Genomic DNA, 57,671 nt, shown 5'->3' with positions numbered 1-57,671 from the left:
TAAGCCTGCTGTAGAAACGCTACGCGGAAAGCGCATTTTGGTAATGGCAACACCCGTAACGTTAAAGCTCGACAGGTATCATGCACTCAGTAAGAAGTGGGCTCACCTAGCACAGATAACTCCTGTTGCGTGTGAAGGGCTTGCTGATCGTATTGAACAAGGTAACTTTGAGGCAAGCGATTTTAAAGCATTGCTTCAACATTTGATAGGTGCTTATGCTGGAAAGATTGACGGTGTGGTGCTTGGATGTACCCACTATCCGTTCATTAAAAAGCAAATTCGCGACGTGCTTGGTGATGTAGTATTTTTTGATGGATCGCTTGGTACAGCCAATTATGTGCATACAAGGTTAGTACAAAAAGGCCTTATCGATGACACGCTTGATATGTTTGCCGCCGGCACTTCTGTGTGTAATTCGCACATTACGCCACGTGCATACCGTGCACAGGGAATACAGGGATTGCATGACATGCAAGGTGTACAGGAAACACAGGCAGTACAGGGATTGTACGACAACACGCAAGATGCACAGGAAACACGCAGCTTCCAGAAAACGCAAGCATGCAACACGTCCAGTGCTGTAGTATCAGCAATTGCACCATTTCAGCATGTTGTAAGCTTGCAAACGTCTGCACCAGAGCCTGAAATGCTCAAGCGTTATGAACTGTTTCTTACATCTTATTTTGAGCAATAAAATTGCGAATATGCCAGCTATGTTTGTTGCATAACAGCCAAATAAGGCCAGCAGTTTCATACAGCAGCACCAGTGCTGGCATAAGAATACCTGAATCTTCAATAATAAGCATTAACACAGCAGTTACCATAAGCGCAGTATACGCGCCTGTAAATTCTGGATTTTCATCCCAAAATTGTTGGTAAGCTCCAGGTTTTCCCCATCGTAAAAAGGCAAGGAATGCAACGATTATCACAAATACAACGCTCAAAAATGGCGAAAACGTGATAGTGTTCCACGACAAACGCACAACATTTATGAACAGTGTTGCAAATACTTTCCATCCGTCAGTTGTAAGCGCCTTAGTACTGATACCTAAATGCGACTCACCATTTAAAAACGTATCAAGTACAAATACACACAGCGTTACAACAACAGCTATGATCATGGCAAGCAGTAAATGCTTCCATGTGATGTGCATATGATTAAACATAGCCCATGCTACCAGCATACCTACGATACCCCAAACGAGTACGCCAAAATTTGACCCCCACCATGGTGCTGCGCATACCATAATAATAAACAGTGATCCAAGAGGAAAAATTGCGCGTCGATAGAGCGTGTTGGCGCTGCTCGGTAAGCGAGTAAGAATAAATCCTGAAAACATGATCCACGATGCAAACACCAAGCTGGCGCCTTCGTTTCCTATGCCGTAGTAGCGTGTTGCGTCAAGAGGAGAGTAGCTTAAATAGCCGGTAACGGTCATAGGGCCACCCAGCAGTTGGTCTATTACCAGTATGCTAAAAGTAGCTGCAAGCATGAAAAGTAGCGAATATGACCAGCGAAACACCAGCGCAATGATAATGCATATAAAGCTAATTTCCATTACAACAAAACCGAAAAAGTCGAAGCTAATTTCAGCTGTTGTAAACGAAGGAAGCTGTAAGTGCATCACAAATGTAGCGAGCGGAATTGCAAGCATAACAATCCATAATATGCGTGCAAGAGGCAACACATGTTTTAAGAAACGTGGCTTATAGCGAATGTCAAGTGAAATGAGTGCTGCGCTTATCAGGAGCGTAAATGCAAGTAAGCCAATAAACACCGAAATAAAGCCCTGTTCTGATTCATCAATTGAGTCGGCAACTGAGTCGTTTCGGGACAGCATGGTTGTGCGTTGCAGCGCGCCATACGAGTTTGTGAACGGGTAAATGCTTAAGTTTGCAGGATTGCGCTGTTTTTCAACAAGCAAGGTGTCGATAGCAGCTGCTACGTTGCTTGAGGTAATAAGTCCGCTTCGGCGTACGGTACTTGAGCAAATAAGACCATTATCGCCACCATCAACCATAATAAGCATGCCATAACAGGGAAGTGTGTAGGTACTTATTTTCGAAAGCGCTGGTGAAGATGTAATAAGAAGCGAATCGTTGGGAGAGAGATTTTCGTACAGTTCGCGTATAAAGCCTTCAATTTCAACCATTGATGTTGAATTGATACGTCTATAGTGAAAGCGTGGATTGGCAAGTCGGTTGATGATATCGATTTTCTTTTCAGTAATAACGTTTGCTACGGCAGCTTTTCCTGCAAGCATCTGAAGTGTTGGTGTTTTGTCGTTGGTTATTTTGCTCCATGTAAGATGTGGTGCTACTACTAAAAATACTTCTCCTGTGCCTGGCATAGCGGCATAAGCTGCTTTTTCTTGCTCGTTGAGTAAGCTTGGTTTGAGTTTGTCGTGTGCGATAGGTCCTTTGCCCTGACCTGCCCATGCACAGGATTGCGCTTGAGGATTTCCTGTCATTACACTTGATAGAAGCGCCGAAGCAGGTTCATCAATGCACAAGCACAGTGCAAGAACAAGTATCAAACATGTTTTCAGTATGGTTTTCATGTTCGTCATTATACCAGCCAATTATCTAAACTCGTGCACAGGTAAGCACATACACAGTGCCTACACCAGCTTGTTTTAAACACTGCGCCGCTGCGGCAATCGTAGCACCTGTCGTTATAACGTCGTCCAGTATACATACCGAGCGTGGCACTGTGCAATGGTCGTGCAACGTAAACGCGCAAGCAGCATTTAAGCTGCGCTCTGTTTGCGACAAGGTGCGCTGATCAGCATGCTTTGGGCGCTCAAAAAGTGACAGAAGCGGTATCGAGCTTGTATGCTCGAGTGTTTTACCAATACGCTGCATATGATCAAACCCACGCCGTTTGAGTGCGTTTTTGCTTGCAGGAATGTAGGTAAAAGCATCAAAATGCCATTCAGGATGCATACATTGATACATAAAGCGTGCAATATAATCAGAAAGTTCCTGTTCACCTTTATCTTTATACCCGCGAATAAGTGCGCCGCTTGTTGATGAGAAACGCAATGCGCTTGCAGCAGCATCGTAGGGTAGTTCAGTAAGATTGCGTTTGTGAAGTGTATACGAGTTACATTCAGTGCACCAGCGCAAGCCATAGGCGCTGCCACAGCGTGGGCACGCACTCCATCTATCCAGAAAATCAAGGTGATGCTCGCAGCATTCGCATAAGACACTCCCTTCTTCACCGCAGATAATACATCGTTTTGGCCATAGACTCTCTAGAAGCGCACCGCTTAACGCGCTTATAAGCACAGCGGGTGTGGTAGTATGTGCGATGCTTTTCTTCATGCATGCAGTATGGCAGGCAAAAGACGCCAAAAGTACGGCAAAAAGACGCCAATAAGACATTACAAATACGGTAAAAAGCTGCTAAAAGTACGGTAGTAATACGGCAAAAGCCGCTACGAATATTGCAAAAATACTTCAATAGGCAGCGCATGCCATGATACAGAGCTCCAAGCAATTCTGCATCATTGCACGAAACGTGTGCCCTTACTATGCATATTGTAAAAATGTAAAATGCTTGAAAGTACATACGCGATACGTATAAATTTTTGCTACACTATAAGTGCTTTCCTTGGGTCTGTAGTTGCAAGTGTCCTTTGTATTGCTTGTATGCGTAATGCGCATCTTTAAGCACATAATGCGGCACTTTAGTCCATGGCAGACGCGGTCAAAAGGATCCACGTAATCGCTTTAGCGAGAGCATGGCGCGTTCTAGATATAAGTCGCATCGTTTGTTGATGGCAACATAGTGTTGCGCAAGCGAGAGAGTTGGCGTGTAAGCAAAGCTCCAATGCGCGAGTGTGGGGTCAAAAACTAGGTCAGCTAAGGAAAGCGGTCATGCTATAAAGATGACTGCTCTGTGTCGGATCACATTATGAACGAATGCTTCCCCAAGAGAGTTAAAGGAGTGCCCATGAAGTGCAGATGGCTACGATATGTAAGTATAGTGAGTGCGCTTTGTGTTGCAGTAGTATGTGCAGGATGTGTGTCGTTTGATCATACAGCTTCACACGATCCATCACGTAATCCCCCTGTGCAAATTCTTCCAGCTTCTCTTATTCAACCTGGCGTTTTGACGGTTGGTTTAAACGCTAAAACCGCTCCGTTAGCGGGAAGCTCAAGCAAAGATAATCATATGTGCGGCATTGACGTTGATCTTGCCTATGCGCTTGCCGATCAAATGGGGCTTAAAGTGCGCCTTGTTGATATTGGAACCGATACGCAAGACGCCCTTGAAAAAAAGCGCGTTGACGTTGTGTGTGGTGTTGAACAGCAAAGCGCTTCTGCATCAAAAGAGCAAACGCATCTGTGGTATACGGATACATATATTCCTTCTGGCGTTGCACTTTTTGTGCGCGATGCGCAACACACTGGAGAGCGCATTATACCTGCCGATCGTGCTAACAGCATATCTCCATCGCTGCCTGTGGCGCACAGTAAGCCTAAGATTGCTGTGCAAAGTAGCTCAAAAAGTGCATGGGCAGTGGAAAATGTATTTGGCGATGAATCACTTGTTAGTCAAAACAGCTTACAAAATGTATTTGATCAATTGAATTCTGGTGCGGTACCGTATGCAAGTTGCGATGTGCTAGCTGGACTTTATTTCTCTAAGCAGCATAATTCAACAGTAAGTTTACTTGCGTTTGTGCAAAAACCTCACGGATATTGTGTTGTTACGTCTCCTAAAAATACGGGGATGCAACAAGCGCTTACTACTGCACTCGCCAATGTAAAAGCACAAGGTTATATGCGCATTATTGAACAAAAATGGCTCGGTTGTACTCTTGATACGTCTCGCATTGCAACAGTTGTATCGTCTCAAAGTTCCTCACGTACGTTTGCGTCTGCTACACAGGAATAAAAACAACTTTTGAGAAGGTTTTATAAGCAGCGTATGCACAACCAAGCCCAGCACAAAACTTCCGATAAGCGTAATGAGCGTAAACGGAATAAAAATAAAAAAGGAGTTTGGTTGCTCTAACTGTGGAAATGCACGTAAGAGTTCGTATTCAATTGGCATATGAATAAGGTAGATATAAATAACGTAAGGTGCTACAAATTCTATTGGTTTTCGCATAAATACCAAGAAGTGCGATATGTTTTTCAACAGGAAAAACATGCACAGCACGAGTGCGATATGCATCGGAGAATTGTCGTTTAACTGTTCAGTATGTGCGGTATAGTTACAGATAACACATGCTATAAGTGCAGCTAAACCACAGAAATATAGTATCCATCGCGCACGTTTATTTTCAAAATACTGCTCTACGCTTGGACCAATGCAAAATAAGAAGAAAAACGAAACATATTTGCCAGGGAAAATCCACGTCCACTCGAATGGTAGTGTTGTATTAGATGACACAAAATGTATTGCAAGCCATATGATAGTAAGCGCAAACAGCCAATTCATTTTTTCACGACTCAGCTGTTTGAAGGCAGGCGCCAAAAACGGTGCTGCAAAAATAAGTGGAATAAGCGTAAACATAAACCAGTATTCTGAATGGTTAAGTTCGGCAAGGAGCGCAAGAAGAAATTCTTTCCCAACATGAGCTGCAGTTTCATAGTTGGGAAACAAGTTATAGAGTGTTCGCAGGAGTGCAAGTATAGCAAATGGTATAAGCAGTCCTGATACCTTTTTCATGTAAAACGTACTAATGTGTTCATCTGCTTGACGCGTAAGTGCAAATTTACCTGCCAGTAAGAAAAATAGACCGTTGCACGTAAAAAGAATATTGCGCATTGTGTAGGTGTACGCCCATTGCACAGGTGTTGTAGCGATATATGTAAGGCAGCTTGCATGAATAGCAAGCACAAAGCAGATAGCTACAAATCGCATGAAGTCGTAATCGAATATGCGCTGTTTGTGCTGGATTGTGTGAGTACCGTGTGTACGAGGCATAGTGGTTTCCCTTAGCTGTGTGATGTAATTGGTTTTCCCTAGTTCTGCGGTGTAATAAGCGTATGCACGTCAAAGTGTTTTTTGCTGTTCTCAAGGAGTTTGCTTGACGTAAAGGTACACGTCGCATTATGCGTGGCAATTTCTGTAAGAGCGTGTGCAGAACTGTGGAGCATATCAAGTGTTGTGTCGAGTATTTCGCTTCGGAAACGTGCGCGTATGGTAGCTGGCTTGTTTTGGAAGAACAGTGCATCGTGTCTACAAATAATTTGGCGCGCTTTTTCAGGAGCATCAATGCTTGCAACGCTACTTACAATAAAGCCCTCAAGCGCCTCACTGTTTGCCTGATACGACTGTAGCCAGCACGCTGCAGCTTTAAAATGATCCAGCGTTTGATCGAGGTGCGGATCACGGAATGAATAATAGTTCATGAAGCCTGGCGCTGATACGCTCAGTCCCACACCATATGCACCACCTTTTACGCGAACTTCATTCCACAGATAGTCAAGTGTAAGTGCGCGCGATACAACACTCCACGTTCCTTTATAAGGAAGCTGCAATAAGCGTAAATCGTAGCCTTGGCTGGCATAGCATACATTACCAGGGATGATGAACGCTTCTTGTTTGATTTGTGGCTGAGGAATAGTCATGCGCTGCGTTGGAATAGGCCGCTTTTGGGCACATGCAACCACATTGTGGCGCGAGTCAGACTGCACAAACGGGTTGGCGCACTCATGCTTATTAAGCTGGGGCTGAGTTGCCCAAAATGCATCGTACTGTTCATCGCTTCCTGCAAATGATAGCGTGCAATTGTCATCGCAGAACAGTTGAGCTGTAAGTGCATATAAACGCTGTACAAGCTGGTCTTTTTCGTTGTCGAAACGCTCCAAAAGTTTACATAAACTGCGGTAATAGTCAACACCGCCTAATGCTTCACTTACAACGCCCTCTTGTGAATAGTACGAGCGACACCGTGCCATAGCGCAGCTATGACCAGATTCTACAAAAAGTTGCTCCATTTGTAATTTTTTCTGTTCGAGGATGGCTTTGATACGTGCCGTGTCCTCAAATTTGGTTTCAAGAAGCACTTCATTTACTAAGCTGGTAAGCGCTGGCGAAAATTCTTCAAGCGCACTTGCACTTACCGTAAACATAATGCGTGGCGTTGTAAGAGGATGCGCGGTGGAAGTATGCGCCTGTTCTCCCTGCGTGTATGTTGCTTGTTCAGCTTGCTTGTTCTGCGTGGCGTTTTTGTCATGTGCATCCTGTTCAGGAACATATTGTGCATGGACTGCAGGGTAGAATGATAAGTTGCCTAAGGAGTGCTGTACCAGCGTGTCAATCTGTGCTGCGCTATGTCGCTGTGTATCAAGTTTCCCCATAACAAGCGCCAAAATTGACAGGTAGGGTAGGTCGTCGAATTGTAGATGACACGCATCAAAATGACGATATACATACGTTATGCCGTGTGTTTCCAAAACGTGGCGAATGGTTGGAAGTGGTGCATCGTCAATAAACTCAAACGGAGCTTCTGCGTGTGCGCTTTCAATATCGCTTGTTCCCAAATGAGGTAAGCAAGCCTTAGCTTCTGCGCTATCTTCCTGTGTTTGTAGAGCGCGCAACTGTTCCTCTTGCTTTACCAGTTGCATTTTCTCATCTTGCGAAAGTGCACATTTAGTGCGCTCAAATGCGGCATCGTCACTTCCGTAGCTTTCTTCACCTGGCTTAACGATAGCTAGCGCATAGTGGTTATTCTCCAAAAACAGCTCGCGTGCAAGCGTTGTGAAATAGCTGCCGTGTGCCTGAGCATGTAATTCTTTGAAGATGTCTTCGTACTTGAGATACTCATAGGCAAGCGTATCGTCGTAAAGCCACGTATTGAACACATTCATGGCATATACCACGCCATCGGCACAGCCGAAATTGCGCTCGCGCATGATAAACTCGCAGTGCGCCAGCGCTGCTTCTATCAGTGCACTATCAATTCCAGCATCAAGAACAGCGGATGCATGTTTTTTGAGCTGTGCATAGAACTCATCAGGGCATAAATCGCCAATGCCTTTCGCTTCTACGACGGCATAGGGTTGCGCGATGGCGTCAACTACCGAAACGTCAATTTCGCTTGCCACCTGCGCATCAAGCAGCGCGCGTTTCAGAGGAGCTTCATTCGAGCCAAATAGCGCGTCAAGCAAAATTTCTGTTGCAATAATGCGTTTATGATCGCTAAACTTTCCTATCAAGAATGCGCCACCAATAACCGATTTATCAGGCGTTATGTCTCCATAGCGCACGATATCACGCTGAATAGTAGGCGCCTGAAATTCGATGCTGCGTGGCATGTATGCGGGCAGTTTGGCGCTGGCACGTTCTTGCGCTTGATTGCATTCTTCATCGTGAACAGGAGTAAAATACGTGTCGTTGATAAAGGCAAGCACGTCGTTTATGTGCACATTGCCATAGATAATCGAATAGCTATTCGCCAGTTGATAGTGTGCGGCGTGGTTATCAAGGAATTCCTTATAGCTGAGCTGTGGAATGTCGCGCGGCGTGCCACCCGATTCAAAGCGGTAACACGTGTCTGGGAACATGCCTTCAAGCAGCGCTACCGAAAGAATTGACGACGCATCAGCCAGCGCGCCTTTCATTTCGTTATACACAACGCCATTTGCGCATAAATGCGTGTCTTTATCAGGCATAGTAGCAGGATTTTCCTTACAGCTTGGATCGTTTGGCTTCAGCTCATAATGCCAGCCTTCTTGTTCGAAAATTGCCTTTTTTTGGTAAATTGCGGGGTGAAATACGGCATCCAGATACACTGACATAAGGTTCATCAGGTCTTTTTCGTTTGTCGACGCCACAGGGTAAAGCGTTTTGTCGGGAAACGTCATTGCGTTCAGGAAAGTTTGCATAGACGTTTTCAGCAGGTCAACGAATGGTTCTTTTACGGGATAGCGCTTCGATCCGCACAGCACCGAGTGTTCAAGAATGTGAAAGACTCCCGTATTGTTGTTTGGCGGTGTTTTGAAACCGATAGCAAATGCTTTGTTGTTGTCGTCATTTTGCAGGTAGAGCATGCGCGCGCCCGATGCGTCGTGTTTCAGTACCCACGCCCAGCCATCAATTTCGGGAAGCTTTTCGCATGACACAACACTAAAGCCGTGAATATGGCTTGGGATCTGGCATTTTTCTGGATAGTGCGCCGAGTGCTGTTTGCTCGTGCTTTGCGCCCGCGTGCTTGCGGAAGATTCATTCGCAGCTGCGGACGTATGTATATTCGAACTTGCGGGCGTGTGTGATATGCGCATATGCGTTCCTAACATTACGAAGTGCCGGTATAATTTCCTGTATAAGCTGCCCGATTACAACAGCATTACGCACCATGCCGCATAATCGAGCGATACCTTGTGTTGCTCTTACACTATCATATTGCAGTGCTTCTTAAGCGTTCAGCAGTCGGTGCATTGCAAAAAATTCACGCGCAAAAATGCAATTTTTTCTTGAAGAACGTAGGCGAATTATCCCAAATAAGTATAATTAACTGTGAGACGAGTTATTGCTAAGGAGGGTGTATTGAAGGAGAGTTTATGTCGTTTTATCACCGTTTTGCACATGCATCACGACTAAACCCATCCAACAAAACTCAACCATCACGCCTGCGAAACTTAAGCTGCGCGCATGGTGCGTTTTTGTGGGGTGCTTTAGCGACGTGTGCGCTGTCCGTATGCGCTTTTTCTGCCTTCGCGTCGTATGCGCAAGGCGCTCCTGAACCGCCAGGGAATACGCCACCTGCACAAACACAGCAAGACAATCCACCGCAACAATCGCAACAAAATCTCATTCCGATCGATGAAGAACATTTTCCCGATGCAATGTTTCGCAGCCTTATCGAAAAACATGTCGATGCGCCACAATCGACAGGCCTTGCAGGTGACAAAAAATTAAGCGCTGACGAAATTGCAAACGCTAAGCGCCTTAATATCGATTGGGTATCGGGCGGTGCGCAAAGCGATGTGTACGACTTCAAAGGCATTGAATACCTTACGGCACTCGAAGAGCTTCATTTTATTGGAACGCCTGGTGATAGCCTGAAAACTGTTAAGCTTGACGTAAACAAGAATACCCAGCTTAAAAAACTTGATGGCACATGGGCGGCACTCAAACACCTTGATCTTTCACATAATACTAAGCTTGAAGAACTTACTGTGAATGGTTCAGGCTTGGAAGGCGAGCTTGATCTTTCACATAATACGAAACTTAAGAATGTTCAATGTTTTAATACTCATCTAGCAGCTGTTAGTTTGCCAAAAACATCGACGCTTACTAATGTAAATGTTTCTAACACGAAGATAAGGCAGCTTGATGTTGCAGGATTGTCGAATTTAGAAACGCTGAATGTTTCACAATGCGCCCTTGTTGCGCTTGATGTTTCTTCGTGCACCAATTTAAAACAGCTGTACGTACAAAAAAGCACACTGCATATGCTTGATGTATCGGCATGTAAGCAGTTGAAAAATCTTGATATAAGCAATGCCGCTTTGCTTGGTATTACGTTTGGCGATGCTATTCCTGATATGCTTATGGGCGATCAAACAACGCAAAAGGTGCATGTTACATCAGCGTCTAACAGCATTGATTTGAAAACCTATGCTCCTTCAATTAATCCAGCGTGTATAGAAAATCTCAAAAATGCCACGTTATCGGGAACAACGTTAACAGTAACCAATCCATCGTCTGCTGTTACGTATAACTATCGTTTTGGAGGCGATACGAACGATTGCCTTTCGGTGGAACTAACGCTTGATGTGCAAGGATCTGCAGAAACTTCTGCGCAGTCGTTAGCTACGTTATTTCCTGACAAAGCGTTATGCGCGTATATGAAGCGCTTTGATACCAACAACGACGGTGTCTTGAGTGCTGATGAGCTTGAAAAGATTACAGCGCTTGAAATATGTGGTGCACCATCAGGTGCAGCGCCATCAGGTGCAACACCATCAGGTGCAACACTATCAGGTGCCGCGCAGGTGTTTGACCGCACGGCAAAACTTGACGCTGCGCATGCGATATATTCCTTTGCAGGTATTGAGCACTTGAAAAATTTACGCGTGTTTAAGTTTGCTGGCAACGCAAGTTCCGATCAACAAGCTGCGCGCACGATACATCTTGATCTGTCTAAGAATACCCAGCTTACAAACCTTGTTGTGCAAAGCGATGAAGCACTTGACGCACTGAACGTTGCATCACTTTCAAAACTAGAGCAACTTGAGTGCTATGGCGCTGGCATTTTGCGTCTTGATGTGTCGCAAAATGGTGCTCTTAAGCAGCTTGTGGTAATAGGTAGTAGCGCAAAGAAGGTTCCGCTTACGCTGAAAAGTTCTAGTTTGACTGCATTGCAAGGTATTCATGTAGAGCATTGTGTAATTGATAAAGCAGATAAACTAGGATTAGCGTTTGCGCAGTCGCCGCAGCTGAAATCTGTGAGCATTATCGATACGAACGCTAAGAAAATAGATCTTTTAAATAACAAGCAGCTTTTAACAGTAGAAGTGCGCGACAATGCAACGTGCTCTATGTTATTCCTTAGTTCGTTTAAGCCCAACTGGAGTATAGAGCGTAATACAAAATTGGTGCAATTAAATATAAACGCAGGCAAGATGACGTTTGACGATATTCGTGCAGCGTATAAGGCATGTTCTCAACCTGCTATTTTAAATGTTACGAGCACGAGTGCAGATGTTTCATATGTCTTTGATGCTGCGTTTGATGGCCTCGATGAACTTGATTTATCAGGAGATGCTCAAAGTGTAGAAGTGAAGTTAATTCCCAGTTTAAGCACGCTTGATGTAACAGGCCTTGAGAACCTGAAAATGCTTGATGTAAGCACATTACCTGCACTCACAACCCTGAGCTATGAAACAACGCTGAAAGAACTTAAGCTGTTGCAAGCTCAGCGCGATAAGCTTGCTGATGCGTCCAATACGCAGACAAAAATTACTGTTGTAGATGTGTCTGCACCCGATACGCATAGCGGTGATCAGCCTGGTACGTCAGGTCAAGGCACCGAACAACCTGGCACAACGCCTGGACAGTCTGGCACAACAACCGAGCAGCCTGGTACGACTGGTCACGAAAATCCATCTCAGCCTGGCACACTTTCCGATACTCATACCCAAACACATTCTGGCGATGCATCGTCACCTGATAGCAATACCTCTCATTCGTCAGCACATGATACAAATGAGCATTTTCAAAACAATACAGAATCTGTTGAGCCTACCGTACTTAATATCAAAGCAGGTAATGGAGCTGAAACACTTAATACATTGCAACCATACCAAGCAATACTTGAAGCTTCTCGTGCATTGTCAGCTGATGCGCCGCGTGTACAATTGAGTGATGTTAGCTTACATACTGCTTCACAGATGACAGAAAAGCCCCAGATCGTGTGTGCGACGCTTGCTCCATCAGCGCTTTCAGCGGAACATCAAGCGCAATATGCTAAGGTGTTAGACGAGTTGTCGTCTATGGAACAGCATAGCAATGCGGTTCTCTTCGATGTATCAATGCTTGTTAATAATGCATTGAAGCATGATGCGTTTGGTTCATTAACGTTTAGTTTTACTGTTCCAGGTGCGCATGATGGACGTGTAGTAGCAGTGTGGCATATGCATCAATCAGGTGAAATTACTAAGCAATTTGTATCAGTTAAAAATGGGAAAGCGTCAGTAACGGTAAGCGATTTGTCGCTGTTTGCTTATGCGCTTATGTCTGAAAATTTTGTTGTGAAGCAATCGAATAATGCTATTACAGCACCCTCATCTTCAGCAAATACAACACAGAGCATAACAGCACCGAATACTCAAGCTGATAATACCGTGTCGGGAGCGTCTGCACAGGATAATGCAGCTGGCACCAATGGTATGCCGCGCACATCCGATACAGTCGCATTGCTTATGGCTTTCGCTCTTAGCGTATGCAGCGTTGTGATACTGTGCACTTACAGAAGATTTAGCACGCATCGTTAGAAGTTGTGAAGCGACGTTTTATAGAATGCAGCTTGATACCTCTGATTCTTGTTTTCGCTACGATTACATGGCAAGCCACTGTTCTAGAAATAGAGCAGTGGCTTTTTGTTTAGTAGTTTTGTGCAAGATGTGTAGGAATATGTCCTTGCGAAAAAAAGTTTCATTGAGGGGATTGCTTTATTACTCTACTGTGATAAAGTACTGAACTATCAAAAACTGGAACACATCTTCAAAGGAGTGATGACAATGCAAGCTTTGGATGCTTTACGCACAAGCGTGCGCCGTGCTGTCCGTTCTACACGTTCGTATTTTTGCACTTCGCGCCACAATCTTAGCTGCAGGCAGGCTTGCAGCACCAGCACTGCATCTGCACTGAGCGCCACGCACAGCGCAGCCGTGCTGCCAAACGAGCTTATGCCTGTTGCATCGTCACGCTCACTGAAAACAGCGGCGCGTATCTGCTTGTGTGCAGCTTTGTTCCTGGGTGCGCTTATGCTTAGTTCGTGCATGTCGTCATCGTCTGAAAGCGCTGATAGCAACACGCTTACGGTTGGATTTGACGCATCGTATCCACCGTATGGTTTTATGGGGCAAGACGGTACATATCAAGGGTTTGACCTCGATTTAGCGCGCGAAGTTGCCAAGCGTACGGGCATGACGTTCAAGGCGGCGCCTATCGATTGGGACACTAAAGACGTTGCGCTTAATTCGGGCATGATCAACTGCATTTGGAACGGGTTTACGAAAGAAGGTCGCGAGAATTTGTACACGTTCTCAGAACCGTATATGATGAATGCGCAGGTTGTTGTAGTACGCAGTGATTCGCCGATAAAAGAGTTGTCTGATTTATCGAAAAAGGCGGTTCTTACACAAGTTGAATCGGCGGCCGACAAAATTTTGAAAACACCTGCTAGCAGTAATGGTCGTGCAGAATTAGCGGCGCAATTTTCTCGCTTGGACACCGTTGCCGATTACAACGCAGCATTTTTACAGCTTGAGTCGGGTGTTGTTGATGCGGTTGCATGTGATATGTCGATTGCTGCATACCAGTTGGCACAGTCAAAAACAAGTTACCGCATTCTCGATGAAAAGTTATCATCGGAACACTACGCCGTAGCATTTGCGAAAGGGAATACAGCGCTTGCGCAAAAAGTAACTGATACCTTGCGCGAAATGTATAAAGATGGAACGGTGAAAAAATTGTGCGACAACTACGCAAGTTATGGTCTTCGCTATGATGGCTGGGTGTTAAAATAAACCCGCAACCAGCACAAAAGCGCTCCAGGTTATGGAGCGCTTTGGCGTTTGGAATGGCGCTGCCAAGCGGCGCTGCACTTTTCTGTTGGGAAACCGTGCAAGAATAGTGCAAAGGCATACAAACTGCTACATCAGCCGGCATATCAACCGGCACAAAGTACGTAAGAAAGGGATGCAATGGATGTAGGCGCAACGTTGGGGCTTTTAGCACAAGGCTTCTATTCTTCGTTACTTATTTTTGCAATCACGCTCATAGGTGCTTTACCTTTGGGAGTTCTGATAGCACTGTGTCGCAGTTCGCGTTTTGCGCCTCTTGCGTATCTAACGCGCATTTATATTTCCATCATGCGCGGAACGCCGCTTATGCTTCAGCTTATTGCCATCACCTTTGGTCCTTTTTATATCTTTCACCTGCGACTGTCTACTGAGTGGAAAATTATCGCGTGCTCGATTGGTTTTATCTTGAACTACGCGGCATATTTTGCAGAAATTTATCGCAGCGGCATTCAATCGATTCCTCAAGGTCAGTATGAGGCTGCCCAAGTGCTTGGCTATACGCGTAAGCAAACTTTTATGCTTATTGTATTACCGCAGGTATTTAAGCGAATTTTGCCCGCGTTAGGCAATGAGATTATTACGCTTGTTAAAGACACGTCGCTGGCATATGTATTGGGCATTGCCGAGATGTTCAGCGTTGCGAAAACACTTGCTGCATCGGCTGCAAGCATGATTCCGTTTGCGTTTGCTGCCATTATTTACTGGGTTTTCAGTTCGCTCATTGAGATTGTGCTAGCAAAAATTGAGAAGCACTTTTCGTATTATTCCGACTAACCAGCATGGTAAGAAATGTAAGAACGCAGATGAAATGCCTGGTAGCGCGTTTTGTATGGCATCGATGCGCATTGCGTGGCCGCAAGGGGCAAGCGTGCAAGAGAGGATAGAGTAATGACACAGCAATCACAAAATAACCCTGAATTATATGATGCTTCTGCCGGCGTGCAAGATGCGCCGCATGATACAACTCAAGAAACGCCACAAAACGCGCAACAAGCCGCACCACAAGAAGCGTCACAAGAAGCGCTGGACGGTGCTTCACAAGAAGCGTCACAAGATGTGCTGGATGGTGCACCAGCTGTTATGTGTATCCGTGACGTTTACAAGAATTTCGGTGCAACACCCGTTCTTAAAGGTATTTCTCTTGAAGTAAAAAAGGGCGAAGTGGTAGCAATTATCGGCCCTTCAGGTGGTGGAAAGTCAACCTTGCTGCGCTGTCTAACGCTGCTTGAGAACATCGAGCGCGGCACGTTGACGTATGGTGATGTATGCGTGGCACACGATGACGCGCGCACGGCAGAGAAGTTGGGTTCTTCTGGTGCTATTACCAGCGTTTATGCGCCCAAAGAAGTGCTTAGCAAAGCTCGTAGTGCGTTTGGTTTAGTGTTCCAGCAGTTTAATTTGTTTCCGCATATGAGTGTTCTGCGCAATATTACCGATCCGCTTATTCGCGTTGATCATGTTCCCGCTGAACAGGCAAAACAGCGTGCTTACGAACTGCTTGGCAAGATGGGGCTTGCACATAAGGCTGATGCTGTTCCTTGCGAGCTGTCTGGTGGCCAAAAGCAGCGTGTTGCTATTGCTCGCGCGCTTGCAAAGAAGCCGTCTATCTTGTATTTTGACGAACCCACCAGCGCGCTTGACCCCGAATTGACGCGCGATGTATTAAACGTAATTCAAGATTTGGCACGTGAGCATATGACGATGGTTATCGTTACGCATGAAATGAGCTTCGCGCGCGATGTTGCTGATCGTATCATTTTCATGGATGGTGGCGTTATTGTTGAGCAGGGAAGTGCACATCAGGTTATTGATTCGCCTCGTGAGGAACGTACCCGCGCGTTTTTGTCGACTTTTTCACATGCTTAGACGCTTGTGGCGGCGCGTTCATTTGTGCCGTACAGGGCGGTTATTCGTTTGACGTTTGGTAACAAAAATTTAACAAAACTGCAGGATATTTATATAAATGATTAAGTTCCTTTTAAGAGATACTTGTCATACTGAACATTGTGATACGGTTCCAGTAAGCGAAAAGGATACATTATGACTGATGTAAATAATTCATATGAAAAAGATAATTCCAATACGCAAAACGCTCAGGGGAGCGTGCCGTCACCATCATCTCAAATGCATGTGCGACCGGGTGCGCCGATACCTCCTTTTAACGGAGAACAGTCAGCAACATCTCAAGGAGGAGCGCCTCAAGCGCCTATCAGTGCGCACGTATCCCAGCAAGTAAATAGTCAAAATACGAGCGCTCAGCAAACTAATACTTATCAAACGAGCACTGCACGTGCTGCCAACACGCCATATTCACCTGCACAGTCAGCACAGTCAGTACAAGCAGCACAGTCAGCACAAGCAGCACAGTCACCTGATGCAGAACGCGTATCTGCGAGTGCAGCAGCTGTTCACCATGATAAAAGTAAGCACGTTTTTGCAAAAGCATTCGCAGGTTGTGCTTGTGCCACGATTCTTTGTCTTGCTCTTGCAGCAGGTGGATTTAGTATTTACCAGGGAGTTTCTGGAACATCGCTTACAACGCGTGTAACAACGCTCGGTTCTGATACGCCAGGTTCGATTAACGCAGCTCCTACTAATGAAACACTTGCCGAACAGGTTGCACAAAAAGCACTTCCGTCTGTCGTGTGTATTTATGTCTACAAAGCAACGCCGTCATTGTATGGCGGTGGACGTTCTGGAGCTGATGATGCTCATTTGCAACAATCATCGCTTGGAAGCGGCATTGTGCTTTCTAAAGACGGCTACGTGCTTACAAATTATCACGTTGTAGCTAATGCTGATGCGCTGAAAGTAAATGTTGGTGGCGAAGAGCGCGACGCAAAAGTAGTTGGCGCCGATCCATCAAGCGATTTAGCGGTCGTGAAAGTTGACAACGTTTCAAACTTGAAAGCAGCCGATTTAGGCGACTCATCGAAGCTGAAAGTAGGCGAATGGGTGATGTCAATCGGCAGTCCATTTGGTCTTGAGCAGTCGGTGGCAACGGGTGTCGTGTCGGCTACCAGCCGTTCACAAGTTATTCCTGCACGTCAGCAAAGCGACTTGGATAGCATTTTTAACAGAGGTAAAAAGCCTGCTGGTCCGACCATTTATCCCAATATGATTCAAACTGATGCAGCCATCAACCCGGGCAACTCTGGTGGCGCGCTTGTTGATGCGCAGGGCCGCGTTATTGGTGTGAACACGCTTATCACGTCGAATTCTGGCAACTATTCAGGTGTTGGATTTGCCATTCCTATCAATTACGCGCTTAGCATCGCCAAACAAATTATCGAAGGTAAGACTCCTACTCATGCACGCCTTGGCGCATCGTTGAGTACCGTCAACCCAGCAATTGCACGCCACTATGGACTTGGCGCGCAGCAGGGTGCTTACGTGGCTTCGATATTGAAAGGCTCGGGTGCTGATCAGGGAGGATTGCAAGAGGGCGACATCATTACCAAATTCAACGACAAAGCGGTTACCGATGCAAGCAGTGTTATGGTTGATGTGCGCGAGCAAAAGCCAGGCGACAGCATTCGTTTGGTAGTAGTGCGCGGTGGAAAAGAAGTTACCTTGTCTATTACGCTTGGCAACGATCAAGATTCTGAGTCAACCAATGCTCAGCAACAGCAGGAAAGTACACCGCACAACTCAGACAAAAACGCCCGTCGTAATTTCTTACGTTAACTGCTACGCCCAACACGCAATTGCGTTACACTGTTACAAGAGTATGGCACGTACATGCACTTACGCTGTGCGCGACGACTATAGGCGAACACTCAGCGCATGATTTGCGCAACGCGAGCGCACAACCAGCACGCTATTTGCGCAACGCGCGCTTGATTCAACGCATAATCAGCGCGCAATCGCGCTCACAGTACGTGTTATCGCTTACGCAACAGCGTAAGCGCCCGTGCCACTTGTTTCCAACCTGCGCTTAAAGGAATACGCATGAATGATACTCAGTATAAGTCTGCTCTTGAGATGCGCGATACGCGCAAAGATGAACGGTGCAAAGCGCTTGTAGAGGCGCTTTACAAGGAGGCTTTTCCTCCTGAGGAGCGTCTTTCTCCTGTTACGATGTGGTTTTTGCAGCACCGTCAATCGTGCCATTATGTAGCTTTTTTTGACGAAGGTGCTTTTGCTGGTTTGGCATTGTATATTGAGCTACCATCATGTTTGTATATTGCGTTTCTAGCTGTGGATGCTTCCATGCGTTCGCGTGGTATTGGTTCACGTATTTTGTCTGCGTTAGCGCAAGCGTACCCTAAGCTTCCTGTTGTGCTTGAAATTGAGCGCCTCGATGAACATGCAGCAAATTATCAGCAGCGTGTTGCACGATTGCGTTTTTATGAGCGCAACGGCTTTGTGCGTACGAACTATCTGAAAAAAGAAGGAAGCCAGTATTACGAAATATTAGCAAATGGAGGATTTAGCGATATCGCCCAGTTCAAACGTGAATTGCGTGCAGTCTTTTTCTATCTTCCGTTGTTTGATGTCATACCGCAATCATAGCTGTACTGTTGATTTATATCATATACAAGAATTTATATTAATTATATATTAACGTTCTTCTCATGTAAATTTCATTAAAAATAATTTCTCCCGTTATAATTGTAAGCTATCAAAATTGTTCGTTAATTTTGTGTATAGTGGTAATGGTAAACATTGATCGCAGAGAAAATGGTGAATATGAGTAAACGGTATTGTTGGTCGCGCAAAGTACATCAAACATATCGCTTTGCAATATGTGCGCTTATTGGTATATGCGTTTGTGCGTGTGTTGTACTTATAGGAGTGTCTCAAGTTTCGACACGTGCTTTCGCAGCGCAAAATGCAGCGCAATCGGGCACTTCCTCTACTGCTCAAAATACGATACAGCCGAGTTACAAAACGCGTCAAGTAATAGAAGAGCAGGGCAAAACGTATCTTGTTATTAATGGAAAACGGTACGATCTTACAGATAAAACTAATCATTTTATTGAGTTTGCCGATCTTGATTTTTCATCAAAAAGCTATGTACCAACCACGAATCCAGCGCAAGCGGGAGAAAAATTTGCATTGCTGTATTATCCCATGTTTCAGGGAAAGGCTGAGTCGAGTCAAAAGATAGAAACATACTATGTGCGTGCTGATGGAGAGCTTGTTTTATACGACGACTTAGGAGAGCAGAGTGTGCGCTGGTTTGTTAAGACTCTCACAGCAGGCCTTGATGATGTTATTACAGCAAAAGCAGTGCTTGGTACGTCTTATGATGAAGCAACACACCAATTTACTACCAAACAAGGTAAAAAGATAACAATCGAAGATTTTCTTCAAATTGCTTCATTTCTGAATAAAGGAAAGGCGTCTAACGGAGTTCCTTTCAATACACAATACGGGTTAAGAACAGGTGCTTTTAATAATGTTGCAGGTTTTGCATCTTCATCTACCGTTGTGCAGAATATGAATTCGCACTATACCTTTGCTTTAGCACCAGGAACAAGGTTACCAAAAGGTGTGGTGCCTAAAATTACCTTTAAAGCTCAACAGCGTAACATCATCGATAAAAGTAACTTTATAGACGTTAAAGAGAGCTCGCTCACGCTTGTTCAGCAAGATGAAAATTTTGAGAATAACAAAAGTGCATGGTTGACCGATTCTGATAGATCTATATTCCAAGATGCGGTTAACGATAATAGCCTTGAGCTGCGCTATGATGCTCCTTTAAGCTATAATCCAAATCGTGGAACGAAAGTAAACGAGTACAGAATCCTTTGTGAGTTTTCTGACGCAAATCCCAATAAAGCATGGCTTGATAAACGATATTCGATTACTGTGTCAGGCAATGATGTTGATGGCTGGAATGTAACACTTACCGCTAAGCCATTCCCGCATATTGATGTTACGTTTGAAGATAAAACAGGAACGCGCCTTACTTCTATTTCTTGTGAAAAAGACGCGGTGCTTCCCACTGACGCACCAATACCAACGCATGTTATGCGTGGAGATAAACACATCGCTATTGCGTACTGGTATAAAAAAGGCGATGTAACACAAACGAAAATCGACCTTGCAACAACTGTGTTTAGCAGCGAAACGGTACTTGTGCCGCGTTATAACGATGTATCAATACAGTTTATGCGTAGCGATGGTACCTTACTAGCGCCGTCTCCTATAACAATTGAGGCAGCATCGAGCGTAAAGAACTTAGCTGCACCTACGAGGGATGGCGATCTCAATATTATTGGGTGGTATGTGAAAGGTGATACAACTCAACATCCTATCGACCTTACATCATATTGTTTTCTTGAAAATACCAACTTAGTAGCGCTGTACAATGCACCTGCTTCAACGCCCGCAGCACCGAGTAATACAGGAAATGGCGAGGCGTCATCTAATACAGGAAATGGTGAAGCATCATCCTCAACACGCAGCGAAATAACATCGCCGCATGAATCGACACAATCCAACGACGCAACGAGCTCTCACGGATATACACTTCCTCAAACAGGAGATGAGCTCAGCAGTGTATTGTTCTTCTTGCTGTTTGTTGGATCATGTTCGTATGCTGCATTGTTTGTAAGAGCACGGTATCGCAGTCGCAGATAATATAATGCCTACGTGCCTCCATGAATTGTAATTGCAGCCTTAGCGCCTGTTTTGCTAAGGCTGCTTTCCTTATATTGTGCAGCGCTGGGTTCGAATAACGCACCGGCACAAAAACTACAATGTATCAATTTTGCGAAGTATGCGCACTTACTGGTACAATGATACCAACTGTACGTTACAGCATGCATAGTGGTATGTTTGTCCTCGTGCAAGGTATGATTGAAGCATAAGTATGTGCTGTCGTATGCATAAGTAAGGAGAACTTATGGCGCTTTATACACCATCTGTTGTGCCAAATGGTAAAGAAATTGCAGTTATTACCACATCAAAAGGCACAATTCGCGTTCAGCTTGCGGGCAATGATGCCCCTATTCATGTTGGTAATTTTATCGAGCTTGCTGAAAAAGGCTTTTACGATAACTTAAAATTCCATCGTTTCGTTCCGCATTTTGTTATTCAAGGTGGCGACCCTAACACCAAACAATACAGTGCAGAAGAAGTGGCACGCATGGCAGATAATCCCTACTCAGGGCTTGGAACAGGCGGACCGGGCTATTGCATCAAAGAGGAATATTCAACGAATCCGAACAATTCTCATGAAGATGGTGCGCTTGCAATGGCGCGTTCACAAGACCCCAATTCAGCAGGTTCACAATTTTATTTGTGTCTTGGACCTCAACATATGCTTGATAGCGGATATACTGTTTTTGGTCAAACGATTGAAGGTAAAGATGTTATCGGTTTGCTGCGTGCAGGCGATGTTATTGAAAGCATAGAAATTCTTAACCGTTAAACTGCGATGCGTGTGTTAAGTACAACATGAGTTACAGCGCAAAGATAGGGTAGGTATGAATAAGGATTTATTTCATCAGGCAAATATGATGGTCATGGCAGGTGATTATGAAACTGCATTGCGTTTGTATCAGGCAACGCTTTCCGATGACGAAAGTTTAGAACCTGGTGATAAAGGGCTTTTGCATCATCGTATTGGTAATTGCTATACCAAAATGAAGCGCTATGACGAAGCTATCGATTGGTACAATCAGGCAAGCGCCGATACGGATTACGATGCCTGTGGCAGCCTTAATTACAATATTGGTATGGCATATGCTGCTTTGCGCGATTACACCAATGCCGTAAAGCATTTTGAAATTTCTATATCAGATAGAGACTATAAAAAAGTATACAAAGCTCATCTTGCGCTTGGTAATGTGTTGTTAAAAATGGGTAAATCGGCTGAAGCTGGTGTTGAATTTCGTGAAGCAGCACTTGATGAAGCTAATCCCGATCCAACAAAAGCACTGTTAAACCTTGGTGTGTGCTTTATGGCGCTTGATAGACCTGCCGATGCTGTTGCATCGTATGAAAGCGCACTTCAGTTTGACATGAAGCAAAATGTTCGCAACAAGTTATATGCAAGCCTTGGTCAGGCATATGTTGCTTGTGGACAGATGCAAAAAGCTGTTGAGTCGTTTGAACAATCGATTGCCGATCGTACGTATTTTCTTTCGTCATCGGCGACAGTCGACTACCAACGTGCTGTTGCAGCTGTATCACAAGGAACAGCAGAAACAACGCAAGCGATACCATCTCTTGCCAATGATACATCGGGTCTTGATGTATCGGTCAGCACAAACGATGCGCCAGGTGCTCATCAAGACGAGCAAAAAGCAGCCGATAATGACAACTATTATTACGCGGATGCTTACGATAATGCTCCTTATGGCGATAGCGAAGAGCGTTTCTTTAATGCCACTGATGAAGAACTTGAGCGCTGGTCACGAGGTGTTGTTAAGCAAGATCGCAAACGACGTGGCGTTGGCTTGAAAATTCTTATTGCGTTTATGGTGGTAATTTTGCTTGCTTTAGCAGGCGGTGTAGTATTGTATTTGCAAGGCTACGGTTATCCAACTCAGCAGCAAACGGTTGAAAAACTGTTCACTAACACAAATGGTAACGATACACAGGTGTTTCATCCACGCGTAAAAGAAGCTGACATCAAGAATATGAAATCGCTCATTACGCCGAATGCAAACGTGAGTATCGATAAAGTGGCAGCTGGTGCTTCCATCTCAAAAGTGTTCGTAACAGCAAGCGAAGGAGAAAGCGGTGCGATTCGCTATCAAATTACGCTTGCGCGCGATCTTGTGGGTTGGAAAATTACTAATGTAGAATTATACTTTGCAAGCCGTAATTAATTACGGTAGTAACCGTCGTTACTTTTGTAACAATACGTGCTGCAGCAAAAAGCTGTGAAGCGCTGTGTGTTTAAACGAATGCAGCATGAAGCGCCTACACAGTAAAACAGTGCAGATGTACATACGTGTACACAACGAAAAGGAGTTGTAATGGCAATTCAAAAAACGTATACCATGATTAAGCCTGATGGTGTTCGCAATGGTCATGTAGGAGCTATTATTAAACGTTTCGAGCGCGCAGGATTGAAAATTGAGCGCCTTGAAATGGGAATGGTAAGCCAAGAACAAGCTGCTGCTAATTATGCTGAACACAAAGATAAACCTTTCTATGAAGGCCTTGTAGCATATATCACATCAGGCCCTGTTGTGAAAATGGTGCTTTCAGGTGAAGGTGCTGTTGCAAAGGTACGTACGCTGATGGGTGCAACAAATCCTGCCGATGCTGCTCCTGGCACTATTCGTGGCGACTTTGGCTTGATTATGGATGAAAACGTTATTCATGGCTCAGACAGTGAAGCATCAGCTGAGCGTGAGATTGGTATCTTTTTTGCGTAAGCTTGAACGGGTGTAAGGCTACACGGGTATGATTACCCGTTCAATCAGGCTTTTGCGTAAGTTCGCTGAGCACGTGTAATGCGCAGCGAACGAGCTTACATTGAGTAGTGTAGGGGTGTCGCACGTGCGCCTTTCGATATGTGTCAGATAAGAAACAACCACGTGCAACAGGCAAGTAGGAGCGGTTGCAAGCGCCAATGTGCGCTTGCCCGTTAGAAGAGAAGCAAGGGGCTCGCATTCATGTCTTTCTTAGACTTTTTTGCAGGGTTAACAGGACGCATGAGCGCAGATATGGCAATTGATTTGGGTACTGCTAATACTCTTATTGCCATCTCAGGCGAAGGTATCGTCATTAACGAACCTTCCGTAGTTGCTATTGAGCGCCATACTAATCGCGTGCTTGCTGTTGGTCATGAAGCAAAAAACATGATTAATCACACGCCCGATGCTTTCTCTGCAGAGCACCCCTTAAAAGATGGTGTGATTGCCGACTACGACATCACTGAAGCTATGATTTCCGCTTTCATTAACAAAGCAGCACCTCGTAAATACCCATGGCAAACCAAACCGCGTATCGTTGTGTGTATTCCATGTGGTGCAACGTCTGTTGAAAAGCGCGCGGTATTTGAGTCAACTATTCAAGCAGGAGCACGTCAAGCGTTTCTTATTGAAGAACCGATGGCAGCTGCTATGGGTGCCGATTTACCTGTTACCGAGCCTACTGGTTCAATGGTTGTTGACATTGGCGGCGGTACTACTGAGGTTGCTGTTATTTCTTTGGGCGGCATTGTAACATCATCATCACTGCGTTTAGCTGGCAACCGTATGGACGAGGCAATTTCTATGCACTTGCGTGATTTGCTGGGTATTAAAATTGGCGAGCGTACGGCTGAAGTTATTAAAATCAAAATTGGATCTATTTTGCCTTTTGAAGATGGTCACGAGCGCGATATGATTATTTCAGGTCAGGATGTGCTTACTGAACAGCCAAAAGAAGTAACTATCCAATCGGAAGACGTTCGTTCTGCTTTAGTACAGCCCTGTGAAGAGATGGTTTTAAGCATAAAAGAAACGTTTAAGAAAACAAACCCGGATCTTGCAAGCGATATTATTCAAAACGGAATTTTGCTTACGGGTGGCGGCGGTTTGTTGTCGGGGCTCGATCGCTATCTTACCGATAAGCTTGAAATTCCCGTATGGACAAGCGAAACTGCTCTTACCAATGTTGTAACGGGTTGTATGAAAGTGCTCGACACGCCAAGCGCGTTGCGTCAAACGCTTATGAGGGCACGCTAGGGGCTTGCTTATGTCCCTGTATCAATCATTTCAAAAGAAGAGCAGAAATACACCACTTGCATTTCTTGCAGCACTTGTGGTGTCAATTGCACTGTGTTTCGCGTATACCTTTGAAGGTGAAAAAGGAGCGCTTCATAGCGTACAAAATGCCGTTAGTTTAGGAGCTGTTCCCGCTAAACGTATTGGCGGTGTATTTGGATCGGCGCTTGATGCTACCAGCGCCCGCCTTGATGATTCGCAAGCAAACCCCGAAACGCTTTCACATTTGCGCGAGCAAAATGCTCACTTGCGCAATTTGGTTGTGCAAGGAGAAGAGTATCGCCAAGAAATTATTCGTTTACGGTCGCTGTTATCGATGAAAGAAGCAGCAAAGCTATCGGGCGTTGCGGCGCGTATTATCGATAAGACACTTTCTGGCTGGGAACGTAGTGTTACGATTAATGTGGGAAGCGCAGAAGGTATTTCTCCTGGTATGGCGGTTATGGGCTCGTCATGCGTTGTTGGACAAGTATCAGCGGTGAATGCACACAGTGCTCAAGTGCGTCTTTTGCAAGATAGCGCATCGGGTGCAGCTGTGATGATACAGTCCACACGCGTTCAAGGCATGCTCCAAGGCTCACTTGAGGGGCTTATTTACGTACATAATCTTACGGGCGATCAAATGCCGCAGGCAGGCGATAGCGTCATTACCTCTGGCGTGGGCGGAACGTTTCCTAAGGGATTGTTAGTAGGAAGCGTTACACCATCGCACAGCAGCCAACTTAAGCACGATGAACGCTATCTCGTTACTCAGCCCGATAACATTGCCCAGCTTGAAGAAGTATTTGTTATTAAGGAATACGGCTCATGAGTACAGAGAGACAAACAAAAAATGCTCTTATTATCGTGATTATTGCGTTTGTGCTGCAATTTCTTATTGCACCTTGGGCTCATATCGATTTAGGAACGCCACATTTCTTGGTTATACTGGTACTTCCTTTTATTATGCTTACGAGTTCTGTAAGGCGTATTGCGTTGCCATTTTTTGCAGGATTAGCATTTAATTTATTATTCGGTGGCGTTGTAGGATCGTTTTCGTTGGTCTTTACACTGGTGAGTGTGCTGATTGCGCGCATCGTCGATACACTTGATAACCACGCAGCAATCACAGCATGTATCGCCCTTGCGCTTGGAACATTTCTTATTGAATTTTTCATAGGGCTTATTCAAAACGCCGTGCTTCATTCAAGTGATTTCTTACAGGCATGCATACATATCATACTGCCATCATGGGGTATAAATTTCGTTTTATCGCTGGTTGCCTACTTTATCTTGGCACGCATAGTAAGTCATCGTAATGCTCAAAAAACACCTTCAAGCGTTATAAACGTAAGGTAGCTTATGAGCATTTTAGTACGTTCAATAGGCATTACACTTGCTGTTATTGTGGTTTTAGCAGTTGTAGTAATCGCTGTTTATATGGTACGTCGTTCGCGCGAAAAGGCACGTGGTTTGCGCGTGAAGAAAAGCTCTGCAACGCAGAATTCTATTACGAATCTGGAACCACGTCACAAGCCAAACGCTATTGCAGCATCTCCTGAACGCGATCACGTAAAGCGCGAGAGTTTTACGTCATCTTCTGTGATGCAACAAAGTTCAAAAAAGCGTCTTGCAGTACTTTCAGCTTTTGGGGCGGGCGTGTTAGCACTTCTTGCGTCAAAGTTATACTTCTTGCAAATTGTTACGCGTGACGATTTACAAAGTGCTGCCGAGCGCAATAAATACAAAACTATCTCTACACCTGCTCCGCGCGGCTTAATTTATGATGCTGACGGTGTGGTATTGGTCGATAATAGAGCAGTATCGGTAGTACTTGCTGATGCTTCGGTGCTAAAAAGCGCTGATATTGTGAAGCGGCTGTCAGTGGTGTTGGGTATTCCGCTTGCTGTAGTGCGTCGTCGTATTGCGGATACATCTACAGGTGCGCAGGGAAAACGCGTTGTTGCATCCGACATTAGCTTTACACAAGAGGCCTACATTCGCGAACATATCGATGCCTTTGGCGGCATTTCTATTGAAAAGCGAACAATACGCTCGTATCCATATAAGGCACTGGCAGCACATGTGCTTGGCTATACGGGTAAAGTGTCGCAGGAAGACTTGAAAACTGTTGCTCATAATAGACATGTTGAGCTGGGCGATGACGTTGGTAAAAATGGCGTCGAATACACCTACGATCAGATTCTTGCAGGAGAACACGGTCGCAGACGAGTAATTGCTGACACCAATGGTACCGTAGTTGGCGTAGTAAGTGATACGGCGCCTGTTCAGGGAAGCGATTTGTATCTTACGATTAAAGCGCCACTGCAATATGTTGCCGATGCAGCTCTTGCGCAAACTATTGCGCCACGCGGTGTTATCGGGGAAGGTCATGGCGTTGCTGGTGCTGCTGTTCTACTTGATATGGCTGATGGCGGTATTGTGGCTCTCTCAAGTTATCCTACGTATAATCCTGAAACTTTTATCGGCGGCATTTCACGTGAAGTGTGGGATGTGTATTCGTCTCAAACGTCGCATTATCCTTTATTGAACAGAGCTGTTTCGGGAACGTATCCTGCTGCGTCGACGTTTAAAACCTTTACGGGTTTAGCAGGATTGAAATATGGCCTTGCTGATTTTCATAAAACATGGCATTGTACTGGTGCGTGGGATGGTTTTCACTCAGGCAATGTACAACACTGTTGGTTGCGGACAGGACATGGCTATATTGGGCTTCGTCGCGGAATTATACAATCGTGTGACGTCGTGTTTTATGAAATTGCTCTTAACTTTTTTTATGCGGGACACTCGCGCGGTGGCACCTTGAGCGATGAAGCGCTTCAAGAAGAAATTGGTCGTTACAATTTTGGGAAGAAAACAGGTATCGATTTGCCTGCTGAAGAAGTTGGCCGCATTCCAACACCGGAATGGAAGCGCAAACATTGGCGTGACGTTCCTACTGAGGGTGTATGGCGTGGTGGCGATTTAACAAATATGGTTATTGGGCAAGGAGATGTTCTTATTACGCCTATTCAGCTAGCAGTTGCGTATGGTGCTGTTGCAACAGGTCACATTGTACGTCCTCATGTTCTCAAGCAAGTGAAGAATGGACGCGATGTTGCAGCTGTTTCAAAAGAGCTTGAAATTATTGACACACCTGATGTAAATGCTGAACACCTCGAAGGGATAAAAAGTGCTCTGAATGCTGTTGCGTCAGCAACGCCGCTCTTGCGTACCGCGTATGTTAAAGAGGGTATAAATCCCGACTCCATTGCATGTAAAACAGGAACGGCGCAGGTAAAAGGATCAAAGGACTTCGGTTGGATTGCATGTTACTATCCAAGTAATCATCCGCGTTACGTTTGTACGGTTATTATTGAGCAGGGAGGCGGCGGCGCGGCAACAGCTGGACCAGTCAGTGCTAAAATACTTTCTGCGCTTCAGAAATACGAGCACGGTAATTTGAAAGAAGTGGAAGCTATCGAGCCGTCATCAGGGCGCTCAGTAAAGCTTGCGAGCGTATCGGCCGCGCGCAACGATTAAGGATGATATGTGGGAATTCCTGAGATACATAGCGTAACACTACCTGGTAAATCGATGCGCGTAGGCGCATCTAAGCGGTTGACGAGCGTTGTATTCTTGCCACTTCTTGTTGTAAGTGTTTTTCTGGTTCTGTATGGCTTATTGGTTGTGTATTCTGCGGTTAGCGTAGATGCAAAGTATAATTTCAACAGGCAACTTGCTGGCATTGCTGTGGGTATTATCGCTATGGCGGTGATATGGCGTTTCGATTATAGGCGCCTTGCAGGCTACGTTAAATTGTTTCTTGTTATTAATGTTGTGCTTATTTTATCGCCTCATCTGCCTTTTATTGGCGTGCATACCATGGGTGCAACGTCATGGATTAATATCGGCATGCAAGTTCAACCAGGGGAATTTGCAAAAATTACAGTGATTTTGCTTGATGCTGCTATTGTTGCGCAATATAACGATCGCTTATCACAGCCGCGCATTTACCTTAAGGCGCTTGGGCTTATGATGGTTCCTTTTGTTGCGATTATGACGCAGCCCGATTTAGGAACAGGATTAGTATATTTGTTTATTGGTGCTGTTGCGTTGTTGGTATCACAAGCTCCTGTGCGGTATTTACTTATTACAGCGCTCTGTTTTGTTGCTTTCATTGTGCTGGTATTTCTTGCTGATGAAGCGCTAAAAGCTGCAACGGGCGACTATCGTTTACTGAAAACATACCAACGTAACCGTTTGCTCGTATTTATGAATGAAGGTGCCGCTAATGCATCTGAGGAGGGCTATAACGTTCGTCAAGCGATGATTGCTATCGGTTCGGGTGGTTTATGGGGTCAAGGGTATATGCAGGGTTCACAGCATAATTTAGGAATTTTGCCTGAAGCTCCTACCGACTTTATTTTTTGTGTACTTGCAGAAGAATTTGGTTTAGTTGGCTCACTTATTTTACTGCTTGCCTATGCGATATTAATTGCAAGTTGTATATATGTTGCGCTGCGTGCAAACAATACGTTTGGCACGCTTATTGTAGCGTGTGGCGTAGGTATGTGGATATTCCAAATTCTTGAGAATATTGGTATGACATGCTCACTTATGCCTATTACAGGCATCCCTTTACCTTTTATGAGTTATGGGTCATCATTTATGGTAGTTAATTTTATGGTACTGGGTCTTATAAGCTCGGTATGGACGCATAATTCGCGCGTTAAGGAGTAATTATGAAACTGAACACCTTTACACGCATGCTGCGCTCTAAACGCTCGCTGCCGTCTCTTGGTAGTGAAATTGCCTTAGAGTTGCAAACATTATCACAGGAAAAACTTGCTCCGTTTTCGTTTCAGGTGCTTATCGATGCCGATGCTCCTTGTAGTTTGGTTGATCATGTAACGCACTTGTTTGCTGACGTGCCAGATTATGTGAATTTGAGCGTGTCGTACAACACTCCATGTTTTGATGATAGGAACACCGCCGCACCTTTACAGGGAACCGTTGCTGGTAAGTGGAGCAATGAAGCTGGGCACGAACGGAGCGTTTCATCGTTTTCGAACACATATAATTGTGATACCGGCGCCGGTGTAGCTGAATATGGGAGTGCTGCTGGTGCGCATACTCATTCGTGCAGCGCTCTTACTCCAACGTTGCATCATACGCATGCACTCTCTGTATTGCCGCGTGTTCCAGAGTTTGATTTTTGTATCGTGATCTGTGGATTTAGTGCATCGAGTGCATACGCATATCAGCGCGCGTGTGAAAATGGCATTCCGTGCGCTCTTCTTTCGCTGACCCCGCGTTTGTGCTTAGAATTAGCACAGTTTGCGCAGATAGATATTCCAACTGAAGATATTATGGCGCGTGCTGCTTTGCCAGAGCAAGAACAGGTGCGCGTTATTGAAAAGCGTCTTGCGCAATGGCTGTTATCAGTATTACCAGAAAAAAAATTGACACTTTGTAATGCGTTTCCGTTTGTGCGTGGCGTTGCAGCGCGCAGTGAAGTAAGTTCATGTGCTGTGCAGAATTCAGCTATTGGATTAGTTCATCTTATTCCTGGTGCCGATTTACCGCTTATGACTGTTAATCAAGTGAAAATGTTGCTGCGGATTGCCTCAATGTATGGTCACGAACTTGATTTTCTGCAAGCGGTACAAGTGGTTGGCGTGGGCGCGTTTGCTTTTGTTTCACGATCAGGAGCAAGAAGTGCACTGCGGGCGTTGCCTGGCTTTGCACAGCTTATTCGTGCGAGTGTAGCACTTGGATCTACCTGCGTAATAGGGTGGGCGCTTATCGCATATTACGAGCATGCTGATGCACCATCGCCACATACGTATGCATTATCACAGGAAAACGAGCATTGGTAAGCATCTTCGCGCAAGGATTCGCACAGAAATTCGTGAACATGAATTCGTGAACACGTTCATGCAACATTGCAAGAAAAATTCGTGAATACGTGCAAGCAACATTGTGAGAAAAAAGAAAAGCCCTCGCGGGGCTTTTGTGTGAAGTAGATGGCGGGAAGTACGGGGATCGAACCCGCGACCTCCGACGTGACAGGCCGGCGCTCTAACCAGCTGAGCTAACTCCCCATTTCGTCTACAGCGTAGGTTATTTTATAGAACATTTGAGATTAACGCAAGAAGAATTTTTCAAAATGTATGAATTTCAATAAATACTGGTAAAATTGTAAGCCCGAGAAATGATGCTGAACGTTGCGCTTTGAGAGAGCGTGTAGTGCTCTGTGATGTGCAATCGGCATTATTGTGCAGGTAGTATTGTCGAGCGATCGACATTATTGAACAGGTAGTTTGTATCTATATAAACGTGTGTAGTGCATCGCGCATGATGCTTACATTCTGTTCCAATACAGCTTTTAGCCTGCTCCATCGAGAAAATTTTTACAAACATGCATGTAAACATACATGCACTGGTATGAAATGAGTAGCGTGACACATCAAATTACAACGGTGCTTAACTCAAGTGCCACTTCGGATAATGAACAGGTATGTGAAGCAGGTGCTTCATTGTCTGCACAGCACGAACAGGCAGATCATGAACAAGTAAGTCATGAACAACCAGGCGTACAATCTGGTGCGCACGAGCAATCAGTGTTACATAACCATAGTGTGTGTAAGCAGCCGTTAGCGTGTAAGCAGCCATTACATGCTCAAACACCTTCGCAGCGCACAAGTTCTAATAAGTATCAGGTTGCGGTGTTTGACTTTGACGGTACGAGCATTAACGGCAATTCTCCTGTGCTATTGGTTGACTACCTGCGCGAGCGCAAAATGCTCAAAACAAGCGAGCTGTTGCGTATTGGTTTGTGGGCGCTTGCGTATAAGCTGCGTCTTCCACAAAATGAAGAATGGGTACGTGGTTTGGTGTTTCGTGCGTTTGCTGGCAAAAGCACTCAGCAGGTTGATGCGTTCTTTCGCGAATTTTATGCAGCGCACATTGAGCCGCGCTTTCGCCGTGCAGCTGATGAAGAAATGCAGCGTCTTTCTGCCGAGCATAAAGAAATTATTATGATTTCTGCATCATTTGATCCCTTAGTACGCTGCGTTCTTGATTATCATCCTATTCAGTATCAGTGTTCTACACACATGAAAATTGCAAACGATGGCACGTATTTGCCAGAAGTTGACGGTATCGCAACTGAAGGTATGCAAAAACTGGTCGCGTTGCGCGAATTGTGTGATAGGGTGTATGGTAAAGATAAGTGGGAATTATATGCCGCGTATGGAGATCACCACTCCGACAGGCCACTTTTGCAAGCTGCTCGCCATGCGTATGCTGTTTGCCCTGATAGGCCACTTCTGCGTACGGCGCGTGCTCAAGGGTGGAGTGTGCTTCGGTGGTAGGATGGTTGCGCAGCACTATCAGCGCACGTAGTTGCCGTGTAATAGTGCACTACAAGTGAGAGAAGGACTACGCATGAGTAGCGAACATAGAGAAGTAGCATCGTTTGAAGCCATGCAGCGCGCTTGTATGGATGCATCTGATGCCGAGCTTTCAGCGTACTATGCGCTGTGCGCATTTCAGCTGGCAAGTGAAGCGCAACGTGAAAGTAGCTCCATGCGTAATGCTATGGAACGTGCGCTCGATGGCGCTATTGCACAAAAAAACCGCGGCTTAGCAGAGTTCTTATTTGACCAGTTTAGCGACTATTTATCGACCATTTCTGTAAAACAATATGTACAAGAATTGCATATGCTCACAGCTCAAGCGCTTGAAGAAATGGGCGTTGATGCTCAACAGTTGTTTTCATTGAGCGATTTGCTTGAGCAAGTTGGTAGCGATGTAAGTTCAACACTTATTCGTTTGCCTGATGTAAATAGCAATACGAACACCAAAAGTTCAGCTACCGATGACTATTCCAGCGCTACCAGTACCGATATATCTCATAACGCGCCACATGATGTCGATTATACGAGCGATGAAAATTGTACGGGAGATCACGACAACGATGTTCAGAGCACTTTTACGTATGGTTCTGATGCCACTATCGATTCAGATGCTGATAGTGATGCTCGTGACACAATCAACTCAGAGGCTGATAGTGACGCCGCCAATGGTGCTGCTGATGAAAAGACAAACGATGCAGCACATGCGGATACTCCTGTCATAGTAACAACTGAAAATAATGCCTCCGATGAAAATCTTGTTGCGCGCAGGTTTTCTTTTAATGCACCACGTACTTCATCTTCAAGCAATACGCCTGGTAATTCGCAACACCCTCGGCTTGCTTCTCCTGCGTTGGCGTCAGGAAAAGCGTCAGTACCCGAGCGCGATTCCACGCTTTACGACAACCCCTTGCATATGGTACTCGCCGATCAAAACACCGTGAGCAAACTTGTTGGTTTTGATTCTTTGATTGATGAGTTGCATACATGCGGCATTAGTGCAACTGATAGTGTAAGCTGCGAATTTATTAAGCGCTTGCAGTTGTTTCACGGAATGAAACGCGCACCTTTATCTGAACCTTTGATGGTGCAGGTAAACGATCCATTCGAGGCCGATTTAGTTGTTAACGCGCTGATACACGAAATCGATAAGCCAACGCTGCGCATTTCAAGTCAATATATGCCTGAAGGTTTTCAAGCATTAGCGCTTTCATCGGAGAATTTTTCGCGTCTTCAAGTGCGATCGATGCTTGTGTCGTCGAATTTTTCGGGCTGTTTGGTGCTTGAAAATGTCGATCAGTGGGACACAAATCCAAGCGAGATATATACCAAAGATCCGCGTGAGCGCCATGCATGGGAATCGGCATTTCGTGATGTCTTTAACCTCATTATAGGCGCCATGCATAACGACCAAACAAGCATTGTGCTCACAGCAGAAAATTGTGCAGATATTGACCCTGAGCTATTACAGCTTGTTCAACCATGTCAAACTTTGAATGTGGGTATTCCATCATCGGCTGAACGCAGTGCTATTTGGAAGTATCTGCAATCGAAACATCGCTCTATGCGCCATTTAGATTGTGCGTTGCTTACTCGTCTTACGAAAGGCTTAAGCAGGGGAGCGTTGTATTTGTCGACTGACGTTGCATTGCGTGAAGCCTACGACGTGTCGGTGCGTACGCAAAAGATGCATCCTGTATCACTTCTGAATTTGCTTGAAAAACTTTCTTACTGTTTTGAAGATGAAAGTCCTGAACAGCTAGCTATCAATAGTATGATTATGCGTGAATTTCGCGATGACATCAGCACCGTTGAAGCAACAATGAATGCTCATGTACCGCATGAGTGTGAGCACGATGCATCGAAGCATGCAGACGCACCAGCATCTACAGAAGAAGAGCAATCGCACGCTTCATCAGATGAACACGTTCAAGCAAGCCCTAATAACACATCGGGCGGCGGCGCTCGTAACTCATTAGGCGATGGCGTTCTTAATTCATTAGGGGATAAGACCGATAACTCATCGAGCAACGGTACTGATAACACATCGGGCGGCGGCGCTGACAACACATCGGGTGACGATCGCTTCTAGTAATGTGCCTATGCGAGCATCATCAAACACACCACAAACACGTATGCAGCCTGTAAGTTGGGATCACGCTTCTATGACGCGTGCCAACTTCATAAGCATGGTGCATGAACAAGGAAAACTTTTGTATCGTGACTTGCCATGGCGAGGGTTGAATGATGCATATGCCGTTCTTGTGTCTGAAGTAATGCTGCAACAAACGCAGGTGAAACGCGTTCTTTCGTATTGGGAACGCTTCATGAAGATGTTTCCCACGCTTGACGCGCTTGCGGCAGCATCAAACTCCGACGTGCTGAATGCGTGGCAAGGGCTGGGCTATAACCGCCGTGCGCTTGCGCTTAAAAAAACAGCTGATATGTGCTCTTTAAAGTATCAAGGTTCATTGCCGTATGAGTATCAAGAACTGTTAGCGTTGCCAGGCATTGGAAGTGCTACAGCGGCAGGCGTTTGCGCGTTTGCGTACAATAAGCCTGCGTGTTACATCGAAACGAACGTTCGAAGCGTGTTCATTCATTATCTGTTTGCGCATGAACAGCGTGTAACTGATGCGCAGCTTACGCCCTATGTTATGGATGTTTGCCCTGTTCATCCGCGTATGTGGTATTACGCGTTGCTTGATATTGGTGCGCAGTTGAAAAAAACAACTAATCCAGCTCGTAAAAGCGCACATTACACACGTCAGAGCGCGTTTGAAGGTTCGCGCAGAGAAAAGCGCAGTTTTGTGTTGAAGTTGGTGCTAGCGCAAGATGAAGGCATTACGCGCGATGAAGTAAAATATCAGTTGAACTGTTTTGAAAAGAGTCGTAAGCGCGATGCTTTGCGTGATGACGACATGGAGCATATTATCGATACGATGATTGATGAGGGATTTTTTAAGGAACACGATGGCATGCTTGTTCCATAAATTTTCTGTTAAGCCGTATTCGCATACAACAGCGTTTAGCGTGTAAGGTAAACAGAAGTGAAGCGGTACAAAGCTTACGGGAAATGCTTTGTACGGACGTATTTCATAGTGTGTTATAAGGGGTAACTGTGGGATATCTTGAACTGATAGGCATTGGTATTGGCCTGGCAGTGGACGCTGCTGTGGTCAGCTTTAGCCAAGCAGTAAGCGTGTGTTCGCTTAGGTCGCATACCAATAGCGTGCGTCTGAGCTGGGAAGTACTTGGTGTTGCAAGCATTTTTGGGCTGTTTCAGATGCTTATGCCGTGTATTGGCTGGTGTTTTGGCTTGCAGATAAGCGGATTTATCGAAGGATATTCGCATATCATTGCTGCTATCATTTTTATTGCGCTTGGTGTAAAAACACTCAAAGACGTGATAAAAACCTACCGCAATGGTGCCAGCGATTCGTATAGTAGTGAAAACAAGCGCGGAGCTTTGTTGTCGCTGAGCATCCAAAACGTACTTATTTTAGCGCTTGCTACCAGCATTGATGCGCTTGCTATTGGCGTTAGTTTTTCGTGCATGGGAGTTGCCATTCTTGAAGCGTCGCTGCTTATTGGCGTTGTTACGCTGCTGGTGTGCGCGCTTGCAGGATCGGCGGGCTTATACCTTGCTCACATGGGAAAACGTCTTGCGCAGCGGCGTCTTAATTCAAGCAGCATATCGCTTGCGTTCACACTTGCAGCTGGTTTGCTTGGGTCGGTGCTGTTGATAGCTATCGGCGCCAAGGAAATTTGCTTTCACCTTATGCAGTAAGCTCTCAGCGAAGCGTTCGACAATCGAAGTTTTCTATTTCACAAGTCAAAAACTTTCATAATTTGCAGAGTTTCTAACTTGTAAGTCGAAAACTTTGCCTTTTCCGTTTCTAACGTATAAAAAATAGAAACAATCTATATAGCTGCATAGCTGTAAAGCTGCTTATGACGCTGCATTTTATGTGCGCTATACTGTTACGGTGCTCAATACGCTTACATATTCATCAACGTCGCCTTGTTCGTCCACGTCAGCGTGGGTATATGCCTGCGATGCGCGCTGCAAGCTGCTGGTGTTGCTTGTTGCATCGCTGTGCGCGTTTGGCATTACCAGTTTGGTGGCAATATTGATATATGTCGTTGTTCCAAGCGTCATTTTAGCTTGCGCGCACGTGCGCGCTCGTCGTGTGTTCGCTCCGCTTGCATTTTTGATTCTTCCCGTGTTATGCCTGTTTGTAAGCGTTATAACGGACGCGTCACCCATGGATGCTCTTGCGGAAAGCGCGCTTATTGCAGCGCGAATGGTGGGGCTGGTGCTGTGGTCGCTTGCTGTGTGTTACACCACGTCAAGTGAACAATTACTCCTTGCGCTGCGCTCGGTGCTTGCACCGTTGCGCCATGTTGGCGTTCCTGTTGATGTGCTTGCGTGTACACTCAGTTTTGCGCTTGGATTTGTGCCGCGTCTTTTTGAGGAATGCGTGTCTATTAAGGCTGCACTCGATGCTCGCGGTGGGCTGTTAGTGAGGGGAGTATATCAGCATCTGCGCTTGTGGGGGAATGCTTTTATCGCGCTGTTGGTAAGTATGTTTCGCCGTGCCGATCGCTTTGCTGATAGCATTGATGCGCGTGCATTTTGTGTGTATGACCAGCGTACCTATGTGTCGAAGTTGCACGCTCGCAGAAGCGATGTGTTGGCAACGATAGCGCTCATTGTTTTGTTAGTGGTACTTGCGTTTGTGCACTAGCTGCGTTTGTGCTTACGCTACAGCTGCAAAAAAATTGCAGGTGATGCGCCGTTTCTGCGGTCTGCGCCCCAACATCGTGAACAGCATGCCGCCGTATTGCTGCTTGTTGCTGTGATTTTTCGCTGCGATTGTCGCGTTAGTCCTTGCCAGCACATGTCGTTAGTCCTTGCCACCACATGACCCACACAAAAATCTTCGCTAACACCATCAGCGCTGCTAGCACAGAGCCGTTTGGCATAAAGCTTGCTACGAAAACTGCGTGCATGGGTTTGTTCACAGCGGATGATGGTAAGATACACGTGCATTCATTTTCATGTCTGAAGCTTTTACCTGCGTATTATTAGAATGCGCTGGTGTGTTTTCTACCTTGCCATTACTATGAAAGAAGGGTCGTCAATGAGTGAAATTGTAGATGTATACGCACGTGAAATTCTCGATTCGCGTGGCAATCCTACGCTTGAAGTGGAAGTAAACCTTGCGGATGGTTCTCGCGCGTGTGCGTGCGTTCCGTCAGGCGCATCAACAGGCTCGTTTGAGGCGTGTGAGCTGCGCGATGGCGATGAAAAGCGCTACGGAGGCAAGGGCGTTTTGCGCGCGGTTGACAACGTCATCAACGAAATTGATGCAACGCTTTCGTGCGGATACGATGCCTCTCAGCAGCGCCTTATCGATGACGAACTCTGCGCGCTTGACGGCACTCCCAACAAATCGCGTTTAGGCGCTAACGCTTTGCTGGGAGCGTCGCTTGCTGTTGCGCGTGCGCAAGCAACCAGCCTTGATATGCCGCTGTATCGCTATGTGGGCGGTCTTGGCGCAAATTTGTTGCCGTGTCCGATGATGAACATTTTGAATGGCGGCATGCACGCCGACAATACGGTCGACTTTCAAGAATACATGATTATGCCTGTTGGCGCCCCTAGTTTTGCCGAGGCGTTGCGCTGGTGTTCCGAAATTTATCACAGTCTTGCACGTGTGTTGCACAAGCAGCATTTCAGCAGCGGCGTGGGCGATGAAGGCGGTTTTGCGCCGAACTTTACCACAAACGAAGAGCCGCTTATCTATATCACGCAAGCCTGTAAAGAAGCAGGTTACAAGGTGGGAAGCGACATTGTGTTTGCGCTTGACCCCGCGTCAAGTGAGTTTTACGACGCGAAAACGCAACGCTATGTGCTTGCGGGCGAAAACCGCAGCCTAACCTCGCGCGAGATGGTCGATTATTGGGAAGACTTAGTTTCGCGCTACCCGATTATTTCTATTGAAGATGGCATGGCCGAGGAAGATTGGGATGGCTGGAAGCAGCTTACTGATAGAATTGGCACGCGTGTGCAGCTGGTGGGCGACGATTTATTCGTAACTAATCCTCAACGTATTGAAAAGGGTATCCAGCTGGGCTGCGCGAATGCTGTACTTATTAAAGTGAATCAAATTGGAACGCTCAGCGAGGCGCTTGATGCTATTTACCTTGCTAAAAAGGCTGGTTATGCGTGCATTATGAGCCATCGTTCAGGGGAGACCGAAGACACAACAATCGCTGACTTGTCGGTTGCGCTGCGATGTGGACAAATTAAGACAGGCGCGCCGTGTCGAAGCGATAGAGTTGCGAAATATAATCGTTTGCTTAAAATTGAAGAGGAACTTGCATCGGCTGCAAGCTATGCCGCCAACCGTGCATTTTCGGTGCCAATGCCCGATTTCAGCACGTATAGCAAGTAATTTCATGAACAAAGGAAGCGTGAAGGCGCGTGAAGGTGCGTAAAGAAGGTGCGTGAACTATGCGTGAAATGATTTCTCCCGAGGAAGCAAAAAGCCTCGTTTTAGCGGAAGCACAGCCAACTGAGGTAGAGACGTGCTCGTTAATTGAAGCGCTTGGCAGGCCCGTTGCTGAAAAAGTGCTTAGTACCTGCGATGTTGCTCCGTTTGCTCATAGCGCGATGGACGGCTATGCGCTGCGCTGCGCTGACATTGCGCACGCAAGCAGTGAACACCCAGTTAGTTTGCGTGTTTTGGGTGAATTGGCGGCAGGCGACTGGTTTGATGGTGAAGTGCAAGCAGGACAGTGCGTACGCATTATGACAGGTGCGCCGTTGCCTCAAGGCGCTGATAGCGTTGTGAAGTTTGAAATTGTGAAGGCTGATGCGGGCACCGCGCAGCCAGGCACCCAGGCGATTTTTAGCGCTCCAACAGCATTGCGCTCCAACATTCGCGAAGCGGGCGAAGAAGCAAAACAGGGCGATATTGTGATGTCTACCTCCGAGATAGTAAACCCTGCTGGCTTGGGATTTTTAGCAAGTTGCGGCGTGTCATCGGTGCGCGTTCACAAAAAGCCGCGCGTAGCTATTATTTCAATCGGATCTGAGTTGGTTGATATTGCAAGCACACCAACGCGCGCTCAAATTCGCAACTCAAACGCCTATGCACTTTCAGCGAGTGCGCTTGAAGCAGGCGCTGTGGCGGATATTCGTCCGATTGTGCACGATTCACTTGACGATTTAAAAAAGGAGATTGAGTACTGCACCAGCTGTTATGATGTTGTCGTAACCAGCGGTGGCGCTTCAAATGGCGATTTTGATTTCATTAAGCCAGCCATAGATAGCTTGGGAACGCTTATGATGACGACTGTTAATATGCGTCCTGGAAAAGCGGTTGCCTTTGGGCTGGTACATGACGTGCCGGTGTTCGGTTTGCCGGGAAATCCCGCAGCTGCGTATGTGTCGTTTGAAATGTTCGTGCGCCCAACCTTGCGCAAAATGCAAGGATATACGTGCCTTGAGCGCGGTTTTGTGTGGGCGCACTTAGACGTTGATGTTAAAAAGCGCGATCCGCGGCGCATTTATTTGCGTGCCCGTGTTCGTCGTGAGGGTGATAGTTATTATGTATCGCCTGCTCAAAACCAAAGTTCAGGCTTGTTTGGTGTTATTCAGTGTTCAAATTGTTTGGCAACAATACCAGAAGGTCTTGAGTCGAAACATGCAGGCGATAAAGTAAAATGTATCTTGCTTGGTGTAAGCGAAGATAGCGTGTTTTAAGTATCTGTCGGAATAACGGTGGATACCTTTCGTTAAACGACGTTTGCATACAGCTTTCCGTGCGCGATATGCTGCGCACTGTGCACTGTTATAGGCATTAGTTTGAAAGAGGAGCAGAGGAGTATATATGTCACACACTATTACGTTTTCTATAATCACAACATCAGATACACGCTCACGCGCCGAAGACAGTGCAGGGGATGCTCTTGAGCAGCTTATTAAGCGCGAAGAGTGGAGTGTATTATCGCATGTGGTTGTAAAAGATGAAGTGAGTGAGATTTCTGCAGCTATCGTACATGCCGCTGATACGCTTCATGCGGATGTTATTTTGACGTGCGGAGGCAGTGGATTGTCGATGCGCGATGTAACGCCTGAAGCCACGCAGGCGGTGTGTCAGCGCAATGTTCCTGGTATTGCCGAGATGATGCGCGCTCATAGTCTTACGATTACACCCTTTGCAGCACTTTCACGTGCGGTGTGCATGCAGCGCAATTCGAGCTTGGTTGTTAATTTGCCAGGAAGTGAGAAAGCAGCGCGCGAAAATTGGGAAGCACTTGTTGCGGTAATACCTCATGCTGTTAAAATGACTGCAGGTGAAGGGCATAAATAGTGCGCCTCGTTTCCCAACGTGCCCCTCGTTTCCCAACGTGCACTTTGGTTTGCAAAGCGCACTGACGTGAACAAGCGTTATCTCTATCGATTGAAGGTTACTTTATGACAGAGCTTCCAAATGGCTTTACAGGAATGCCACGCAGTCAGCGTAATGCGTTTGCGCCGCGCTCGCGCATAGGAACGTCAGCGCAGCAGTCGTACGCATCATCGTTACCTGACTATGCGTTTAACGCCCAACAGCACCTCACGTTTCCTGCAGCGCTTGGCAGTTATGCACGTGGCGCCGACGTATATCCAACACCTGCTTTTTCAGAGCATGAGCTTGCTCAGCTTACGGACGTTAAACGGCGCCATGCGTGGATTGAAATTGATCTGTCGGCATTGCGCAATAATGTGCGCGAAGTGCGTAAACGTGTTAATTCAAACGTGCATATTCTAGCGGTTGTAAAAGCGGATGCCTACGGTCACGGAGCAGTAGAAGTAGCGCGTGAAGCGCTGAAAGCAGGAGCTAGTTTTCTGGCAGTTGCTACGGTTGAAGAGGGAATTCAGCTGCGTGATGCGCATATTAGTGCTCCTATTCTTATGCTTTCACAACCACCAGTAACGGCAATCGAGTTATTGCTCGCGTATCATATTATCCCATCAGTTTATGAAGTGCCGTTTGCGCTTGCGTACGGAGAATGTGCCGATGCACACGGTGTTGAAGCACCGTATCACCTGGCAGTGAACAGTGGCATGAACCGTATCGGTGTGCGCTACGATGAAGTTGGCGCGTTTCTGATGCAAGTTAATTTTCATCGCGCGTTAAAGCTTGAAGGGATTTTTACCCACTTTGCAACGGCAGACGAGCCAGAAGTGTTCGACTTTGAAATTCAAGTTCGCCGTTTTGAAGAAGCGCTTGCACACGTGTTTCAAATGGGAATTGACCCGGGCATTGTGCATGCGGCAAATTCTGCAGCCGCGCTTCGTTTCCCAAAAGTGCATTATCACATGGTGCGATGGGGTATTGGCATGTATGGGCACGCGCCGTTTCCGCAAGCGTACGAGTACGCAAACCTCAAGCCCGTGATGTCGGTGCATGCGCGCATTACGGCTGTTAAAACTGTTCCTATGAGCGAAGGCGTCAGTTACGGCTTCAATTATCGATCTCCTGGCAGTGTAAAAATTTGCACGATTCCTTTTGGTTATGCCGATGGTCTTGTACGTGCACTATCAGGAAAAATTGATTTTCTGCTGAATGGTAAACGCGTTGCGCAAGTGGGAAATATTTGCATGGATCAGTGCATGTTTGAAGTAAATATGCGCTCGTTTGCAACACGGATGCGTCTTGAGCCGCAGGTAGGCGATGAAGTGGTGATTATTGGCACGCAAGGCGAAGGTGCGATTGCGCTGCATGAACATACCAAAATTCTTGATACTATTCCCTACGAGCTGCTTATTGGCTTTTCCAAACGCGCGTATCGCATTTTTACGTAATGGTACATTGTATGAGTGTTAAAAAACAGTTTTCCGCGTACGTACACCTTGTGTTATACGTGCTTTGTGCGCCATGTATAAGGTGTATGGTCGCGTGCCTTACGTATGGTTCTTCATTTCTCCTTGTCGGTTCGTATCCGCAGTGTACATGCATAGTGTGTACTCGTTGTATGAAAGAATTGCATTGTGAACACATATAACAACTCTGAACATAACGCACCTGATCAGCGCACGCAAACTGAGCAGCACTTGTCAAAGGCCGATGCTGCGTTTGATCCTATCGCGTATATGACACAACCGCGTTTGCTTACTATTAGTTTGGGTCTTACGCGCATTCGCCGCCTGATGCACTTGTTAGGAAACCCGCAGCAGCAGCTTCGTTTTGTGCATATTGCAGGCACGAATGGAAAAGGCTCGACAGCTGCATACATTCATTCTATTTTATGCAGTGCTGGCTATAAAACAGGTTTGTTCACCAGCCCGTATATCATCAACTTTGAAGAGCGCATCCGCATTAATGACGCCTCAATTCCGCTTAATGGGTTGCATGATATTGGGTTACGTGTGCGTGATGCAGCACTGCGCGTGCAGCAAGAATGCAATGAACATCCTACTGAATTCGAGCTTATAACCGCAGCTGCGTTATTGTATTTTGCGCAAGAGCGCTGCGATATTGTAGTGCTTGAAGTAGGTCTTGGTGGGCGACTCGATTCAACGAATGTCATTTCAACACCTGATGTGGCTGTTATAACACGTATCGGACTCGATCATATGGCACTGTTAGGTTCTACGTGCGAAGAAATTGCTCACGAGAAAGCAGGCATTATTAAAGATGGCGGACATGTTGTTGCATGGAATGATGAAAATGCCAGTGTCAATAAGGTATTTCAAGATGCGTGCCGTACGCATCATGCCACGCTTATCATGCCCTCGTTTGAGCAGGTGCAATGCCTCGGGATTACGGAGTTGTCTGTAGCGCACAAGAAAGAAGCACCCGCGCCCGCACACGACGCCGCACCAGCGTCCGATCCCGCGCCCGCATCCGCACCGACTGCAGCACCCGTTCCCGAACCTGTGCCGTCTGTTCCGTACGAGAATGTTATGCAGCGTTTTTCCTACCAAGGCGAACAGTATAAGACGCATCTTTTGGGCTCGTATCAGCCTTATAACGCCGTGCTTGCAATTGAAGCCGCGCGCGTGTTGCGCTCGCGCGGTTTTACGATACCGCAAACAGCACTGCACGAAGGCATTGCTTCAACGCGTTGGCTCGGCCGCTTCGACGTGCGTTCTACCTGCAATGATTGGCGCTGCGTTGTATGTGACGGAGGACATAATCCTCAAGGAGCACGTGCCTTAGCACAATCACTTGACCGCGCGTTTCCCCACACCAAATGCGTGTTTGTGATGAGTGTTCTTGCCGATAAAAACTATGAAGCAATGATAGATGCGCTTCTCGATTATGCGTGCTTGTGGGTATGTGTTACGCCACCCAGCCCGCGAGCGCTTTCAGCGCATGATGCCTGCGCCTGCGTTTCGCGCAAAGCTCACGAGCGAAATGCTACGTTTTCGGTATGTGAAGCGCGTTCGTACGATGACGCTATTACCCTGATCCAGAACAGCACTGCTTCACAAGGTGTACCTGTAATATTTTTTGGCAGCCTCTATGCGCTGAAAGATACCTATAATTCCCTTTATTCATCGGGTGTTTTACCGTCCACGCCATGGGGTGTATCTAAAAAATAAGCTCGCGTGCACCAGGCGCATTATGCGTTATGCTATGAGTAAGAAAACTCTACCAAAGGTATACTCACAAGCGTTGTGGAGGTGCCTTGGTAAGATGTTCATAAGCAGAGCGTGCCATAATCTTTGATGCGCTGTGTTTGAAGTGATCGATTATACGTATCGAAACGTACCTTTACTAGAGAGGTGATCTGCATGGACATTACTATTACCGGCCGAAAATTAACAGTTTCTGATGCAATGCGCGCATACGCAGAAGAAAAAGTTGGTAACTCAATGAAAGTTATGGACATTCATCCGCTTTCTGCTGATGTCGTGTTAAGTATCGAGAAAAATCCTGCTATCGCAAGCAAGTGTAAATGCGAAGTAACATTACGTACACACGGACATATTATTCGTGTTGAAGAAATCGAAGAAGACATGTACGCTGCTATCGATGTTGCTGCTGCGAAAGTGCTTCGCCAGCTGCGTAAATTCAAAACGCGCGTGGTTGAGCGCAAGTTCCGCCCGTCCACAAAAGGCGAAGTGTCGTCGCTTAAGAATCTGCCTACGGCGCCTTTCGACCCCGATAAATTGATGGAAGAACTTGAAGGCGACGAAGAAGCCGTTGTGCGCGTCAAAGAGATGGAATTTCCGCCTCTTACCGAGCAAGAAGCGCTCATTCAGATCGATTTATTGGGCCACGACTTTTTCGTGTATACCGATCGCGATACCAATGTAAGCTGCGTGTTGTATCGTCGCGAAAATGGCGGCTACGGTCTTATTAAGCAAAAAGATTAAGCGTTGCATACGTGCACATACGTGTGCGCTGCTTTGCTGCGGTAGATATCTTGAATTGTAACATCGTGCATAGGTGCGCCTGCGCGTGCGCGTTATAATATCTTCTGACAGCTCGTGCATAATCGTGCATAAAGGAGAAAAGATGACGCAAAGCTCGCAAGCTTCAGTTTCTGTACATACCAATACTGCTTCAAGTGGTTCATCACGTGCCGATTGTTGCACTCAATCTGATGCCAGCGCTACTCGCGTAGCCTGCGGAGATGCTACCGACGTGGCAGCGGTTATTCTAGCTGCAGGAGCAGGTACGCGCATGAAGTCGCGCAAGCCGAAAGTGGCGCATGAAGTGTTGGGGAAACCGCTTGTTTCATGGGTGATTGATGCAGCACGCAGCGCGCATATAAGCGATATTGTAACGGTGGTTGGACATCTTCGTGAACAGGTTATACCGTTAGTGGAGCACTCCTCACGATGCGCTATTCAGGAAGAACGCCTTGGCACTGCCAATGCTGTTTCGTGCGGAATCGCATCTCTTGACGCGCCATATGTGCTCGTGCTCTCAGGCGACTGTCCGCTTATTGAATCAAGCACGTTATTGCAGCTTGTTCACGCTGCACAAAGCGGCAATACGGTGGGATCATTTCTTACGATGAACTGCGAAAATCCCTACGGATATGGACGCGTACTTCACGATGATAATGCGTGCGCGTGTCGTATTGTTGAAGAAAAAGACGCTACGGACGCCCAGCGCGCAATTACGTGCTGCAATGCTGGGTTTTACTGCTTTAATACGGCGTGGTTGCGTGAAACATTACAGGGACTTACCTGCGATAATGCGCAAGGGGAGTGGTATCTTACCGACTGTGTTGCGCGCGCTTACGAGCAGCATCAAGCCATGGTTGAAGTGCCATGCGCCGATATTGCTCAGTGTTCGGGTATTAATTCGCGCTCACAGCTTGCAAACGTTACACGCCTTGCTCAGCAGCGCATCAACGCGCGTCATATGGATGCGGGTGTTACATTCACCGACCCCACACAAGCATGGATAGGTCCTGATGTCGTTCTTGAAAATGATGTAGAAATACTGCCTCAAACAATGCTGTATGGATCGTGCGTTGTAAAGCAGGGAAGTGTTATCGGGCCCCATACGCGTCTTGTTGACGTGTGCGTTGGAGAGAACTGCTCTGTTGAAGAAACGATTGCGCATGAAAGCACTATTCACGATAAGGCATCAATTGGACCACGCGCATACATTCGCCCAGGTTGTACGGTGTGTTACGGCGCAAAAGTGGGCACGTGTGTTGAGATTAAGCATACTACTGTTGGCAAGTTTTCAAAAGTGCCGCACTTAAGCTATTTAGGTGATGCAACCGTTGGCGAACACGTGAATATTGGTGCAGGCAGCATAACTTGTAATTATGATGGAACTCACAAGTATCCGACCACTATTGAGGATAATGTGTTTGTTGGTTCAGACACGATGATGGTTGCACCGGTAACGCTTGGCGCAGGATCGCTCATTGGAGCAGGCTCGACGATCACGTCGGACGTTTCACCTGATGCACTTGCGCTTGCGCGAGCGCGTCAAGTGGAGTATGAAAAAGGTGCTTTGAAGTATCGCCATAACGAGTAGTTTTGTAGCTGTGGCTTTTGCTATAGTGTGGTTCTATAAGCAGGTATAAACGAGTGTTAACTTGAAAGGAAGAGCATTCTATGACCGAAATGCAAAAAAGTATCGCGGTATTTTCCGGTTCAACCAATCCGAAGCTCGCTGAAGATATTGCGCAAAACTTGGGTATTACGCTTGGAAACGTGAAGCTTGAAAAATTTGCAAACGGCGAAATTTATGCGCGTTATTTGCAAAGCGTACGCGGCGCCGATGTATTCATCGTGCAGTCGATAGCTGGCGCAAGCGTTAACGATGCGCTTATGGAAACACTTATTATGGTCGATGCCGCTAAGCGTGCGTCCGCGCGCACTATTACGGCTGTTATCACGCATTACGGTTATGCTCGTCAAGACAGAAAAGCCTCCGCGCGCGAACCTATTACCGCAAAATTGGTTGCTAACTTACTGGAAACAGCAGGCGTTAACCGCGTGATGAGCATCGATTTGCACCAAGGTCAAATTCAAGGCTTCTTCAATATTCCTGTTGATCACCTTACGGCTCTTGCCATTATGTGCGATTATTTTAAGTCGAAAGAACTGGATCAAAGCAAGTTATGTGTCGTAAGCCCCGATGTAGGTCGTGCAAAAGCCGCCAAAAAGCTCTCCGACATGCTTGACGCCGATCTTGCTATTATGCACAAAGGGCGCCCTGGGCACAACAAAGCTGAAATTACGGCGCTTATTGGTGACGTAGCTGGTAAAATATGCATCCTCAATGACGACATGATCGACACCGGCGGTTCGGTTGTAGCCGCAGTTGATACACTGCACACGCGCGGTGCAGAAGATGTGTACGTGTGTGCCACGCATCCTGTTTTCTCGGGTCCAGGACTTGAACGCATGGCGCATTTAGACGTGCGTGAAGTGGTTGTGTGCGACACCATTCCCGTTCCACTTAGCTATCAAACAGGCAAAATAAAAGTTATCAGCGTTGCGCCTTTGTTTGCTCGAGCCATTTCTAATGTGTATAACAACGGATCAGTATCTGAACTTTTCGATCCTGATTTTGCACTGTAACAGGTAATACTCGTGAGCACGCAGGACCATATGAAGAAAAACGCGCCTACATTTGCTATCGTTGGTTTGGGAAATCCTGGTGATGAATACGCTAACACACGCCACAATGCAGGATTTTGCACCATACAAAAGCTTGCCGAATTATGCCATGTGTCGTATTGGAAAACACAAGCAGGATCATTGCTTGCTGAGGCGCACTACAACGATATTCCTTTAGTACTTGCCATGCCGCAAAGCTATATGAACACATCGGGTGGCCCTACAAAACACGTGTTGCAGCAATTCGGTATTAAGCCTGATCATTTAATCGTTATACACGATGAGCTTGATATACCAGCTGGTGATGTACGCGTAAAATTTGGAGGCGGCCATGCAGGACACAATGGCTTGCGCTCGATTATCGATGCGCTCGGTACGCGTGACTATATGCGTGTACGCGTAGGAATTGGTCGTCCACCAGCAGGTATGCTCGTTGCGAATTATGTACTTTCACGTCCGCGTGCATCAGAGCTCGATGCGTTTAACGAAGCAGTGTGCGTAGCGTGTCAGGCTGTTCTTTCGCTTATCGAAAACGGTATGGGAAAAACGCAAGCTCAGATAAACGGCATGCATAGCGCAAAGGACTAATGGTATGCGCCTTCGCTTTGACCAGAGAAATGCAGACGGCTCATATACGCTCACAGCGTCTCTTGGAAAACATATTGCACAGTGTGGGCAGCGCTTGCCTGCCTTGGAATGCGCTGCCCCGGCAGATGATTTTGTTATTCCTGGTCAAGAAGAAAAATCTAATATTGTAGATGCGTCTTATTCATCTGGAGAGCTGGTATGGTTTTCTTCGGAAGGAGCACTGCCTGCACCTGCTCAAAAGGGTTGGTATGTGGCGCGCCTGTGCGATAATGCGCTGTATGTGCTGGCGTATCTTACCTGTTCAGGATATGCTTATACGTGTCATAGTTTTATATACGAGCTGCCAGATACATGGGATATGTGCCTTACGCAAACGCGTTTTGAAGATATTGCACAACACCAATTTGATACTGACGCCTGTGATGCGCAGCGTGAGCTAGTCCTGAGTCCGTTATTGCTGGGCGCATCTATTCCGCAGCATATTTCTTATGCTGCACAGCGCGAAATACTTGAGCATAAACAGGAAAAAGATCTTCGATTTTATCAGGAACATATGGTTCCGCGAGCATTTATGCGCGATCTTGAAGAAGAACTGCATGAAGCAACGCTTATCGCACGCAGTTCCGAATTTGATGTTGCAGCATGCCTTGATGAGAAAAAACGCGTACCCCATGTGTTTGCACGTGGTACTACCAATACACTTGAAAACATTGTTGCAACGGCAGCGTCATGGTGCGACAAGGCTTTTTATGCACATCACGCTCATAGCTGCTTTGCAGGCGAATACACTAAAAGCGATGTATTTGAGGTTTTGTGCTCTAAAGCGAGCTTTACTGATGAGGGTCAGTATGCTCATGTTACACCATTGAATAGCCTTGAACAAAACCAACCCAAAGCGGCGCATAGTGAAAGCGATTCTCCGTATTCGGAGCACCAAGATACCACTTCAGGACGTATTTTTGTGCGAAATCCTTTTACGAAAACGCTATGCGAAGTAGCACTTTTTACTTGTAATAATCATATATTTACGTGTATGTATTCATTGTTTAAGGCGTATACGCGCTTGCGCAGCTTATCTATGCCGTCGTTTATGGCGTATGCTTACTGCTTGTTCGTGCAGCGATCACGCGAAGCGGGCTGTTTGCCCATGTACACGTTACCTACTACGCTGTGTAATTCCTTAGTAGAAAATTTTCAAGAAAGTTTTGTGCGTATCGTAAGCATGCTTTCCATGCCACGCTACGATACTGAATTGTGTTTGGCACCAGCGTATACATGGCTTTATTCGCATTTGAAAAAAACACGTGCTCGTTGGCTCTATTTTCCCTCATTGCTTGGTGAATATTTTATTCAACACGACGGCTTTGTGCCGTATAAATTTAGTATTCGTCCTGCTAATGATCACGCATACGATACCGTGCTTACTCCACGCGACATGCTTGAAATAGAAAGTGTTCTGAATGCGTTTGGCGCGCTGGTGAGGCGTTTTGGTGATACGCTTGTATTGTTCAACGAGCAGGAATTTAAACAAGCAGCACGCGGTGTATTGTATAGTGTTGCGTGGGATCTGAAGCCTGTTAAGCCTTCGAATGAGGCAAACTATAATGATGGCGCATCGTTTGATATAAGCCCGATTGACCAAATTCATGCTTTGGTGCACTCCATTAATCCGTATTCAGTTGTAAATCACTCGATGCTTTTACGCGCGCAAGCAAACGTTTATGCTCGTTATACGCAAGAATCACTTAATCTTGGTACTGATGTTTCGTTTGAATCATTTTACGGCTTTGCAGAGAGCGATGCATGCAACGCTGCGAGCAGTTCTGCGTGGAAGTTGCGTCGCCGTTTTGCTCATGTGATGGCAACTCTGCCAAGTGTTTTTCGTTATTTTAGCTATTTTAAGTGCGACAACAGCTTTCATGATGTAGATTTTTACTACATTGCGCTTGATGAATCGATGATGTCTCCATGGTTCGATGCGCTTGCTGATTGTACATCACCGTCAGCGTTTTCTACGACATACGACGCTGCTTTCAGTGGTGCCCGTGCTGAAAACGCCGCTGCTTTTAGTGGTGACCATACAAACGATGATGCTTCTTGCGTTCCGCGTACAAGAGATGGTGCTGATAAAGGTACTAAAAGCAGTCTGCACGCTGCACATGATTATGCATGTTTGAATGAGCTTATGTTGAGCTGCACGAGTGATACGGGTATGCAGGCGTTAGCGCAGCGTTTGGCGCGCTTGCTTGGTCTTGCGTTTGCTGCACGAGCATTTGTGGCATGTCCGTTGTTGCAGCGTGTTCATGTGCATGCTTATAAAAAGCGCTGGGATGTTCTTTCTACAAGCGATGAAACGCACGAAGAATTTTCTGATACGCCATGGTTTGAATACACGTTTTTACGCACTCAGTTTAGTTCAACGCGCGCCTATAGTGCTGCTTACACCGATCCACAGTGGCTTTTTGCAGCTTTTGCACCTTATTTTAAAGTGCAAGAACAAAGCTCAGTGGTGTCTACCATGTTTGATTTTGCGTGTGTTAATGCAGCAAACCAACAATCAGGCAGTACGTATGGTGCGAACCATGACATGTTGAATGCTGATGTATCTTCAAGTACCCCAACATCCTTACGTGAAGATTCGCCATCACGTGAAGAAACTTTGCTTATAGACAATACCACATCTCCTGATAGTAAAGCTGATTGCTACGCGTATGCGTCATTGTCTCACAGGCGGCTTCCTCCTTCAGTGTTCACTTCATTAGGCGCAACGTATGCGGACGATTTAGCAATCCATTTTTGCGTTATTGATGATGCACACATCGCTTCAATCAGTAATGCAATTGCAAGCAAACATCCTCTTTCTCAGATTATTTCCTCTATACAATCACTTTCGTGTGAATATGAGCAGAAGTATGAACACGATTCATTTAAGCGCTCTATAGCAACACGTGTATTTAAAACCCTGATGGAACGTTTGGTTCGTGACGATGCGCTTGAGTGTGCCCCTGTATCGGTATTGCGTGAACTGTTGGATGGTGCACACGTATTTCGATCGGTATATCATAAAGCACACGTGCTGAGACTAACAAGTCCAGCTGATGCCTATAAGCTCTTATTGCAGACTATTCGTAACAATAAGCAAGCAACGTTTATGCTTGATTACCATGGTAAGTACTGCCATAAAGCATTTTATTCATACAGCGAGCGCTTGTTATACAATCTAGCACACGCGCAGCTTTTATTTCTCGATCAACCCGCACTTGGTGGTTGCGATAATAAGTATCGTGTATTTCCTGCTCCTGTCGAATTGCATGCGTGTTTTGTGGAGATGATTAGGTGTGCTACGCGCATTCCTGTGGATGCTCCTTTTGACAAGTCTACATCGTATGATGTAATTACCTTGCTTATGGAGTACACACTCAAGTTTGCTCCGTTTCATGTTGATGGTTATATCAGTGTTGCGCTTTGCATGCTTCATTATGAACGGTGCAATGACGCTATTGAAACACTGCGTCGGGCTCTTCAGTTTGCGTGGAAACCATCATCAGTGGGAACGTGTTACTATGTGCTTGCGTGCGCGTATGCGCGCAAGGGAAATGACGAGTTGAGTGCTATTTGTTATAAAAAAGCACTTGAGTTTAATGTTGACTATTCAACGCTGGATATTCAACCTACGTTACGTGCATCGATAGGTGCTCATATTGCGCGTTTTTCTCATGTATACACCGACGATGTATTGGCGCTGTATCACATTCCAGTAGCAGCAAATCAGCAGGTGTTAGATGCATTTTTACGGGGTGGGGAAGCGGCATGTAAACAAAATTTGTTGCAAGCAGCTCACGACATTTTACAGGACTATTTGGACTACTCAGGTGATAGTATACTAACGAGCGTTTGCAATTCATGTTTGGAAAACACACGGAGCGATAGCATCGCTGGTGGTGCTCATCGCTCCACACATGCAAAGGGCAATGAAAACGGCGATACGCGTAATACGAGTGCGTAGGCGCGCCACATGTACAGAAAAGGATAGGTATGGCAATCACTCTACCAGCAGGTTTTCAAGATATGCTTCCCGATGATGCGGAATTTTATCGGCAGTTTGTAGCGTTAGCGCATGACGTTTTTTCGCGCTACGGATACCGCAGCATCATCACTCCTCATCTTGAAGTGCAAGACCTGTTCGTGCGCGGTATTGGGCAATCAAGCGATGTTGTGTCTAAGGAAATGTTTAGCGCTCTTTCAGGCGAAAATATGCAGAAGTTGCTTGCACGTGAGGAAATTCGCTCAAAAAGTAAGCTTGCATTGCGTCCTGAGGGCACGGCAGGCGTTGTTCGTGCTGTTGTGGAGCACAATTTGGTACCTCCACAGTCGGCTGGAGTCAAGCTTATGTATGCAGGCTCAATGTTTCGTGCCGAGCGTCCACAAAAAGGCCGTTTGCGCGAATTTAACCAGATAGGCGTCGAGTGTATCGGCCCCAGCAGCCCCTCTATTGATGCAGAAGGGATTTGTATGCTTATGCGTTTCTTTAGCGCGCTTGGCATTCCTGAAACATCAATGAAACTCTTCTTAAATTCGCTTGGCTGTGATGAATGTCGCCCTGCGTATCGCCAGCAGCTGCTTTCCTACATGAATGCACACATACACGAATTGTGCGACGAGTGCCAGCACCGCTTACATCTGAACCCTTTGCGTGCCTTCGATTGCAAAAACGAACAGTGTGCAGCTGTTATGCGCAATGCACCGCGCTTGTCGGATGCTTTGTGTTCCGCATGCGCAACGCATCATCAAACCGTTCAAACACTGCTTGATAACGCAGGTATTTCCTATGAACTTGACACGTCTTTGGTGCGTGGTCTTGACTATTACACGCGCACCGTGTTTGAAATTCAAGCAACCGACTCGAACAGCGCTCAAAATGCATTAGGCGGTGGTGGTCGCTACGATAAGCTGGTCGAAGAAGTGGGCGGACATCCAACGCCTGGCTTCGGCTTTGCGCTTGGGTATGAACGCTGCAAACTAGCGCTTGAGGCGGCAGGTGTTGCGTCACATGTGCCCCCGTCATGTCACGTATTTTTTGCGCTTGCTGATACGTGTCTTTTCAAAGAGGCGTTTACGATGTGCGAACAGCTACGCTCCAAGGGTTTTGCGTGTGAGTTTGCACACGATGCTAAAAGTTTGAAATCGCAGTTAAAGCTTGCAAATAAGCTGGGTGCGCGCATGGTTGTTGTTTATGGCGAAAATGAATTTGCACGCGGAGAAGTGCTGGTAAAAGACATGCAACAGCATGAAGAGCACTGCGTTACTCATAGCACACAGGCGCTTGTTTCGTATCTTTCTGCACATTTTTAGGATAATTTTAAACAAGACGTGCAAGCAATACGCGGTGCTTTACAATAAGAAACTTGTAAACACACATCTGTTCATCATACCTGAACTGTTGCGAAGTTTTTGCATGTGTGCACATACATAAAGCGTTTTGTGTTTGTGCTTACAATACACTGGTAATCGTACAAGGAGTTAAAGCCAAATGACCGATTTTGCAAATGAATATTGCATGCATACTGCTACATGCGGACAACTGCGCTCAAGCGATATTGATAAGGACGTTACGCTTTGCGGTTGGGCATGGCATAATCGAGATCACGGTGGTCTTATTTTTGTTGATCTGCGTGATAGATATGGCTGCACGCAGGTGGTAATCGACCCTGAGTGCATTGCTCAAGACGAATTTGCGTGTGCTGAGCACCTTGGGCGTGAGTATGTGTTGAAAGTTGAAGGTAGGGTGCGCTCGCGTGGTGAAGAGAGCTTCAATCCCTCGATGCCTACGGGTGAAATTGAAGTACTTGCACATCATGTAACGGTGTTAAACGAAAGTGTTACGCCGCCGTTCTCGATTGAAGACGGCATTGAAACCGATGAAACGATGCGTATGAAGTGGCGTTATCTCGATTTACGCCGCCCAGAAATGTTTAGTGCTTTACTGTTGCGCCATAAAGTGGCACAAGCGATTCGCAGCGCACTGAACGAGCGTGATTTTCTTGAAGTGGAAACACCTATTTTGGCAAACTCAACACCAGAAGGCGCGCGCGACTATGTTGTTCCATCGCGTCCGAATCCAGGTCGTTTTTATGCACTTCCGCAAAGTCCGCAGCAATTTAAACAAATGCTGATGGTGGGCGGTATCGAGCGTTACTACCAAATTGCACGCTGTTTTCGTGACGAAGACTTGCGCGCTGATAGACAACCCGAGTTTACGCAGGTAGATATCGAAATGAGCTTTGTCGAAAACGATGAAGTGATGGATATGATGGAAGATGTCATGGCGCATACTTTGCAGGCGGTAAACGTGCAGCACGCGTTTCCTTTGCAGCGCATGCCTTGGAAGGAAGCCATGGAGCGCTACGGCTGCGATCGTCCTGATGTGCGTTTTGGCATGGAGCTGGTAGACATTACCGACATCGTGAAAAACTCCGGCTTCAAAGTGTTCTCAACCGTTGCGCAGCAGGGCGGCGTTGTGAAAGCGATTAACGCAAAAGGTGCTGGCGACTGGAGCCGCGGCGACATCGAAAAACTTGCAAGCATCGCCGCTGATAATGGCGCTAAGGGTATGGCGTGGATTGCGTTTACCAGCGATGGTGCAGAAAAAAGCCCTATCATCAAGTTCTTCTCGGATGAGGAATTTAGCGCACTTAAAAAGGCGCTACACGTTGAGCCGGGCGACTTGGTTTTGTTTGCAGCTGATACATTTGCGACCGCGTGTGCAGTTTTGTCGGCGCTGCGCTTGCATATGGCTGATGCGCTTGGCGTTAAACGTGAAGGTCATGCGCTGTTATGGGTGGTCAATTTCCCCATGTTTAAATACGACGAAGACGAAAAGAAATATGCAGCTGAACACCATCCGTTTACGATGATTCGCAAAGAAGACATCGACAAAATTGAAACTGACCCGCTGTCGTGCGGCAGTTATTCGTACGACTTGGTGATGGATGGCTTTGAAGTGGGCGGCGGCACTATTCGTATCCATAATGCGCAGCTGCAACGCCGTGTATTGCGTCGTCTTGGTTTAAGCGATGAACAGATTGACGAGAAATTTGGGCACCTTATTCATGCGCTTGAGCTGGGCGCGCCTCCGCATGGCGGCATCGCGCTGGGGCTTGACCGCTTGTGCATGTTACTTGCGCACAAAAATTCAATTCGCGATTGCATTGCGTTCCCGAAAACATCAAGCGCAGCCGACCCGATGACAGGCGCTCCAAGTACTATTACGCCACGTCAGCTGAAGGAAGTAAACTTGCGACTGCTGTAGCGCGCGGTTGTGGTGATGTAGCGAATGCCGCGTAAGTTTTACCGATAGTACGCTGCTCTTGGTAAAATGTGCGCTATACTACACGGTATACAGTATCCTAGGTGGGCTAGGACGGCGCTATGTTTTGAACCTGGTCAGGTCCGGAAGGAAGCAGCCATAAGAAGCCTCTAACGAGCGTCCTTGCCTACCTAGGATACTTTTTTATATCTGCTAATAGCGTGCTTGCGGGTGTGTGAGCTGCGCATTCGACCTGCTTGATGCTACTGGTTGATGTTACTGCTTGATACTATGAAAGGGTCAGGAACCATGAACGTCCTTGCTGGGCTGATAGAACTTCTGCACGATCCTCGTGCTATGATTGCAGGCTGGATTGTAGCGCTGGGCCCGTTCATGGTGTATGCGCCTCTGTTCGCCATCGTATTTCTGGAAACAGGTTTAGTATTTTTCCCTTTTCTGCCAGGCGATTCTTTACTATTTGCAACAGGCGTATTCTCAAACGACGGTACGGGCTTGCATGTGGGAGCAACTATTGCAGTATTTAGTGCCGCCGCAATTCTAGGCAATACGTCGAATTATTGCATCGCGCGCGTGTTCGGTGCACGCATTATCGACTCGGGGCGCATTAAGTCGCTTACACCCGAGCGCCTTAAAAAGCTTGATGAATTTTTCGAGCGCTGGGGCGGCATAACCATCATCATCACGCGTTTTATGCCTTTTTTCCGTACGTTTGCGCCGTTTATTGCAGGTACGGGCCACATGAATTTTCTAAAGTTCACGTTTTATAACGCCGTTGGTGGCATACTGTGGGTGTGCACGTTTGTGCTTGCAGGCTACTTTTTTGGTACCATTCCGTTTTTACAGCACCACTTCAAGCTTATTGCGCTGGTGATCGTTCTTATTTCTCTTTTGCCTGCGAGTATTGCGCTCGTGCGTAAGTTTGTTGTGCAGCGCAGGAAGAAAAACCAGTAAGTGCACGCGTGAAAGTACAGCTCGAACGTGTCAAAGTGCAGCTCGAATGTGTGAACACCTACTACAGCAGCTTCTTTGTGTAGGTAGCGTATCGTGCCTTATGTGTCATTGGGAGGATAGTTATGGCGGAGTCGCTTTATACGAAATATCGCCCTCAGGTTTTTAGCGACGTTGTAGGGCAAAGCATTGTAGAGTCGGCGCTGGTAAACGCTCTTTCGCGGGGAAGTGTAAGTCATGCATATCTCTTTACAGGGCCGCGTGGAACGGGAAAAACCACCATGGCACGCCTGCTTGCAAAGGCGCTTTTGTGCAATGCCGCAACGAACGGCGTACCTGATGGTACGTGTGAGCAATGTAAGCGTGTGGCTCAGGGTACGCATCCCGATGTGATAGAACTTGATGCAGCCAGTCGTACTGGAGTGGATACCACGCGCGAAGACATTATTGCTACTATCAATTATGCGCCTGTCTACGGCTCGTATCGCATTTACATCATCGATGAAGTTCACATGCTGTCGAAATCAGCTTTTAATGCGCTACTTAAAACGCTCGAAGAGCCTCCTGAGCACGTCATTTTCATTTTGTGCACCACCGAAGTGCAGCAAATTCCCGAAACGGTTATATCGCGGTGCCAGCGTTTCGATTTTAAGTCGATTGCCGTTGATGATATTGAAAAGCGGCTTGCGTATGTGTGTGAATGCGAACAGGTACGTGCAAATCCGGCAGCGTTGCATATGCTTGCTCAACGCGCAAAAGGGGGCCTACGCAATGCTCTTACCATGCTTGAACAGGCTATTTCTTTTGGCAATGGAGCTGTAGACGACGCGTGTGTTCATACGCTTCTTGGCATGTCCAGCAATGATTATGCACTTACGATGATACATGCTCTGGTTGTTCGTGATGCTCCAGCAGCGTTTCAACTTGTGAATAAGCTTGAAGAGGAAGGTGTGTCGCTCCTTGGGTTTGTAAACGATTGCGCACAATTAATTTCAGACGCATTTGTAAATGCTGCTAGTAATACCCCACAAAAAAACGCCTGTTATTCCAAAGATTTTGTGCAAGTAGGCGCTTTGCAATTTGGTTATATGCTTTCGGTATGGGGCGATATTGCATGTGACATAAAAAAAACCGTGAATGAAGCTCTTACGCTTAAAGTGGGGATTGCTAAGTTGCTTGTTCCTGCTGCTTCTAAAACAAGCGATGCGTTAGCAAGTAGAGTAGAGGCGCTTGAGAAGAACGTGCAGTTGTTGTTGCAGAACGCTCGCGCGGAACGTGTACCAGCATGTACTCCCGTGTGCGCTCAAGGAAATGCGCCTGCACCCGTTTCAGCACCAGTACCTGAG

Annotated in this window: 42 protein-coding genes, 1 tRNA gene and 1 other RNA gene (1 of these 44 cut by a window edge); 38 read left to right on the top strand and 6 right to left on the bottom strand. The window is 46.4% G+C overall.

Annotation, left to right across the window (positions count from 1 at the left end; all coding sequences use genetic code 11):
• On the top strand, positions 1–694 hold the 3' portion of the coding sequence (murI, locus tag HMPREF3190_RS06420; RefSeq protein ID WP_066781484.1) for a glutamate racemase. The gene continues 446 nt to the left of window position 1, outside the view; 694 of the gene's 1,140 nt are visible here — the last part of the coding sequence; its start codon lies beyond the left edge, outside the window; it ends in the stop codon at positions 692–694.
• Here murI and HMPREF3190_RS06415 read toward each other — a convergent pair.
• Both HMPREF3190_RS06415 and HMPREF3190_RS06410 read right to left on the bottom strand, forming a co-directional pair.
• Complete coding sequence (locus HMPREF3190_RS06415) at positions 672–2,561, bottom strand: hypothetical protein (protein ID WP_066781480.1); 1,890 nt, start codon at positions 2,559–2,561, stop codon at positions 672–674. The genes murI and HMPREF3190_RS06415 overlap by 23 nt on opposite strands.
• 25 nt (positions 2,562–2,586) lie before the next feature.
• Positions 2,587–3,327: a ComF family protein gene (locus HMPREF3190_RS06410; RefSeq protein WP_156425752.1), complete on the bottom strand. Its 741-nt coding sequence runs from the start codon at positions 3,325–3,327 to the stop codon at positions 2,587–2,589.
• A 631-nt stretch (positions 3,328–3,958) separates the two neighbouring features.
• Between HMPREF3190_RS06410 and HMPREF3190_RS06405 the strand changes: the two genes are divergently transcribed.
• Positions 3,959–4,906, top strand: coding sequence for a transporter substrate-binding domain-containing protein (locus tag HMPREF3190_RS06405; protein ID WP_066781478.1), 948 nt, complete (start codon positions 3,959–3,961; stop codon positions 4,904–4,906).
• Here HMPREF3190_RS06405 and HMPREF3190_RS06400 read toward each other — a convergent pair.
• Both HMPREF3190_RS06400 and HMPREF3190_RS06395 read right to left on the bottom strand, forming a co-directional pair.
• Positions 4,874–5,944: an acyltransferase gene (locus HMPREF3190_RS06400; protein WP_066781476.1), complete on the bottom strand. Its 1,071-nt coding sequence runs from the start codon at positions 5,942–5,944 to the stop codon at positions 4,874–4,876. The genes HMPREF3190_RS06405 and HMPREF3190_RS06400 overlap by 33 nt on opposite strands.
• A gap of 38 nt (positions 5,945–5,982) precedes the next feature.
• On the bottom strand, positions 5,983–9,246 hold the full coding sequence (locus HMPREF3190_RS06395) for an insulinase family protein (protein ID WP_066781474.1): 3,264 nt from the start codon (positions 9,244–9,246) through the stop codon (positions 5,983–5,985).
• 279 nt (positions 9,247–9,525) lie between these two features.
• Here HMPREF3190_RS06395 and HMPREF3190_RS06390 point away from each other — a divergent pair, with 279 nt between their 5' ends.
• The 16 genes from HMPREF3190_RS06390 to HMPREF3190_RS06310 all read left to right on the top strand — a co-directional run bounded on the left by HMPREF3190_RS06390 (position 9,526) and on the right by HMPREF3190_RS06310 (position 30,817).
• Positions 9,526–12,963, top strand: a complete 3,438-nt coding sequence (locus HMPREF3190_RS06390) for a leucine-rich repeat domain-containing protein (protein ID WP_066781472.1) — start codon at positions 9,526–9,528, stop codon at positions 12,961–12,963.
• A gap of 246 nt (positions 12,964–13,209) precedes the next feature.
• Complete coding sequence (locus HMPREF3190_RS06385) at positions 13,210–14,220, top strand: transporter substrate-binding domain-containing protein (protein ID WP_449676352.1); 1,011 nt, start codon at positions 13,210–13,212, stop codon at positions 14,218–14,220.
• 177 nt (positions 14,221–14,397) lie between these two features.
• Positions 14,398–15,051, top strand: a complete 654-nt coding sequence (locus HMPREF3190_RS06380; RefSeq protein WP_066781470.1) for an amino acid ABC transporter permease — start codon at positions 14,398–14,400, stop codon at positions 15,049–15,051.
• A 306-nt stretch (positions 15,052–15,357) separates the two neighbouring features.
• Positions 15,358–16,143 (top strand): amino acid ABC transporter ATP-binding protein, encoded by a 786-nt coding sequence (locus tag HMPREF3190_RS06375; RefSeq protein ID WP_066781735.1) that lies wholly within the window; start codon positions 15,358–15,360, stop codon positions 16,141–16,143.
• Between the two features lie 174 nt (positions 16,144–16,317).
• On the top strand, positions 16,318–17,964 hold the full coding sequence (locus HMPREF3190_RS06370; protein WP_449676350.1) for a S1C family serine protease: 1,647 nt from the start codon (positions 16,318–16,320) through the stop codon (positions 17,962–17,964).
• Positions 17,965–18,228: 264 nt separating this feature from the next.
• The gene (locus HMPREF3190_RS06360) at positions 18,229–18,792 is read left to right on the top strand and encodes a GNAT family N-acetyltransferase (RefSeq protein WP_066781465.1); all 564 of its coding nucleotides are present in this window, start codon (positions 18,229–18,231) and stop codon (positions 18,790–18,792) included.
• A 177-nt stretch (positions 18,793–18,969) separates the two neighbouring features.
• Complete coding sequence (locus tag HMPREF3190_RS06355) at positions 18,970–20,868, top strand: hypothetical protein (RefSeq protein WP_066781463.1); 1,899 nt, start codon at positions 18,970–18,972, stop codon at positions 20,866–20,868.
• A gap of 265 nt (positions 20,869–21,133) precedes the next feature.
• Positions 21,134–21,661: a peptidylprolyl isomerase gene (locus HMPREF3190_RS06350; RefSeq protein WP_066781461.1), complete on the top strand. Its 528-nt coding sequence runs from the start codon at positions 21,134–21,136 to the stop codon at positions 21,659–21,661.
• Between the two features lie 55 nt (positions 21,662–21,716).
• Positions 21,717–23,066 carry a tetratricopeptide repeat protein gene (locus HMPREF3190_RS06345; protein WP_066781460.1) on the top strand — a complete coding sequence of 450 codons (1,350 nt, stop codon included), beginning with the start codon at positions 21,717–21,719 and terminating at the stop codon, positions 23,064–23,066.
• A 150-nt stretch (positions 23,067–23,216) separates the two neighbouring features.
• Positions 23,217–23,621, top strand: coding sequence for a nucleoside-diphosphate kinase (gene ndk, locus HMPREF3190_RS06340; protein WP_066781458.1), 405 nt, complete (start codon positions 23,217–23,219; stop codon positions 23,619–23,621).
• 240 nt (positions 23,622–23,861) lie between these two features.
• Positions 23,862–24,917 (top strand): rod shape-determining protein, encoded by a 1,056-nt coding sequence (mreB, locus tag HMPREF3190_RS06335; protein ID WP_066781456.1) that lies wholly within the window; start codon positions 23,862–23,864, stop codon positions 24,915–24,917.
• Positions 24,918–24,927: 10 nt separating this feature from the next.
• Complete coding sequence (mreC, locus tag HMPREF3190_RS06330) at positions 24,928–25,767, top strand: rod shape-determining protein MreC (protein WP_066781454.1); 840 nt, start codon at positions 24,928–24,930, stop codon at positions 25,765–25,767.
• Positions 25,764–26,294 (top strand): rod shape-determining protein MreD, encoded by a 531-nt coding sequence (gene mreD, locus HMPREF3190_RS06325; protein WP_066781452.1) that lies wholly within the window; start codon positions 25,764–25,766, stop codon positions 26,292–26,294. The genes mreC and mreD overlap by 4 nt, the downstream gene beginning before the upstream one ends.
• A gap of 3 nt (positions 26,295–26,297) precedes the next feature.
• The gene (gene mrdA / locus HMPREF3190_RS06320) at positions 26,298–28,478 is read left to right on the top strand and encodes a penicillin-binding protein 2 (protein ID WP_066781450.1); all 2,181 of its coding nucleotides are present in this window, start codon (positions 26,298–26,300) and stop codon (positions 28,476–28,478) included.
• A gap of 54 nt (positions 28,479–28,532) precedes the next feature.
• Positions 28,533–29,678 carry an FtsW/RodA/SpoVE family cell cycle protein gene (locus HMPREF3190_RS06315; protein WP_066781732.1) on the top strand — a complete coding sequence of 382 codons (1,146 nt, stop codon included), beginning with the start codon at positions 28,533–28,535 and terminating at the stop codon, positions 29,676–29,678.
• A 2-nt stretch (positions 29,679–29,680) separates the two neighbouring features.
• Positions 29,681–30,817 (top strand): hypothetical protein, encoded by a 1,137-nt coding sequence (locus HMPREF3190_RS06310; protein WP_066781448.1) that lies wholly within the window; start codon positions 29,681–29,683, stop codon positions 30,815–30,817.
• A 148-nt stretch (positions 30,818–30,965) separates the two neighbouring features.
• Here the strand turns inward: HMPREF3190_RS06310 and HMPREF3190_RS06305 are convergent.
• Together HMPREF3190_RS06305 and HMPREF3190_RS07710 are read right to left on the bottom strand one after the other, a co-directional pair.
• Positions 30,966–31,042 (bottom strand) — tRNA-Asp (locus tag HMPREF3190_RS06305).
• 169 nt (positions 31,043–31,211) lie between these two features.
• On the bottom strand, positions 31,212–31,361 hold the full coding sequence (locus HMPREF3190_RS07710; protein WP_449676347.1) for a hypothetical protein: 150 nt from the start codon (positions 31,359–31,361) through the stop codon (positions 31,212–31,214).
• A 38-nt stretch (positions 31,362–31,399) separates the two neighbouring features.
• On the opposite strand from HMPREF3190_RS07710, the gene HMPREF3190_RS06300 reads away from it, so the two are divergent.
• The 20 genes from HMPREF3190_RS06300 to dnaX all read left to right on the top strand — a co-directional run.
• A complete protein-coding gene (locus HMPREF3190_RS06300; RefSeq protein WP_449676345.1) occupies positions 31,400–32,314 on the top strand; it encodes an HAD family hydrolase in 915 nt (304 codons plus the stop codon).
• A gap of 73 nt (positions 32,315–32,387) precedes the next feature.
• Positions 32,388–34,448 (top strand): hypothetical protein, encoded by a 2,061-nt coding sequence (locus HMPREF3190_RS06295; RefSeq protein WP_066781443.1) that lies wholly within the window; start codon positions 32,388–32,390, stop codon positions 34,446–34,448.
• 43 nt (positions 34,449–34,491) lie between these two features.
• Positions 34,492–35,349, top strand: coding sequence for an HhH-GPD family protein (locus HMPREF3190_RS06290; RefSeq protein ID WP_066781729.1), 858 nt, complete (start codon positions 34,492–34,494; stop codon positions 35,347–35,349).
• 128 nt (positions 35,350–35,477) lie between these two features.
• The gene (locus HMPREF3190_RS06285) at positions 35,478–36,146 is read left to right on the top strand and encodes a manganese efflux pump MntP (RefSeq protein WP_066781441.1); all 669 of its coding nucleotides are present in this window, start codon (positions 35,478–35,480) and stop codon (positions 36,144–36,146) included.
• Positions 36,147–36,327: 181 nt separating this feature from the next.
• Positions 36,328–37,107 carry an energy-coupling factor transporter transmembrane component T gene (locus tag HMPREF3190_RS07345; protein ID WP_449676342.1) on the top strand — a complete coding sequence of 260 codons (780 nt, stop codon included), beginning with the start codon at positions 36,328–36,330 and terminating at the stop codon, positions 37,105–37,107.
• Between the two features lie 396 nt (positions 37,108–37,503).
• Positions 37,504–38,820: a phosphopyruvate hydratase gene (gene eno / locus HMPREF3190_RS06265; protein WP_066781433.1), complete on the top strand. Its 1,317-nt coding sequence runs from the start codon at positions 37,504–37,506 to the stop codon at positions 38,818–38,820.
• 59 nt (positions 38,821–38,879) lie between these two features.
• Entirely contained in the window at positions 38,880–40,133 is a 1,254-nt protein-coding gene (locus HMPREF3190_RS06260) for a molybdopterin molybdotransferase MoeA (RefSeq protein WP_066781431.1), read from the top strand.
• 127 nt (positions 40,134–40,260) lie between these two features.
• A complete protein-coding gene (locus HMPREF3190_RS06255; protein WP_066781429.1) occupies positions 40,261–40,743 on the top strand; it encodes a MogA/MoaB family molybdenum cofactor biosynthesis protein in 483 nt (160 codons plus the stop codon).
• Positions 40,744–40,847: 104 nt separating this feature from the next.
• Positions 40,848–42,221 (top strand): alanine racemase, encoded by a 1,374-nt coding sequence (gene alr, locus HMPREF3190_RS06250; protein WP_066781427.1) that lies wholly within the window; start codon positions 40,848–40,850, stop codon positions 42,219–42,221.
• A 186-nt stretch (positions 42,222–42,407) separates the two neighbouring features.
• Positions 42,408–43,964 carry a bifunctional folylpolyglutamate synthase/dihydrofolate synthase gene (locus HMPREF3190_RS06245; RefSeq protein WP_066781425.1) on the top strand — a complete coding sequence of 519 codons (1,557 nt, stop codon included), beginning with the start codon at positions 42,408–42,410 and terminating at the stop codon, positions 43,962–43,964.
• Positions 43,965–44,156: 192 nt separating this feature from the next.
• On the top strand, positions 44,157–44,741 hold the full coding sequence (gene hpf / locus HMPREF3190_RS06240; RefSeq protein WP_066781423.1) for a ribosome hibernation-promoting factor, HPF/YfiA family: 585 nt from the start codon (positions 44,157–44,159) through the stop codon (positions 44,739–44,741).
• A gap of 142 nt (positions 44,742–44,883) precedes the next feature.
• On the top strand, positions 44,884–46,371 hold the full coding sequence (glmU, locus tag HMPREF3190_RS06235) for a bifunctional UDP-N-acetylglucosamine diphosphorylase/glucosamine-1-phosphate N-acetyltransferase GlmU (RefSeq protein WP_082715216.1): 1,488 nt from the start codon (positions 44,884–44,886) through the stop codon (positions 46,369–46,371).
• Between the two features lie 80 nt (positions 46,372–46,451).
• Positions 46,452–47,423 carry a ribose-phosphate diphosphokinase gene (locus HMPREF3190_RS06230; protein WP_066781419.1) on the top strand — a complete coding sequence of 324 codons (972 nt, stop codon included), beginning with the start codon at positions 46,452–46,454 and terminating at the stop codon, positions 47,421–47,423.
• A 30-nt stretch (positions 47,424–47,453) separates the two neighbouring features.
• A complete protein-coding gene (gene pth, locus HMPREF3190_RS06225) occupies positions 47,454–48,050 on the top strand; it encodes an aminoacyl-tRNA hydrolase (protein ID WP_066781725.1) in 597 nt (198 codons plus the stop codon).
• A 4-nt stretch (positions 48,051–48,054) separates the two neighbouring features.
• Positions 48,055–52,056, top strand: coding sequence for a hypothetical protein (locus HMPREF3190_RS06220; RefSeq protein WP_066781417.1), 4,002 nt, complete (start codon positions 48,055–48,057; stop codon positions 52,054–52,056).
• Positions 52,057–52,085: 29 nt separating this feature from the next.
• Complete coding sequence (gene hisS / locus HMPREF3190_RS06215) at positions 52,086–53,402, top strand: histidine--tRNA ligase (protein WP_066781415.1); 1,317 nt, start codon at positions 52,086–52,088, stop codon at positions 53,400–53,402.
• 178 nt (positions 53,403–53,580) lie between these two features.
• Positions 53,581–55,359, top strand: coding sequence for an aspartate--tRNA ligase (gene aspS, locus HMPREF3190_RS06210; RefSeq protein ID WP_066781413.1), 1,779 nt, complete (start codon positions 53,581–53,583; stop codon positions 55,357–55,359).
• A 98-nt stretch (positions 55,360–55,457) separates the two neighbouring features.
• Positions 55,458–55,553: signal recognition particle sRNA small type (ffs, locus tag HMPREF3190_RS06205), an RNA gene on the top strand.
• A gap of 94 nt (positions 55,554–55,647) precedes the next feature.
• A complete protein-coding gene (locus tag HMPREF3190_RS06200; protein WP_449676338.1) occupies positions 55,648–56,328 on the top strand; it encodes a VTT domain-containing protein in 681 nt (226 codons plus the stop codon).
• Between the two features lie 122 nt (positions 56,329–56,450).
• Positions 56,451–57,671 (top strand): DNA polymerase III subunit gamma/tau (gene dnaX, locus HMPREF3190_RS06195; RefSeq protein WP_156425759.1); only part of this gene is annotated, 1,221 nt, incomplete at its 3' end.

It is taken from the genome of Umbribacter vaginalis, assembly GCA_001552935.1.
GTDB classification, from domain to species: domain Bacteria; phylum Actinomycetota; class Coriobacteriia; order Coriobacteriales; family Eggerthellaceae; genus Berryella; species Berryella vaginalis.
The sequence above is the reverse complement of the archived record's forward strand: the minus strand, read 5'-3'. Positions and strand labels throughout refer to the sequence as shown.

What these genes read in the sequence shown, in the direction of transcription:
- HMPREF3190_RS06415 (WP_066781480.1), bottom strand. Translation starts at nt 2,561, where the DNA reads ATGAAAACCATACTGAAAACATGTTTGATACTTGTTCTTGCACTGTGC.
- HMPREF3190_RS06410 (WP_156425752.1), bottom strand. Translation starts at nt 3,327, where the DNA reads ATGAAGAAAAGCATCGCACATACTACCACACCCGCTGTGCTTATAAGC.
- HMPREF3190_RS06405 (WP_066781478.1), top strand. Translation starts at nt 3,959, where the DNA reads ATGAAGTGCAGATGGCTACGATATGTAAGTATAGTGAGTGCGCTTTGT.
- HMPREF3190_RS06400 (WP_066781476.1), bottom strand. Translation starts at nt 5,944, where the DNA reads ATGCCTCGTACACACGGTACTCACACAATCCAGCACAAACAGCGCATA.
- HMPREF3190_RS06395 (WP_066781474.1), bottom strand. Translation starts at nt 9,246, where the DNA reads ATGCGCATATCACACACGCCCGCAAGTTCGAATATACATACGTCCGCA.
- HMPREF3190_RS06390 (WP_066781472.1), top strand. Translation starts at nt 9,526, where the DNA reads ATGTCGTTTTATCACCGTTTTGCACATGCATCACGACTAAACCCATCC.
- HMPREF3190_RS06385 (WP_449676352.1), top strand. Translation starts at nt 13,210, where the DNA reads ATGCAAGCTTTGGATGCTTTACGCACAAGCGTGCGCCGTGCTGTCCGT.
- HMPREF3190_RS06380 (WP_066781470.1), top strand. Translation starts at nt 14,398, where the DNA reads ATGGATGTAGGCGCAACGTTGGGGCTTTTAGCACAAGGCTTCTATTCT.
- HMPREF3190_RS06375 (WP_066781735.1), top strand. Translation starts at nt 15,358, where the DNA reads ATGTGTATCCGTGACGTTTACAAGAATTTCGGTGCAACACCCGTTCTT.
- HMPREF3190_RS06370 (WP_449676350.1), top strand. Translation starts at nt 16,318, where the DNA reads ATGACTGATGTAAATAATTCATATGAAAAAGATAATTCCAATACGCAA.
- HMPREF3190_RS06360 (WP_066781465.1), top strand. Translation starts at nt 18,229, where the DNA reads ATGAATGATACTCAGTATAAGTCTGCTCTTGAGATGCGCGATACGCGC.
- HMPREF3190_RS06355 (WP_066781463.1), top strand. Translation starts at nt 18,970, where the DNA reads ATGAGTAAACGGTATTGTTGGTCGCGCAAAGTACATCAAACATATCGC.
- HMPREF3190_RS06350 (WP_066781461.1), top strand. Translation starts at nt 21,134, where the DNA reads ATGGCGCTTTATACACCATCTGTTGTGCCAAATGGTAAAGAAATTGCA.
- HMPREF3190_RS06345 (WP_066781460.1), top strand. Translation starts at nt 21,717, where the DNA reads ATGAATAAGGATTTATTTCATCAGGCAAATATGATGGTCATGGCAGGT.
- ndk (WP_066781458.1), top strand. Translation starts at nt 23,217, where the DNA reads ATGGCAATTCAAAAAACGTATACCATGATTAAGCCTGATGGTGTTCGC.
- mreB (WP_066781456.1), top strand. Translation starts at nt 23,862, where the DNA reads ATGTCTTTCTTAGACTTTTTTGCAGGGTTAACAGGACGCATGAGCGCA.
- mreC (WP_066781454.1), top strand. Translation starts at nt 24,928, where the DNA reads ATGTCCCTGTATCAATCATTTCAAAAGAAGAGCAGAAATACACCACTT.
- mreD (WP_066781452.1), top strand. Translation starts at nt 25,764, where the DNA reads ATGAGTACAGAGAGACAAACAAAAAATGCTCTTATTATCGTGATTATT.
- mrdA (WP_066781450.1), top strand. Translation starts at nt 26,298, where the DNA reads ATGAGCATTTTAGTACGTTCAATAGGCATTACACTTGCTGTTATTGTG.
- HMPREF3190_RS06315 (WP_066781732.1), top strand. Translation starts at nt 28,533, where the DNA reads ATGCGCGTAGGCGCATCTAAGCGGTTGACGAGCGTTGTATTCTTGCCA.
- HMPREF3190_RS06310 (WP_066781448.1), top strand. Translation starts at nt 29,681, where the DNA reads ATGAAACTGAACACCTTTACACGCATGCTGCGCTCTAAACGCTCGCTG.
- HMPREF3190_RS07710 (WP_449676347.1), bottom strand. Translation starts at nt 31,361, where the DNA reads ATGTTTGTAAAAATTTTCTCGATGGAGCAGGCTAAAAGCTGTATTGGA.
- HMPREF3190_RS06295 (WP_066781443.1), top strand. Translation starts at nt 32,388, where the DNA reads ATGAGTAGCGAACATAGAGAAGTAGCATCGTTTGAAGCCATGCAGCGC.
- HMPREF3190_RS06290 (WP_066781729.1), top strand. Translation starts at nt 34,492, where the DNA reads ATGCAGCCTGTAAGTTGGGATCACGCTTCTATGACGCGTGCCAACTTC.
- eno (WP_066781433.1), top strand. Translation starts at nt 37,504, where the DNA reads ATGAGTGAAATTGTAGATGTATACGCACGTGAAATTCTCGATTCGCGT.
- HMPREF3190_RS06260 (WP_066781431.1), top strand. Translation starts at nt 38,880, where the DNA reads ATGCGTGAAATGATTTCTCCCGAGGAAGCAAAAAGCCTCGTTTTAGCG.
- HMPREF3190_RS06255 (WP_066781429.1), top strand. Translation starts at nt 40,261, where the DNA reads ATGTCACACACTATTACGTTTTCTATAATCACAACATCAGATACACGC.
- alr (WP_066781427.1), top strand. Translation starts at nt 40,848, where the DNA reads ATGACAGAGCTTCCAAATGGCTTTACAGGAATGCCACGCAGTCAGCGT.
- hpf (WP_066781423.1), top strand. Translation starts at nt 44,157, where the DNA reads ATGGACATTACTATTACCGGCCGAAAATTAACAGTTTCTGATGCAATG.
- glmU (WP_082715216.1), top strand. Translation starts at nt 44,884, where the DNA reads ATGACGCAAAGCTCGCAAGCTTCAGTTTCTGTACATACCAATACTGCT.
- HMPREF3190_RS06230 (WP_066781419.1), top strand. Translation starts at nt 46,452, where the DNA reads ATGACCGAAATGCAAAAAAGTATCGCGGTATTTTCCGGTTCAACCAAT.
- pth (WP_066781725.1), top strand. Translation starts at nt 47,454, where the DNA reads ATGAAGAAAAACGCGCCTACATTTGCTATCGTTGGTTTGGGAAATCCT.
- HMPREF3190_RS06220 (WP_066781417.1), top strand. Translation starts at nt 48,055, where the DNA reads ATGCGCCTTCGCTTTGACCAGAGAAATGCAGACGGCTCATATACGCTC.
- hisS (WP_066781415.1), top strand. Translation starts at nt 52,086, where the DNA reads ATGGCAATCACTCTACCAGCAGGTTTTCAAGATATGCTTCCCGATGAT.
- aspS (WP_066781413.1), top strand. Translation starts at nt 53,581, where the DNA reads ATGACCGATTTTGCAAATGAATATTGCATGCATACTGCTACATGCGGA.
- HMPREF3190_RS06200 (WP_449676338.1), top strand. Translation starts at nt 55,648, where the DNA reads ATGAAAGGGTCAGGAACCATGAACGTCCTTGCTGGGCTGATAGAACTT.